Below are 53,960 nucleotides of genomic sequence, written 5' to 3'. Positions count from 1 at the left end.
TCGGCGATGCGGGCCTGCTCGACGTTAACGACGTCCATGATGACGCCGCCCTTGAGCATCTCAGCCATGCCCCGCTTGACGCGGCTGCTGCCCGTAACGCTGTTCGCGGACGAACCGGCTTCGTTGCTTACATCTGGTGTAGACACAAAAACCCCTATGGGTAGATAAACGACCTTCATGCCGGGGGCACGCGCAGCCACACGACCGCATCAGCGCACACCGGATTTTCAGGTCAAGGTGACCAAGTACTAGTAATAGTAGTCGCAGGTTGCATGGTGGCAGTACATTCATTACTGCCTTGACGGGCAATAAAGAGGGTTGTGGTAGGGCGACTGCACAACCGCCAGAGAGTGAGTCTGGTCGGATGCCAGTTCCCTTGTGAGGCTTTGCCCCTTAGGGACTTAGCCGGCCGCCGCACCATCGGCTTCGGCCATGGCCTGCCGACGGACTGCGGACATGCGCTGGACGATGGTCACGGCACTGGCCAGTGCCAGCAGGATCAGCGTTCCGAACAACACCACGGGCGGAAGACCGAGCCCCGTGAGCCCGGCAATCAGCAGCACCGAGGCCAACCGCTCGGCCCGCTCTGCAATCCCGACGCTGGCCTGGTACCCGAGCGATTCCGCCTTGGCCCTCGCGTAGGAAACAACCATCCCCAAGACAAGGCAAACGACGGCGGCGGTTCCGATTGCGGGGTCGTCACCGTGGGTGAAGAACCAGATAGTGAGGCCCGCGAAGATGGCACCGTCCGCCAACCGGTCCAAGGTGGAGTCGAGGAAGTTTCCCCAGCCTCCGCTCCGGCCTTGCAGGCGGGCCATGATTCCATCGACGACGTCCGAAAAGGCGAAAAAGGCGATCACCACGGAACCCCACCACAACTGGCCTAACGGGTAGAGGACCAGGCCGCCGAGGATCACTCCGGCGGTCCCGGCAATGGTCACGGCGTCAGGAGACACGCCAATCCTGAGGAGCCAACGCGCTAGAGGTGTGAAGAGGGAAGTGAAGAAGCCGCGCGCATGCCTATTGAGCATTCGACTCCCCCGGCCAGGCTTCGGCCACCAGTTTGCGGACCTCGTCAAGGGTCTGCGTGATGGCCTTGGTCTGGGCGATGATAGGGAAGAAGTTTCCGTCCCCGCCCCACCGCGGGACTACATGCTGGTGAAGGTGCGCGGCGATGCCGGCACCGCCTGTTACACCTTGGTTCATGCCCAGGTTGAAGCCGCTCGGATTCGAGACCTTCCGCAACACGCGCATGGCGGTTTGGGTAAGTTCGGCGAACTCTGCTGTCTCCTCCACGGTGATGTCCGTGTAATCGGGCACGTGGCGGTAGGGGCAGATCAGCAGGTGGCCCGGGTTGTAGGGGAAGAGGTTGAGCACCACATAACAGGTCCTCCCCCGGTAGACGATGAGGGACTCTTCGTCCGTACGGGAGGGTCCTACGCAGAACGGGCAATCATCCTTGTTCTTGAATTGATCCTGCCCGCCCTTGATGTAGGCCATGCGGTGCGGAGTCCACAGGCGCTGAAATGCGTCCGGAACGCCCGCGAGTCCGAAGTCATCGGTTACGTCGGCGTCGCTCGGAAGATCAGCTGCCGCGCCTGTGTTCTCCTGCACCGTCTATGCGTCCGTTCCGTCAGCTCTCGCGGTTCTTGACGGCATCAACAATCCTGCGGACCGCCTCTGCCACGGGAACACCGTTGTCCTGGCTGCCATCGCGGAAGCGGAACGACACCGCACCAGCCTCGGCGTCCTCACCTCCGGCAATCAGGACAAAGGGAATCTTGTCCTTGCTGGCAGTACGGATCTTCTTGGGGAAACGGTCCGAGGAGATATCTACCTCGGCACGGATACCGGCGGCCTTGAGCTGGCCGACGACGTCGAACATGTAGTCGTTGAACGTCTCGGCCACAGGGATGCCTACCACCTGGACGGGAGCGAGCCATGCGGGGAAGGCACCGGCATAGTGCTCGGTGAGGACACCCATGAAGCGTTCAACAGAACCGAAGAGGGCACGGTGGATCATGACCGGGCGCTGGCGCGTACCGTCTGCCGCCTGATATTCGAGTTCGAACCGCTCGGGCAGGTTGAAGTCCAACTGGATCGTGGACATCTGCCAGGTCCTGCCCAGGGCGTCCTTCGCCTGGACGGAGATCTTGGGACCGTAGAAGGCTGCTCCACCCGGGTCCGGAACCAGCTCCAGGCCGGAGGCTGCCGCAACCTCGGAAAGCGTGCGGGTGGCTTCCTCCCAAGCGGCGTCGTCACCCACAAATTTTTCTTCATTCTTGGTGGAGAGTTCCAAGTAGAAATCATCCAGGCCGTAATCCTTGAGCAGGCCCAGGACGAAGTTCAGCGTGGTGGTGAGTTCATCCTTCATCTGCTCACGGGTGCAATAGATGTGGGCATCGTCCTGTGTCATGCCCCGTACGCGAGTCAGGCCGTGCACAACCCCGGACTTCTCGTAGCGGTACACCGATCCGAATTCGAAGAGGCGCAGCGGAAGTTCCCGGTAGGAACGGCCACGGGAACGGAAAATCAGGTTATGCATGGGGCAGTTCATCGGCTTCAGGTAGTAATCCTGGGCCGGTTTCCGCACGGTTCCGTCTTCGTTGAATTCGGCGTCCACCTGCATGGCGGGGAACATACCGTCCTTGTACCAGTCAAGGTGGCCGGAAACCTCGTAGAGGTGTCCCTTGGTGATGTGGGGGGTGTAGACAAACTCGTAGCCGGCATCCACGTGGCGCTGACGGGAGTAGTCCTCCATGGCCTTGCGGATGATGCCGCCCTTGGGATGGAACACCGGGAGGCCCGAACCCAGCTCGTCAGGGAAGGAGAAGAGATCCAGTTCGACGCCGAGCTTGCGGTGGTCGCGGCGCTCGGCCTCAGCAATACGCTCCTGGTACGCCTTGAGGGCATCCTTGGTGGGCCAGGCAGTTCCGTAGATGCGCTGCAGCTGCTGGTTGTTCTGGTTGCCCAGCCAGTACGCAGCGGACGAACGCGTCAGGGCGAATGCGTTGGAAATGATCTTGGTGTTGGGCAGGTGCGGGCCACGGCATAGATCACACCAAACGCTCTCGCCGCTCTTCCTGTCCACATTGTCGTAGATGGTGATGTCGCCGGCGCCGACCTCAACGTTGACGCCTTCGACGGCGTCTGTTGCGTCGTTCTTCTTCCCGAGAAGTTCCAGCTTGTAAGGCTCGTTGGCCATGGCTTCGCGGGCTTCTTCTTCAGTAACCACGCGGCGAACGAATTTTTGGTTCTGGTTGATGATCTTCTGCATCATCTTTTCCAGCTGGCGCAGGTCTTCCGGGGTGAACGGGTCAGCGACGTCGAAGTCGAAGTAGAAACCGTCCGTGATGTAAGGGCCGATACCGAGCTTGGCATCCGGGCGCAATTGCTGCACGGCCTGTGCCATGACATGGGCGGTGGAGTGGCGGAGCACGTTGAGGCCGTCGGGTGATTCGATGGTGACGCCTTCGATGTCAGCATCCGCGGGCAGGACCTGGTCAAGGTCCTTCAGCACACCGTTGACACGGGCTACAACGACGTCGCGGCGCTCGAAGAAGAGTTCCGCGCCGGTAGTCCCTTCCGTCACCTTGGTCTCTTCGCCATCGACGATGAGGGTGATCTGTTGGGCATCTGACACGGGTGTCTCCTATTCATGGTTGAGGCTTCATAGCTTGTGGCGTACGGGGACCACAGCCAGCCACCGTCAATCGTATCTGCTCCGGCGAAGGCGGCCAAAGCAGCGCGCCGTTCCCCGATTCAGCTGCCTGCTCAGCTTCCCAGGCCCGTGATGGCAAGGTTTCTGGAGATGCCGTGGAGGGGTCCGTGGTGCGTGTAGTCGTCTGGAGGTCCTCCTCCGGCAGGCAGGAGTTCCGCGAAAGGGAACGTTTCGGGTTGGCTGAGATCCCAGGCCTTGCTGGCGCTCAGGCTGATTCCCTTGGGACCTGTCCTCCTGGTGGTTCCACGGATCAGCAGAAGCCGGGTACCGAACAACAGCGGACCCGATTGCTCTTGCGCTTCATGGAAGAAGACTGAATCAACGCAGCCTGTGCCGTCGTCGATGCTGATGAAGACCACCCGCCGCCCACCACGCATGGGCGGGGTCTGGGTCGCGATTCTGACCCCTGCCACCAGGACCTCGGTTCCATTGCGCAGCCCCAGGAGTTTGTCTGCGGTGGTGACTCCCAGCTTGTCCAGCAAGGGCCGATGGCTGTCCATGAGATGCTCGCTGACGTCCACCGCCATGAGGTCGAGCTCCGCCCTGACGTTGTCCACCATGGTGGGTGCGGGTAATTCCGGAGCGAGGTTCCTTAGCTCAACATCGCCCAAAGCGAACGACAGTTGCCCTTCGATCACGTCGGCAGCTTTCTTGGTGGAGCTGCCCTGGAGGGCTTGTAGGTGCTGTACAAGGTCGGCCCGGTTCGCTTTTCCTCCGGAATCCTTATGCAGGACATCGAAAGCACCCAGTTGGGCGAGCCTTTTGATGTTTGGCTTGCTTACCCGCGCCCGCGCCCTGAGATCCGCCAGGGAATCGAAGGGCTGCCCCGCCACGATCCGTTTCAGTTCCGCTCCGGAAAGCCCGTATATCCCGGTAAGGCTCAAGCGGATGCCAAGTTTCCCTTGATCAGGTCCGTCTTGAATCCTCTCCACCCTGTATTCAGCTTGGCTCCGGTTGATATCCAAAGGCAGGATGGGAATTCCCAGCCGACGCGCTTCAGCCACCAACAATCGCTTGGGATACATGCCGGGGTCGTGTTCCCAAAGCCCTGCGAGGAAGGCTTCGGGATGATGTGTTTTCAGCCAAGCCGATTGGTAGGTAGGCACGGCAAAGGCAGCACCGTGCGCTTTGCAGAACCCGAAGCTCCCAAACGCTTTCAAGGTCCCCCAGACCTTGTCCACTACTTCAGGCGGGTATTTCTTGATCGCCTCACGCCGGAAGTACACCTCGACGCCCGGCTCATGGATTTCATCGCCCAAGGCACGGCGGAATTCATCGGCCCGCGCCAAACCGCAGTCGGTCATGACATCGAAAGTCTTCAGGATCTGCTCATGGAACACGGTGACGCCATGGGTTTCCTGAAGGACCGGCTTCAGGTCCGGGTGAGGGTAGATCTCCGGCGCGAAACCATGCCTGTGTTCCAGGAATGGGCGGACCATATCCGACTTCATGGGCCCAGGCCTGAACAGTGAAATATCGATAATCAAATCGTTGAATTCGCGCGGAGCCATCTTTCCTATGAGCTCCCGCTGACCCGGCGACTCGATCTGGAAGCACCCCAGCGTATGGGTGCTGCGGATCAACTCATAAGTGGGCTCGTCGTCGAACGGAACGGCGTTGAGATCGATCCTGCCGTCTGCAGCGATGAAATCAGGCCCTGTCCCACCTGGCTCAACCGGGTGCTTACCGGCAGCCACCACCTCTGCTTTGGAAGGATGGAGGCGAATGACCTCCCGGACCGCAAATGCCATGGCGCTTTGCATGCGCACACCCAGGACATCCAGCTTCAGCATGCCCATGGGATCCATGTCATGTTTGTCGAACTGGCTCATGGGAAGTCCAAGCCCGCTGGGCTGGACAGGCGTCCGGTCAAGGAGCGTTGCATCCCCCAGGATCACTCCACATGGATGCATGGAGATATGGCGGGGCAGCCGGTCCAGCCTTTCGGTCAAGTCCACCAAGAGGTCCAGTTGCTGGTTTTCCTCCGAGGCGCCCCGTTCCACACGCCCAGCAAAGTCGCGAAGCTCCGGCTTCTCCACCAAGGCTTCACGGAACTTGCGTGCGGAGAACCTCCACAGCTGCTTGGCGATATCGCTGATTTCGCCTTCGTCCATTCCCAGGGCCATTCCGGCGTCCCTGACAGCACCACGCGCCCTGTAGCCGTTCTGCATACTCATGAGCGTGACGCGTTCCGCTCCGAACCGATCAAAGATCTTCCGGTATACGTTGTGCCGTTCCGCGCTTTCGACGTCGATGTCGATGTCAGGGAGGGTTGACCGGCGGCCGGAAAGAAAACGTTCAAAAATGAGGTCGTGGCGGATTGGATCCACTTGGCTGATGTCGATCAGATAGTTCACCAGGCTGGAGGCACCCGACCCCCTGGCTGCAACCCGGACACCCATGTCGAGGATCATCCGGGACACCTCAGCGACAGTAAGGAAGTAGGAAGCAAAACCGAGCCTGCCGATAATCCCGAGTTCGTGCATCAACCGCGAGCGCATTCGCTTCTCCGCTTCGCCGTTGATCCCGGGGAAGCGTTTGGTGATTCCGGCTTCACACCGCTGGGCCAGTTCAACCATAGGATCTCCGTTGATGCCGATGATGGAGGATTCGGGAACGACGGGTTTCTTCCATCCCATGTCCAGGACGGGATCCATGCGGCATTTGTCGGCGAGCGCTTCTGTATTTGCGAGCAGCTTGCTGAGGTCGGCTTTTCCTTGGCCTGCCGCGTTCATGATTTCCTTGCCAAGTTGGAGCATGTGTTGGGCGTTCTTTAACCAGCCCTGGCCGGTGGGTTGGAGCATGGGGGCGGTTGAGAGTTCCGGGAGGGATTTCAGGGTGCGTGCTGAATCGAGGACGTCAGCTGTAGCTGCTCCGTCCTGCGCGCAATAGCGGACGGCGTTGCTGAGGACAGCGGGCACGTTGTATTCGAGGGCGAGTTTGAGCATCCGTACGGCGTGGGCTGTGCTGAGGGGTTCCCCCGGTGGGCTGAGGTGGGAAACTGCTTCGGCAACGATCGTGCCCGGTGGCATGGCGTCGATCCATTGCTTGAAGAGGGTTCTGGGCCTGAGGTATTTTCGCCCTCCCATTGCCTGCCCGACATCCGAGTCCGGACCGATCATGACTGTCAATACTGGTTTCAGGGTTTGTGGGTCAAGTGTTCTGGAGGCGAGTTCGCCCCGGGTTACTGCTGCGGGGACGGCTCCCCCGGCTTTTCCAGACGTGCGGGCATGGGCGTCGGAGACCAGTCTGCATAGCGCCCTGTAACCGGCGCCGTTGTTGTTGCCGTGGGCGAGTACGACGACGCGGCCAGCGACTTGGGTGCGGTGGTCGCCGTCGTCGTCGAATACTGCCAGATCCACCCCCACAATGGGGTCGATGCCGGCCTCCATGCAGGCTTTGAGGTGTTTGACGGTGCCGTAGAGACCGTCGCGGTCTGTGCAGGCGAGCGCTGTGGCGCCATCTGCTGCAGCGGTTTGGGCGAGCTCGTCGGGCCAGGAGACGCCGTAGTGTGCACTGAAGGCAGTGGAGACGTGCAGGTGAGTGAAGCTCAAGGTTCACGCTGCTTCGTCGGGTTCTACAGCACGTGCTGGTGCGGCGTCGTGGATGCGGAGCAGTCGCCATCGTCCGCTTCCTACGTGCCTGACGAGATCGAGGGTGATGGTCCCGTTGGAGGTTTCTTTTTCCCCCGGGGCCTGGAGCTGCACCCGCCAGATTTCGTGGTCAACCAGGCCGGCCCCGCTTCCCAGGGGTGCGCGGCTTTCTTCCAGCCACCACTGGCGGCGTTCGTACCACCGGACAGGCTCATTGGTGACCGTGTACTGCATCCCTTTCCATTGAACTTGCTGCGGCTGGCCTGTGTCCGTGCAGATAACTTCGACGGACTCACTGAACAGCCCCATATCCACACCTCATTTACGCCGGGGTATCTTCATTCGAAAGTATGTTCGAATATTTCAAGTTTACGCCGACGCCCTGACAAAACCTACTTCGAAGTTTCCGCCCTTTCCCTGGCGCGTGAAACGCGCTTGCCTACCTGCTTCAGCAAGGCATCGCGCCAAGGTTGCATGCCCTGCGCCAGGGCAATGCTCCCCATGAGGGAGGATGCCAGCCGGAGTTGCTGGGTGCGCAGTACACGTTTCCTGTCATAGGCGGCGAGCGCTGCTTTCAAGGGCAGTTCGTTGAGCAGTCGCCCCAGGGTCACTGCATCAATCAGCGCTTCGCAGGCACCCCTGCCGAGGTTGGGAGTCATGGCGTGCGCGGCATCCCCCACCAGCACCACGTTGCCCCGTGCGTAACGGCTGAGGGGTGGGGTGGTCCAGATTCGTTGGGCCAACGATATTTCGGGGGTGGCGAGGTCAAGGACATCCCGCACGGCTGGCGAGTAGTGGGCGTAGCGGCTTCGCGTCACTTCAAGCGCTTCTGCGACGTCCACTTTGTCCGGCCCCAGCCCGGAGCGGAAGGAGGCATACCAGTTGGTCCCCCTTACGGCCGGCGCCAAGCCGAAGATTTCCCCCCGACCCCAGTATTCACCGATGTCGTTGGGAGATGGGGTTCCCGGAACGACTCCCCTCACTGCCAGGAAGGGCGTAGGCCTTGCCGCCCTCCGTTCACCCCAGGAGTCCCGCCGAACCACGCTGTTGACGCCGTCCGCACCGACGGTGAGCTCAGCGTGGCGCGGGAGGCGATCCACCCTTCCGGTCACTCGCGTCACCGTCTCCGGCACCGCACTGTCCAACAGCTTCAGCAGTTCGGGTCGGGAGATCCCCATCAGCCCGTCCCCTTCCATGGACAGCATGGGTTCTCCGGAGGGGCCGCGGAGGGCGCCGGCTTTGATGATGGCTCCCCGTCTCCGCGCGGCTCCGAGGATCCCGAGTTCGGACAGGGCCTGCTGGGCTTCCGTCCACATGGCCAAAGTTGTTCCGACCGTGGGGAGTTGGGGTCTCTGCTCGTACACCGTGACGTTGAACCTGCCGGGGTCGAGCCGACCGGCGAGCGCCAATCCGGCTATTCCCCCACCGATAATCTCAACCTTTTCCATGGCCACACTGTACTACTACATTTGTAGTGATGGTAGGTCCTGAAGCTAGACTTTCGCCATGTCCGACCGACGAACACAGTTAGCCGACGCCGCGCTCGCCGTCGTTTCCACCCAGGGCCTCAAGGGCCTCACGCACCGGGCCGTCGACGCCCAAGCCGGTGTCGCCGCCGGAACAACCTCCAACTACTTCCGCAACCGTGCCACGCTGGTCAGTGCCGCCGTCGACCGCGTTGAAGAACTGGACAGCCTCCTGCTGCAGCAAAGGCAGTTGGAATTCCCGACGTCGGCAGCCGGCTTGGCGGAGCAAATCGCCGGAGCCGTCTTGGGGCTCGCATACGACAACTCCGAACTCACCAGGGCACGCTTCGTGTTCGCCCTCGACCAACCAGAGGTGGTCGCCGCCGGGCACGAGCGGCTGGTATCAGCGTTGGCACAGCTGCTCGAAGCGATGGAAATACCTAACGCCCGGGCACGTGCTGAAGCCGTTTCCGACTACAGCGACGGCCTGGCCCTGCACTTGCTGACCGCACGCAAGGGGCAGGTCATGGACAGGGCGACCGTGACAGGCAACATCCGCAGGCTCCTGGAAGGATGACCCTGCGAGGGGTGGACGGCAGCGGGTCCACAGAGCAGGATTGTGGCATGAGCACCAATGACGCACTCCTCAAGCAGGTCAACATCTCCGCCGCGGACGACAACCTCGTGGCCCGATTCGAAATTGACGGCAACATCCCAGGCTCCGGCGCTTACGTCGTGGGCCTCGTTGCTGCCAGTGAAGACTATTCCTCGCAGCGCAGGCTCGGTATCGAATTCATGAACGGCGAGGCGATTTCCTTCTATTCGTTCAACCACTCCCTCAGCGCAGAGGAAAACTACGACATCAAGGGAGTGGAGCATTCCGGCAACATCATCACCGGGAACTTCCCGCTATCGGCCATCCACGGACTCAGCAAAGGCCACGTCATGACGGCCTTCAGCGAAGCTGACGGCCGCGAGTTCCAATCCGGCGTGCCTGTCACCGAGGCCCTCTGAACCTTTAGAACAGTCCTTCCACCGGTTCAATCAGTTCCGGTGAGTTGTTGCGGACATTCCCGACGGCGGCGCCCACCGCGTCCAGCGTCCAACCGGCAGCGGCATCGTGTGCCCTGGAACGGACCATGTCCACCAACCCCGCGGCGTCTTTCTCACGCGGATCCAGCCATGCTTCCATCGTCTCTGTGCTCATGGGCAGGGGAACACGGTCATGGAGCGCAGTGAGCTCATCGAACACCGAAGCACTGCGTCGCGTCCGGGCTGACTCCGCAGTGGGAGTGTCCGCAGTGAGGATGGACATGGACAGAAGCCAGCGGCCCGGATCGTCCGGGGACGCCGCCTGGTCCCGCCACCACTCATACAATCCCGCAAAGACCAGGCCATGGCCGTCCCCCGGGTGGACGTAATACGGCTGCTTGTTCTTGCCCTCCCCCTTTTTCCACTCGTAGTAGCCGTCCGCGGGCACCGCACACCGACGGGCTACGGCAGCTTTCTTGAAGGAAGGTTTCTCCAGCAGTGTCTCGCTGCGGGCATTGATGAGCCGGGCACCACCCTTGGGGTCTTTAGCCCATGACGGCACCAGTCCCCACTTGGCAACGTGGAGTTGCCGCTTCAGGTCGTCATCGATGAGGCGTTCCAGCACGATGGGAACCGCGTCCGTCGGGGCAACATTCCAGGACTTTTCGAGGGCAATCTCGTTCTCAAGTTCGGCGTCAAAGTCGGCGAGCAGGTCTCCCACCGCACGGGCCATTACGTAACGTCCACACATGCGAACAGTCTGCCCTTTCCCGGGAAAACGCACCAGCGCGGGCGTGTGACGCAACCCGTCTTCGCCGCTGGACGGGAATTATTCGGCACCGGGTTACCGTTGTTACGAACGAACCACCCCGTGCAAACGACAAATACTGAGGAGAGCTCTGTGGATTTCACTCCCGACTCCGGCACCATCACCATGTTCTCGACCACTTGGTGCGGCTACTGCAACCGCCTGAAGAAGCAGCTGGACGCCAAGGGCATCGGCTACACCGAGATCAACATCGAAGAAGTAGATGGCACAGCCGAACTCGTCGAGCAGCTCAACGGAGGCAACCGCACCGTTCCCACCGTGCTCTTCCCGGACGGAACCGCCGCAACCAACCCCTCCGCCTCCGAGGTTGAAAACCGCTTGGCAGCATAGACCTGCCACCGGCACCGGTAAGGGCCCGCACGGAACAAACCACGCTCTGTCTGCCACCTGTGATAGACAGATTGGGAATCCGTTGCGGGCCCTGCTGCATTAAACCTGGCCCGCGCTCAGCGAGCCCGAAGGGAACCACTCCATGGTCCACGCAGTCAAAGGCGTAGTCGTCCGATCCAAAGGCGCACCCGCAACCCTCGAAACGATCCTCGTTCCCGAGCCCGGGCCCGGCGAAGCCCTGGTTGACATCCTCACCAGCGGCGTCTGCCACACCGACCTCCACTACAAACTCGGCGGGATCAGCGACGACTTCCCGTTCCTCCTGGGCCACGAAGCCACCGGCGTGGTCAGCGCCGTCGGCCCCGATGTCACCGACGTCGCCCCGGGCGACCGTGTGGTCCTGAACTGGCGCGCCGTCTGCGGCAACTGCCGCGCCTGCAACCGCGGCCAAGCCCAGTACTGCTTCAACACCCACAACGCCACCCAGAAAATGACCCTCGAGGACGGCACGGAACTTTCCCCGGCGCTGGGCATCGGAGCCTTCATCGAAAAGACCCTGGTCGCCGCCGGCCAGTGCACCAAGGTAGACCCCGACGCCGATGCCGCCGCCGTCGGCCTGCTCGGCTGCGGTGTCATGGCAGGCTTGGGTGCGGCCCTCAACACCGGGGGCGTCAAGCGCGGCGACTCAGTCGCAGTTATCGGCTGCGGAGGAGTTGGCGTAGCGGCCATCGCCGGTGCCGCCCTCGCCGGCGCCACCACCATCATCGCCGTGGACATCGACGCCAAGAAGCTGGAACGCGCCAAGGACCTGGGAGCCACCCACACTGTCGATTCCTCTGCGGGCGACCCCGTGGAAGAGATCCGTGCCCTCACAGGCGGTTTTGGAGCAGACGTGGTGATTGACGCGGTCGGACGTCCCGAAACCTACAAGCAGGCCTTCTACGCCCGCGACCTCGCAGGAACCGTTGTCCTGGTAGGCGTCCCCACACCGGAGATGACACTGGAGCTGCCCTTGCTGGACGTCTTTGGCCGAGGCGGTTCCCTCAAATCTTCCTGGTACGGCGACTGCCTGCCTTCCCGTGACTTCCCCATGCTGGTGGATCTCTACAAGCAGGGCAAGCTGGACCTGGACGCCTTCGTCACCGAGCGCATCACCATCGACCAGGTGGAAGAGGCCTTTGACAAAATGCATCACGGCGCCGTCCTGCGATCGGTGGTAGAGCTGTGAGCGACTCCACCATCACCATCAACCGCGTTGTCACCTCCGGGACATTCTCACTGGACGGTGGAACCTGGGACGTGGACAACAACGTCTGGATCGTCGGCGACGACGCAGAGTGCATCGTCATCGATCCCGCCCACAACCCGGACGCGATCGTGGAAGCCGTCAACGGCCGGACGGTCAAAGCCATCCTGCTTACGCACGGCCACGACGACCACATCAGCTCCGCCGGGGCCTTCCGGGAACTCGTCAATGCACCCATCCACCTGCACCAGGACGACTGGATGCTGTGGCGCGCGGTGTTCCCTGAGATCGATCCCGATGTCGCAATTGCTGACGGCGCTGAGTTCACCGTTGGCGGGGCAACGCTGAAGGCCATCCACACTCCGGGGCATTCACCGGGTTCGGTCTCCTTCCACCTGCCCGGCGAAGCCACCCTTTTCAGCGGTGACACCCTCTTCCAGGGCGGACCCGGCGCGACCGGCCGCTCCTACAGTGACTTCCCCACCATCATCGAGTCCATCCGGACCAGGCTCCTCCCACTTCCCGAGGAAACCGTAGTCCGCACAGGGCACGGGGATTCCACCACCATCGGTGCAGAGAAACCGCACCTGGACGAATGGATCGCACGCGGACACTAAGTCCACGGCATCATGGGCGTCGGCCGGCTGCTGACTCGAAAAGCGGGGCGGCAGCCGGCTCAAGCCGAATAATCACCGACTTCGACGCCGGTGTATTGCTGCCCTCCGCCGTTGAATCCAGCGGCACCAGAACATTCGCTTCCGGGAAGTACGCAGCTGCGCATCCCTTGGCAGTCGGGTACGACACCAAACGCAATTGCGGCAGCACACGGTCCACGCCGTCGTCGGCCTCGCTGTGGACGTCCACATAACCGCCGTCCTGGTAGCCCAGCTCAGCCAGGTCCAGCGGATTGACCAGCAACACCATGCGCCCCTTCTTAATGCCCCGGTACCTGTCATTCATGGTGTACGTAGTGGTATTGAACTGATCGTGTGACCGCAGTGTCTGCAACAGCAGCCGTCCCGCAGGGACCCGGATCGTCTCCACATCATTAACCGTGAACATGGCCCGGCCCGTGGCGGTGGGGAAGGCCCTGCTGTCCCTGGGTCCGTGCGGCAGGATGAAGCCGTCCTTCTCCCGGATACGGGTGTTGAAGTCCTCGAAGCCTGGCACCACGTGGGAGATGTGGTCCCTGATGATGTTGTAGTCCAAACGCAGACCGGCCCAGTCCACCGGCACCTTATGGCCGAGGACAGCCTGGGCCAGGCGCGTCACGATGGCAACTTCGGACAGCACCTCCGGCGCGATCGGTTCCAGCGGGCCGACGGATCGGTGGACGGCACACACGGTGTCCTCCACCGTGACGAACTGCTCAACGCCGCCTTGCCGATCCATCTCCGTGCGGCCAAGGGTGGGCAGGATGAGTGCTTGTTCACCGACCACCACGTGCGAGCGATTCAATTTGGTGGAGATCTGGACAGACAGCCGGGTCCTTCTCACAGCCGACTCCGCCACCCCGGTATCCGAGACAGCATGGACCAGGTTGCCGCCCAACGCCACCAACACCTTGATCCTGCCATCACGCATACCGCGGATGCTGTCCACTGCGTCAATGCCCGGATCCCGGGGAGGATCGAAGCCGAACTCCCGCTGGAGGGCGTCCAGGAACCACGGTGGCATCTTTTCCCAGATGCCCATGGTCCTGTCGCCCTGCACGTTGCTATGGCCCCTGATCGGCGACGGGCCTGCCCCCGGCTTCCCGATGTTGCCCCGCAGCAGGAGCAGATTAATGATCTCTTTAATGGTCGGCACTGCCTTCCTATGCTGCGTGAGGCCCATCGCCCAGGTGATGATGACTTTGTCGGCCCTTAGGTATCTTGCCGCGAGTTCATCGATGTCGCGGCTCGCGAGGCCAGTGGCTTCGAGAACATCACGATGGTTGAGAGTGGCCAGATGTGCGGCGAAGCCCACGAATCCCTGGCAATGCTCTTCGATGAAGGCACGGTCCAAGACCGTCCCCGGCCTGGCCCTTTCGGCGTCGAGTACGCGCTTGGAGAGGGCCTGCAGCAAGGCCATGTCGCCCGCGAGCCTGATCTGCACGAACTGATCGGCGAGGTCCGTGCCCCTGCCAACCAGTCCGCGCGGACGTTGCGGATTCCGGAAGTTGATCAGGCCAGCTTCGGGGAGCGGATTCACCGCAACGATCTCTGCCCCGGCCTGCTTGGCCTCTTCAAGGGCCGTGAGCATTCGTGGATGACAGGTACCCGGGTTCTGGCCCATGATGATGATCAGATCCGCCTTGGCGAAATCCGTGTAGGTGATGGCGGACTTGCCCACCCCGATGGTCTCGCCCATGGCAGCGCCAGTGGACTCGTGGCACATGTTGGAACAGTCGGGGAGGTTGTTGGTTCCGAAGGCCCGGACGAACAGTTGGTAGAGGAAAGCGGCCTCATTGCTGGTCCGGCCGCTGGTGTAGAACGTGGCCTGGTTCGGGGTGTCAAGGGCCTTCAGCTCCTTGGCGATGATCCCGAAGGCCTGGTCCCAGGAGATGGGGACGTAGTGATCCGAACCCGCGGCTTTGTACACCGGTTCCACCAGCCGGCCCTGCTGGCCCAGCCAATACTCCGATCGGCGCTCCAGTGAACCCAAGCTGTTCTCGGCCCAAAAATCCGAGGGGATCCGCAGCGGCTCCGCCTCCCACCCGATGGCTTTGGCGCCGTTCTCGCAAAATTCGGCGGCTTTGCGTTCCGGTGGGTCGGGCCACGCGCAGCTCATGCAATCGAAACCATCTTTTTGGTTGACAGCACTCAGTGTTTTCCACGCCCTGGAAGGTCCCATGTAAGCGATGGCATGGGGAAGCGTTTCGCTCAGGCTCGGCAAACCAGCGGCGGATCGCTTGGGGATGCTGACGCTGAGGTCTACATCCGAATCCTCAATGGGATGTTTCTTCCGGCCCATGATGACACCGCGATTCGCGTGACGGGGTAGCTGATTCCCTCAGACTAACCCTGGCACGTCAGCGGCTCAACGCAGCTGCGGTGACCAGGCCACAAGACTCCGGAAGTCGCCGTCGACCACGTCCGCGTAACCGCGGTACGCCTCGATCACTGCGTCCTCCACGGTCTTCACGTCCAAGTGCGGCAGCAAATCATTGGCAGCACCAGCCGTTGCCGGATCCCAGTCCAGGCCAAGGGCGGCGTAGCTGGCTGTCAGGACGTCCCGGATGGGCTTGGAGTTCTCCACCACAATCACGGAACTGAACAACCAACCTCCGGAGACTACCCGCTGGGCAGTTCCAATCAGCTTGATGCGATGGGCAGGGAAGTCCGGGTCCTCACCGTGAACGCTGAACTCGCCGGGGCAGTACTCTCCCGGTATCTCGCCGACGGCGGCGTGAACACCCACGCTGCGAAGGGCGCCGGCCAGCAGCTCGCCAAACTCGGAGAAGCGCGCTTTGGCCCGCACAATCGCGTCAGGGTGCGGTTCAACATGGTCGATCACCAAGGAGCCCTCGTGGTAAGCGGCAGCCCGCCCGCCTGCCTTTCGGACCAAGGGTTCGAAGCCAAGCCCGCGGCAGGCTTCCTCGGCGGCAGCGAATCCTGGCAGATTCGCATCGCGCTGGCCGAAAGCCACCGTAGGCTTCGGCCGATACAAGCGAAGACAGGGACCCTGCTGACCGCTCCGGGCACGCTTCAACAGTTCCAAGGCGAAGTCGAGATCCTCGGCTGCGCCCATGGATCCCTCCTGGCGGTACACAGTCAGGCTTGGCTGCTCGCCGGTCATCAGCTCTTCCTCAAGGTAAGGATCTGCTCGGCCCGCCCGAACGGCCCGTTGACGTCGTGGAGCACGGAGGATGTCAGGCCAATACCGTCAGCACCGAAGGACACCCTGTTGTCCAGCCCCAGCCACTCACCTGACGGAGCTCGATACATGTGAATCTGAAGGTCGACGTTGGGGAAGATGTAGCTGTTCTCACCCGGAGGGACGCGAGCCGCGATGCCGTTGGCTGTGTCCACCAAACCCATCAGCCGGGCAAGGTCCGAACTGTCTCCTTGATCTGTCAGGGGGTGCGAGGTCCGGATCCACACCCTGCCGGATCCGGGTCGGTGGCCTTCGGCCAAGCGCATCTCCAGTGAGCGGATATAGCCGCCTGGCCAGACGCTGGCGCCGTCCCACGGCTTGCATTCGTCCGGGGCGGGCATGGGTTCGTCCTCCACCGCGGCCACGGCGCTCGTGTCGCTGGTGATCATCCGCCACGCGGCGGCGCGGATGGCTACCCGGCCGCCGGCGGAGAGCTCAGCCTGGATCAGTTCAATGGTCTTGCCCGGCCTCAACGTTGAGGTGGTGACCTGGAATTCGCCGCCGGGGATCAGGCCGAGGATTTCGTAACTGATCCGTGCCAGGCGAACGTCGTCCCTGGGTTCGTGCCGCACCAGGGCATCGGCGATGATGCCCGAAGCCGGCGCCATGTGTTGTTCGTGCGGATTCCACGCACCCTGGGCATGGATCGTGGATCGGAAGCGGCCCTCACCCAACGATTCGTAGTAAAAAGCACCGTCCGCCAGTTCCGGTAATGCAGTAGTCAACCCGAGCCTTTCGCCGATCCAGCAGTAGAACTCAGACCACTGTATCCGCTGATTTGGTCGCTGCCCGACGTCGTCGGATCGTGACTACCCAGACAACGATGGCGGCCGCGGCGGCGACAGCCAGCCCCGCACCCACCGGCGACGCTGCGGCTACCGCCAACCAGGCCTCAAGGGCGGCGAGCCCGATGGTCGCATACAGCAGGGCCCAGATGACCGAGCCACCGATTGCGGCCGGGAGATACCGGCGCATGGGCATGCGAGCCGCACCGGCGGCAAGGTTGATGGCCGTCTGGAGGCCAATAGTCAGGAAGGAAAGCACGACGGCGTACGGTCCCCAACGCTGAATCAGGGCTTGGGCGCGGGCTGCTTTGGGTCGCTCCAGCGAACTGCCGAACCGGGTGTGGGCGAACCCGGCAACGGCTCCCCGACCAATCCAATACGTGACGTTGACGCGGATCATGACAATGGCGAAGAGCGCCGCGAGTGCGACGCCAAAGGGCAAGCTCATGATCTGATCCACTCGACTTAGGCTACCCTAAGCCACGTGCGGGTGCCGACTCGATCCGGAGGACTGCCGTGACGAAACCCTAGGATGGGTTCATGGACCTCCGCGATGCCGCCCAGGAGTTGTACGCCGTCATGCCGCGCGACTTCACGGCTTCACGCTCTGCCTTGGTGCGCCAAGCCAAGGAGGGTGGCGACAAGGAACTGGCGAAGGCGATCAGTGGCCTGCCCAAGCCGGCTGCCGGCGCCTGGGCCGTCAACATGCTTGCGGTTCATAAACCCGAGGTGATTGACGGCGTCGTACGCTTTGGCGTTTCCCTCCGCACCGCTCAAGAGGACTCTGACGCCGAGGCTTTTCGCGAACTCGGCCAGCAACGGCAAGGGCAGCTGGCGTCAGCCGTGAAGGCGGCCAAGGACTTGGCGAGCGAACTGGGAGCGCCCCTGAGCGCAGCCGCCGCGACCGACCTTGAGCAGACCCTCCGAGCCGCGATGGCAGACGCCGGCGCCGGCGCTGCCGTAGGGACAGGCCGCCTGGTAAGGGGATTGAGCGGCAGTGGCTTCGAGTCCGTGGACCTCACCGATGCTGTGGCTGCGGCAGGGCCGGAGGACACCAATGACGCTGAGGACCCCACCGAACAAGTGGTCAAACCCAGCGGGAAAGAACCGTCGCAGGGTAAGGAACCAACCCCTCCCAAAGAGTCGGCCACCAGGAAAAAAGTACCGCAGGAGGAGGCTACGTCTCTGGCGGAGCGGCGTGCCGCCAAGCAGCGGGCAGCACTGGAAGAGGCCCGCAACGAGTTCGAAGTAGCTGACAAAGAAGCTCGAGGCGCCGAAGAAGCCGCCTCTCAAGCCTGGGCTGCCATCGAGACGTTGGATGCCCGCCGAACCGAGCTCCAAGCCGAAATAGAGGACGCCAAAAAACGATTGGCTTCCCTGGAAGCCGAGCTGATCGGACTCACCCGCGATACGGAAGCCGCAGAATCGGACAAAAAGCTTGCCGTAAGGACGGCAACGCAACTGCGCCGCACCGCGGATCAAGCGCAGCGCCGCGTGGACCGGCTGGGCTAATCCTTTTTCTTACCCACCGATTTCTGCAGGTGATGCGTCGCCGGGCCCTCAAGGTACGTGCCCTCCGGCGTAAAGCGGGAACCGTGCAGCGGGCAATCCCAGGATTTCTCGGCATCGTTCCATGTCAACAAGCCGCCCAAATGGGCACAACTGGCAGACACCATACAAACTTTGCCTTCAACGGTAGACACTGCCGCCGGCTCGCCTTTGTAGAGTCCCACGACGCCTGTCCCTTCAGGCGGACGGGTTTCGTCCGTGATCTCGGGGTTACTCCTGACCTTAACCTTGTCCTCGATCATTCGTTTGGCCGTACCGGCGTTGAGCCGCACGGCCTGGAGGGCGCCTTGGGGTGACGTCACGCGGTGATGGATGGCCGTCGCCCAGTCGGACTGGCCTCCCAGGATGTCGGAGGTAATGGACAGTGCGGCCGCGACACCGTTGCTCATCCCCCACTTGTTGTATCCGGTGCCGAAAAAGATCCGGCCATGGCCCCTCGGCAGCTTGCCGAAGAAAGGCATGAGGTTGGTCGCCTGGTAGTCCTGGGCAGACCACGTGTGGGTGAGCTCAGCCCCGGGATAATACTTGTTGGCCCATCCCAGGAGATCGTCCACGTGCTGTTTCGGTGATGATGCACGGCCAGCCGTGTGCCCGTAGCCGCCCACCAGGAGTAACTCGCCCCCTGCAGTGGGGTGGGTGCGCTGGGACCGGGTAGGCGCGTCAATGGAAAGGTACATGGCTTGCGGGATGGAGGTCCCCACCTGCGGCCGAAGGGCAGCGGCGTAGGAACGGTTGGGTTCAAGCTTGGTGAAGTACAGGCCGCGGTCCAAAATCGGCGTACCTGTGGCCAGCACTACGGTGTCCGCGGTGAAGGTTCCTTTGCGTGTGGAGACTTCCAGGGGTTGCTCCGAACCCACATTCTGCACTTGGACACCCTCAACAATGAGGCCGCCGTGCTCACGGATGTCCCTCGCCAGGGTGTCCAGCACGTCCATCGGGTGGATCTGCGCCTGATCTTCCAGTTCCAGAGCCTCAACCACAGGGAACGGAAGTCCCGGGTCACGGCTGAAGTGGACGTCCAAACCCACGTCGCGCGAAACCGCTGCTTCCTTACGGAGCTGCTGGCCGCCGTCGTTAGTTGTTGCGAAGGTGACAGCCGTCCGGCGCTGGAAGGGAACTCCCTGCTGTTCCAGGTACTGCGTGAGCCAGGCCTGTCCCGTCTTGTTCGCCTCCACGTACGCCTGCATCACCTTCAAGGAGTACTGGCTGCGGAGAGCCGAAAGCACTCCCCCTTGCAGGAGGCTCAACTTGCCGGTGGTGTTACCTGTGGTCACCGCACCCAGCGTGCGCGCTTCGAAGACCACCACACGCTGGCCGGACCTGGACAACAGCAGTGCCGCCACCAGACCCGTAAGTCCCGCGCCGACCACTATCGTGTCGAAATGTTTTTCGTCCGGAATCGGGTCGGACGTGAAGTGGGATTCGCGGTCCAACCACAGCGATTTCATCAAACAACCTGCCTTTCAAGTCACTGGCATGTGTTGAGGGAAACGCTAGGCCGGTCGTTGGTGCTTATCAAGGGGTGGAAGGGCCTGCGGTAAGGGCCGCGGCATGACGCAATTCAGGGTCCGGGTCGGTCGCCCAACGATCCAGAACGCGCTCAGCGCGGTCCTTCGCCAGCCCTTCGAGCCGGGCCAGCAACGGCGCAACCACGTCCTTGGCCAGCGGATCCACCAGTTCCCGGGTCCCGGCGTCCCTGATGAAACCTTCGATACGGGTCAGATCGGTGTTCACCAAAACGCCGACCTTGGTTTGCAGCAGGACCACAGCCGCGAGGCGACGTTCGAAAACCGGCTCCTCCCACAGTTCAGAGCTTAAGGCGGTGATGTCGTCATGGCTGAGGTTCTTGTACCGCTTCAGGGCATCCCGGATTGTTCCGCGCACTGCGCCCACGGACGCCCCGTACACCGTCAAGGCCTCGCCGAGGCGTTCGCTAGCCTCGTCGGCCTTCTCCCACGACGATTCACGCTGGAGCGTGTAGTCCACAAATTCGCCGGCTGCACTCACCCCTCTATTTTGTCAGTGCCTTTCCCTAGCGTGATCACAACAGCAATCGACAGGAGACATATGCCGTCCCAAGAGCTCGTCACCGAGGCCTCATTTCCCGGCGTCCCGGCGTCGTCGGCCATGCCCGAGTGGTACCCCGCCCTGCTCAACACTGTGGCGAAGGAAGTCCGAGTAGGCCGGACTCGCGCAATGGCAGCAGCCAACAGCGAGCTCTTGAATTCGTACTGGAGCATCGGCCGGCAGTTGGCGGAACGTGAATCCGCGGAAGGCTGGGGTGCCAAAGTGGTCACACGCCTGTCCGCCGATATCCGCACGAGGTTCCCTGAGGCTAAGGGCTTCTCCCCCAGGAACCTGCGGTATATGAAGAGCTTCGCGCAGGCCTGGCCCGACTTCCCAATGTTGCAAGCACCGCTTGCAACATTGCCTTGGTACCACCAGATCGCGCTGCTGGAGAAACTCGACGACGCCGCCACTCGGCTTTGGTACGCGGCGGCGGCCGCCCAGCACGGATGGTCGCGCAACGTATTGACACACCAGATCTCAACGCGCTTGCACGAACGGTCCGGTCAAGCCATCACCAACTTCAAGACCACCATGGTTCCGGCCGATTCCGACCTCGCCCAGCAGGCCACCAAGGATCCGTACGTCTTCGACTTCCTGTCCATGGCTGACCGTCACACCGAACGGGACCTGGAGCTGCAGTTGGTTAAGCACGTGGAGAAATTCCTTTTGGAACTGGGCCAGGGTTTTGCTTTTGTGGGCGAGCAGGTCCGGCTGGAGATTGCCGGCGACGAGTTCTTCGCCGACCTGCTGTTCTACCACCTGAAACTGCGCTGCTACATGGTGATCGAGCTGAAGGCGGTGAAGTTCGAGCCCGGCTTCCTCGGCCAGTTGGGCATGTATATGGCGGCCGTGGACGATCTCATGGCGCACCCGGATGACAAGCCGACCATCGGGTTGCTGCTATGCAAGGAGAAAAACAGCGTGGTGGCCGAGTACGCACTGCGGGGTTTCAACGCGCCTGTAGGCATCGCGGAGTGGCGGACTTCCCTGGCCGACTCGTTGCCCGAGGAGTTGGTTGCGAGCCTGCCGAGCATTCAGACCTTGGAAGCCGAGCTGGCGAGCGAGGCTGCCCGGCTACGGGCTTAGCTCGTCGGCTAATAATGTCGGTGCCTCCTGTCAGAGTAGGAACATGGGACGAAAGCCGGAGAGACCAGTGGATGCAGGAGTCAGCGCCGCGCTGATGCCGGTTCCTTCTGACCGGGAGTTTCCCGCCGTTCCAAGCTCAGCCACTCCCAGCTCGATAAGCCGGGATCTGATCAACCAACTGCGGGTACTGGAAGACATAAAGTCGGCTATCTCGGGACTTCAGGCCAAAATCACGGTGGCCTTCGACCTTGCCCAACGCGCTGAGCAGGCTGAGGCCGGAGTCCCGGCTTCCGAACGTGGCAAGGGTGTAGGAGCGCAAGTGGCGCCCGCCCGGAGGGAATCCCCAAACCGTGGCTCCCGACTCCTTGGCTTGGCCCGGGCATTGGTCACGGAGATGCCACACACCATGGCCGCCGTGGATGCGGGGCTGTTGAATGAGTGGAGAGCCACCCTACTCGCCAAGGAGACCGCCTGCTTGTCCGATGAGGATCGGGCGGCCGTGGATGAAGAGCTCGCGCCGGATACCGGAACCTTCGAAGGCGCCGGGGACAAGGCCATCGTTGCCGCTGCGAAAGCCGCAGCCTATCGCCGTGATCCGCGTTCGGTAACCCAGCGGGCTGCACGTGCCGCGAATGAGAGGACCGTGAGTCTGCGGCCGGCACCTGACACGATGACCATCCTGACCGCCCTGCTTCCTGTAGCCCAAGGCGTCGCAGCCTACGCGGCACTCACGCGGGCCGCTGACTCAGCCCGGTCCCGTCCTGGTGGTGAGCAACGCGGTCGGGGGCAGGTTATGGCCGACACCCTGGTTGAGCGGATCACCGGTTCATCCGCCGGCTATTCCGGGATTGACCTGCAGCTGGTGATGACAGACCGCACCCTCCTGGACAACGACTCCGAACCGGCGCGGCTGACCGGCTATGGGGTTGTCCCCGCCCAGTGGGCCAGAGACCTTGTATTTACAACGAAGGCCCACGGCGATCCCGACGGTGATTTCCATATTTGGCTTCGCCGCCTCTATACAGCACCCGGCACCGGGGAGCTCATCGCCGAGGACTCGCGGTCCCGCTTCTTTCCGCAGGGAATGCGCCGCATCATAGAGGTTCGTGACAACCTGTGCCGGACACCGTACTGCGACGCGCCCATTCGGCACATCGACCACGTAGTCCCTTGGCGTCGTGGCGGATCCACCTCGTTGGACAACGGCGCCGGACTTTGCGAAGCCTGCAACCACACTAAAGAAAACCCGGGTTGGAGCAGCAAAACAGAGCCGGCCCGGAACGACACCGACTCTGTCCATACCTTGGAAGTCCGGACGCCCACCGGGCATAGCTACCGTTCCCAAGCTCCTCCCCTGCCGGGCCACCTGCGTGTCACGGCAGGTGGCACCTGAGCTGGCTACTCCCCTACAGGGAAAGCCACTCCTTCACCCACCACACGGAGGCAAAGTTCCGTGCCCGGCCTGGTGATCGACGCGTTCCAGTGCCGGATGGTGATGATCTCGCCACCGCCCGGGTAGCGATGGCTTTGGCCCTGCCCCGCCCCGTCTTCTGCGGTGTACGCGCCCAGCTTGATACGCACGGTCGTTTCGGGGCCGAAGTAGTCGGTATCGACCACCACGCCACGGATCGGTCCGTCCGGGGCAATCCGGATTTGTTCCGGGCGCAGCATGAGCTGAACCTTCCCCTGGGCCGGTGGTCGCCGGACGGCGATGCCGCCAAGGGAACACGTCGCGAGGGAGCCCTCCATCCAGGCATCGAGAATGACTGCTTCGCCGAGGAACTCTGCCGTGGCCCGGTCTGCCGGACGGGTGTACACCACGAAGGGGTTGCCGATCTGCGCCAGACGCCCGCCACGCATGATGGCCACTTGGTCGGCGAAGGACAAGGCCTCGGCCTGATCGTGGGTGACCAGGATGGTGGTCACCCCTGCGGCGTTGAGAACTTTCGCCACGGCACGGCGAGTGGCTACCCGCAGGCCAGCGTCGAGTGCCGAGAAGGGCTCATCCAGGAGCATCAGTTCAGGTTCGCGGGCCAACGCACGGGCCAAGGCGACGCGTTGCTGCTGACCGCCGGAGAGCTGATGCGGACGTCGCTTTGCCATGGCGGGGTCCAAGGAGACCATGTCCAACAGTTCTTCCACACGGGCCCGCACAGCCCGGCGGCCGCCGTCGAGCTTGCCGGCATCCAAACCGAAGGCGACGTTCTGTCCAACGGTCAAGTGCGGGAACAGTGCACCGTCCTGGGCAACGTACCCGACGTGGCGTTTATGCGCCGGGACCTTGACTCCTTCTCCCGCCACGGGAAGGCCGTTCAAGCTGATGGAACCGGTGTTCGGATGTTCGAAGCCCGCGATGAGCCGAAGCAACGTGGTTTTACCGGAGCCGGACGGGCCAACGATGGCGGTGGTCCCGCCGCGGGCGACCGAGAGGTTCACTCCTTTAAGGACAGCCTGGGAACCGAAATTCTTGGTGACCTCGGAAATGTCCAGGTGTGAGTTCGTGGTCGGGGCCACGGAGGGTGCCACCCGGGGCGACGGAAGTCGGGAAGGGGCTTGTTCTGTCACTGTCCGGCTACTTTCTTGGACTGTTGGAAAAGCAGGTACGTCATGGGAGCCGAGAGCAGGATCATCAGCAAGGCATAGGGAGCTGCCCCGGTGTAGTCGATCTCGCTGCTTTTGCTCCAGAATTCCGTGGCCAGGGTCCGTGTACCGTTGGGCGCCAGGAGCAGCGTGGCCGTCAGTTCATTGACAATGGCCAGGAATACCAGGGCCGCTCCCCCGGCAGCGGCCGGGGCCGTGAGCCGCAGCGTCACCTTGAAGAACGACACCAAGGGGGCCTTGCCCAGGGATTGCGCAGCTTCGTCGAGTTCCTGGGGAGCCTGGGCGAGGCCGGAGCGCAGGTTGACCAACGCCCGGGGAAGGAACAACAACACGTAGGCCGCAACGAGGACTCCTGCCGTCTGGTAGACACCTGGCACCACCCGGATGCTGACGGTCACAAAGGCCAGGCCAACGACGATTCCCGGAAGGGAACTGGTGACGTAGTTGGAGAGTTCGAGCAGCTTGCTGAACCAGCTGGGGTGCCGGACAGCCAGATAAGCCATGGGGAAGGCAACCACAGTGGTCACAGCCGCTCCAACAGCCCCGTACAGGAGGGTCTGAAGAAGTGCCGGAAGGAATTCCTCCGCCTCCCAGACCTCGGCGCCTCCTGCCATCACCCACTTCAGGACAAACCAGAGCGGCAAACCGAATGCCAGCGCAGTGAGCGCCAAGAGGCTCAGTTGGGCCGGCAGCTGGTAACCACCCAGCGGCAGCTGCGTGGTCTTGCCTTGGGCACCCGATCCGATGCGTGCATAGCGCGCCGTTCCTCGGCTCTTCACTTCAGCGAGGAGCAGGAAAAGGCAGAGGACTACGAGAACGCTGGCCAGCATGTTGCCGGCGGCACCGTTGAACGTCGACTGGAACTGGACCATGATCGCCGTCGTGAAAGTGTCGAAGCGGATCATGGCGAAGGCGCCGTACTCGGCCAGGAGGTGCAGTCCAACGAGCAGGGCCCCGCCCGTCATGGCAATGCGGAGCTGGGGCACGACCACCCGGAAGAACACTGCCCACGGACCCAGCCCAAGGGAGGCGGCGGATTGCTCGATGGCCGGGTCCAGGCGGCCAAGCGTGGCAGCGGCGGGTATGTAAACCAGCGGGAAGTAGGAAAGCGTGGCTATCAGAACCCCGGACCAGAGTCCTTCAAGCGACGGTACGGCCGAAACCCAGGCGTAGCTGTTGACGAATGCAGGGATAGCCAACGGCGCAGCCAATGCAACGGCCCACCAGCGGCGCCCCCGGAGCGTTGTCCGCTCCACCAGCCACGCACCACCGACCCCCAGCAGCAAGCACAGCGGGATGGTGATGACGGTCAGCAGGATCGTGTTGAGCAGCAGCTCACCCACGCGCGGGCGGACGATGAGCTCGACGGCGGTGTCCCAGCCGGTCGCGACGGTCATGTAGACGACGTAGCCCAGCGGAAGAAGCGAAAACAGGGCTATCAACACCGCCAGCAGAGACACGGTGGAAACGCCGAAAGGCGGGCGAGGGCGTTTGCCCTTGCCCGCCGTCGTGCTTTCCGTTCCTTGTGGTCGGGAAGCCGGGAGGTCGGTGATCACAGAACTAGAGGAGCCCTGCCTTGGTCATCAGCTCGGTGACCTTGGCGGAGTTCAGCTTGGCCGGGTCCACGGTGGGAGCCTGCAGGTCCTTGATCGGGACGAGCTTGGCGTTGGCATCCACCTGAGAGGCGATGGCGTACTCGAAGGACGTACCGTTCTTCAGGACTTCCTGGCCTTGCTTGCCGGTGATGAACTTCAGGAATGCCTGGGCAGCGGCCGCGTTCTTGGCGGACTTGAGGACGCCGCCGCCGGAGACGGAGAGGAAAGCTCCCGGGTCCTGGTTCTTGAAGAAGTACGGGGTGACGTTCTTTGAGTTTTCGCCGGTCTTGGCTTGGTCGCCGTAGTAGTAATAGTGGTAGATCAACGCGGCGTCGACTTCACCGGCATTGACTGCCTTCATGGCGGTGCTGTTGCCTTTGTAGGCCTTGAAGTTTTCCTTCATGCCCTTGAGCCATTCTTCGGTTGCCGCTTCGCCCTTGAGTTCAAGCAGAGCGGCAACAATTGCCTGGAAGTCGGCACCGGAAGGCGAAGCTGCCCACTTGCCATTCCACTCCGGCTTGGCCAGGTCCAGCATCGACTTGGGCAGCTGGTCGTCACTGATCTTGTTCTTGTCATACACCAGGACGGTCGAGCGGGCAGCGATGCCGGTCCACTTGCCGGTGGACGGACGGAATTCAGCGGGAACCTGGTCAAGGGTTGCCTTGTCCACGTCGGCGAAAAGCCCTGCGTTCTCTACCTGCGCCATTGCTGGAGAGTTCTCAGTCAGGAAGACGTCAGCCGGGGAAGCCTGGCCTTCCTGGACGATCTGATTGGACAATTCCGTGTCCGAGCCCTGTCGGATGGTGACCTTAACGCCGGTCTCCTTGGTGAAGGCATCCACCCATTCCTTGGTCAGGGTGTCGTGCTGGGCGTTGTACACCGTGATTTCACCGGAGACTGCGCCTCCGGAGGCGGAACCTGACGCCACGGGGGCACTGCCGGCATTGGAGCCGCAGGCGCTGAGGCCAAGTACTGCGGTTGCCGCAAGGGCGATTCCGGCCAGCGCTTTCTTGGGGATGTTCATGGGGGGCTTCTTTCTGCGAACAAAAACTCTTGGGGGGACCTTCGTCCGTGCAGGCCTGAGTGTTGGGAAGGCGTGCTTCTGTAAGAGTAGGTATGCCTTGCCTACCTGCAAAGCAGGATGGGTCAAAAGTGATCAGCATCACCATAATTACGCAAGTCTTACTTGACCTAATATGTCGGATGCTTGGCGGTCACCGGGCCGCTCGGAGCACAAAAAAACTCGGGACCAGCCGCTTCCGCAGCTGATCCCGAGCAGGTTTCCGATCACTCGGACGTACTAGAACTCCCAGTCCTCATCTTCCGTATTGACAGCCTTGCCAATCACGTAGGACGAGCCCGAGCCGGAGAAGAAGTCGTGGTTCTCGTCAGCGTTCGGGGACAGGGCCGACAGAATGGCCGGGTTCACGTCGGTGACGGAAGCCGGGAACATGGCCTCGTAGCCAAGGTTCATGAGGGCCTTGTTGGCGTTGTAGTGCAGGAACTTCTTGACGTCCTCGGCCAGGCCGACGCCGTCGTAGAGGTCGTGGGTGTACTGGACTTCGTTTTCGTACAGCTCAAAGAGCAGTTCGAAGGTGTAGTCCTTGATTTCCTGCTTGCGGGCCTCGGAAACCTTCTCCAAGCCCTTCTGGAACTTGTAGCCGATGTAGTAGCCGTGCACGGCCTCGTCACGGATGATGAGGCGTATGAGGTCAGCCGTGTTCGTGAGCTTGGCGCGTGAGGACCAGTACATGGGCAGGTAGAAGCCCGAGTAGAACAGGAAGCTTTCCAGCAGGGTGGAGGCCACCTTGCGCTTCAGGGGATCGTCGCCCTGGTAGTAATCCATGACGATCTGCGCCTTCTTCTGCAGGTTCTCGTTTTCGAGCGACCAGCGGAAAGCGTCGTCAATCTCCTTGGTGGAGCACAGGGTGGAGAAGATGGACGAGTAGGACTTCGCGTGCACGGATTCCATGAAAGCGATGTTGGTGTACACGGCTTCTTCATGAGGAGTGATCGCATCCGGGATCAGTGAGACAGCGCCCACCGTGCCCTGGATGGTGTCCAGCAGGGTGAGGCCGGTGAAAACACGCATGGTGAGCTGCTGCTCATCCGGCGTGAGCGTGTGCCACGACTGGACGTCGTTGGACAGCGGCACCTTCTCCGGAAGCCAGAAGTTGTTGACCAGACGGTTCCAGACTTCCACGTCCTTGTCGTCCTGGATCTTGTTCCAGTTGATGGCCTCGACGTGCGTCAGGAGCTTCACTTTCTCAGTCATTTGTCGTTTCACTTTCTCGCATGAGCTTCACTTGGGCTGCATCGTCGATGCAATGCTGGCATGTTGGGTTCACAACGCCCTTGTTCGTGTGATGTCTGGTGTGCGCGTTACGTCGGCTGGATGGCATTGGCTTGCCCTTCCTGACAGCAGACATCTTCGCACGAGTTTCGGCACTGGCCTTCTTGCCGAAGTTGGGATTGCCGATTCCTGTTCTGGCCTCAGAGAGCGCTTTGCGTGCTTCCTCGGTCATCGAGCGGCCGAAGCTCGGATGGTTCGGACCGAATTTCCCGAAGTTGGGGTTAGCCTCAGCGAGCATTGAACCCTTACGCTCCTGTGACCATTTGGTCCGTTGCTCCAACGTATGCCTGCCGCCGTAGAACGGGTTTTCTTCACCTGGCCGGACTAGGCCTCGTCTACCCGTGGAACGCAAGCGCGCTGCCTCCCGCTGCTCTTCGGTCCATTGAACGCCCGTAGGCCCAAGGCCACCTTCGGAGAGGTTCAGTAGCCGGTCGCCGCCAAGCCTCAAGTGTCTGATCCAGTCCCTCTCGGCTTGGCCAAGTTCCTCCAGATCCCATGACACATCCAGTTGCTCAACCAGCAGTGAATCCGGGGTTTGCTTTCGCAGCCAATCGTAGAAGGGTGTCTTGCGGCCACTTCGGGCGACCTTCAGGTGCTGGGAGAATCGACGGGAGATTGGCTTCGTCGTGATACCGACATAGCGGTACTCACGTTCGCGCCTGAGGCGGACGCCATAAACGGAGCCAATCTCCACCGTCGAATCTTCCAACTGGATCTATCTCCTTAGAGCATGCAGCTGACGCAGTTTTCCACCTCGGTCCCTTCCAGCGCGAGCTGGCGGAGACGGATGTAGTAGAGGGTCTTGATGCCCTTGCGCCATGCGTAGATCTGCGCCTTGTTGATGTCACGCGTGGTGGCGGTGTCCTTGAAGAACAGCGTCAGGGACAAGCCCTGGTCCACGTGCTGCGTGGCAGCGGCGTAGGTGTCGATGATCTTTTCGTAGCCGATTTCGTAGGCATCCTGGTAGTACTCCAGGTTGTCGTTGGTCAGGTACGGAGCCGGGTAGTAGACGCGGCCGATCTTGCCTTCCTTGCGGATTTCGATCTTGGCGGCCACCGGGTGGATCGACGACGTGGAGTTGTTGATGTAGCTGATGGAACCGGTAGGCGGCACGGCTTGGAGGTTCTGGTTGTAAATGCCGTGCTCCATGACGGAAGCCTTCAGCTCGCGCCAGTCATCCTGGGTGGGGATGTGGTGGCCAGCGAAGAGTTCCTGTACGCGCTCCGTTGCCGGAACCCATTCCTGCTCGGTGTACTTGTCGAAGAACTCGCCGCTTGCGTAGGTGGACTTCTCGAAGCCGCCGAACTTCTGGCCGGTCTCGATGGCAAGACGGTTGGAAGCGCGGAGAGCGTGGAACAGCACCGTGTAGAAGTAGATGTTGGTGAAGTCCAAGCCTTCTTCGGAACCGTAGTGGACGTGCTCGCGGGCAAGGTAGCCGTGGAGGTTCATCTGGCCAAGGCCGATCGCGTGGCTCTGGGCGTTGCCCTGGGCAATGGACGGCACCGAGTTGATGTAGGACATATCGGACACAGCGCTGAGGGCACGGATGGAAGTCTCGATGGAGAGACCGAAGTCCGGGGAATCCATGGTCTTGGCGATGTTCATCGAACCGAGGTTGCAGGAGATGTCCTTGCCCACGGTTTCGTAGCTCAGGTCCTCGGCATAGATGGACGGCGAGGAAACCTGCAGGATCTCCGAGCACAGGTTGCTCATGGTGATCTTGCCGTCGATCGGGTTGGCCCGGTTCACCGTGTCCTCGAACATGATGTACGGGTAGCCGGACTCGAACTGGATCTCCGCGAGGGTCTGGAAGAACTCACGGGCGCTGATCTTGGTCTTCTTGATCCGGGAATCGTCGACCATCTCGTAGTACTTCTCGGTCACCGAGATGTCGGAGAACGGAACACCGTAGACCTTCTCGACATCGTACGGCGAGAAGAGGTACATGTCCTCGTTCTTCTTGGCGAGTTCGAACGTGATGTCCGGAACGACGACGCCCAAGGAGAGCGTCTTGATGCGGATCTTCTCGTCAGCGTTCTCGCGCTTGGTGTCGAGGAAGCGGTGGATGTCCGGGTGGTGGGCGTGCAGGTACACGGCACCTGCGCCCTGGCGGGCACCGAGCTGGTTGGCGTAGGAGAAGCTGTCTTCGAGGAGCTTCATCACGGGGATAACACCGGATGACTGGTTTTCGATCTGCTTGATCGGAGCGCCGTGCTCGCGGATGTTGGTGAGCGAAAGCGCTACGCCGCCGCCACGCTTGGAGAGCTGAAGGGCGGAGTTGATGGCGCGGGCTATCGACTCCATGTTGTCTTCGATGCGGAGCAGGAAGCAGGAGACGAGCTCGCCACGCTGGGCCTTGCCGGCGTTCAGGAACGTGGGAGTAGCCGGCTGGAAACGGCCGTCGATGATTTCATCGACGAGGCGGTTGGCCAAGTCTTCGTTGCCGCGGGCGAGGTGCAGGGCAACCATGCACACGCGGTCCTCGTAGCGCTCCAGGAAGCGCTTGCCATCGAACGTCTTCAGCGTGTAGGACGTGTAGAACTTGAACGCACCGAGGAAGGTCTCGAAACGGAACTTCTTCTTGTACGCGCGGTTGAAGAGGTCGCGGATGAAGTTCATCGTGTACTGGTCAAGCGTTTCGCGCTCGTAGTACTGGTTCTTTACCAGGTAGTCGAGCTTCTCTTCCAAGTCGTGGAAGAACACGGTGTTGTTGTTCACGTGCTGCAGGAAGTACTGGTGCGCAGCCTCGCGGTCGGCTTCGAACTGGATCTCACCGTTGGGGCCATACAGGTTCAGCATGGCGTTGAGTTCGTGATAGCCCAGGCCCTTATAGGCCTCAGGCAATGGCTTCTTGGCCGTGTCCACAGCGCCCCCGGTTACTTCTGTTTCTGCGACAGTCGTGTCCAAAATTCTTCCAGCCCTTCGTTGACTCGTTGGACGTCTTCAGGCGTCCCCATGAGCTCAAATTTATAAAGATGCGGGACCCTGCACTTGACGGCGATGATGTCTCCCGCCGCGCAGTAGTTGTCCGCGAAATTAGTGTTCCCTGCTCCGATAACACCCCGGATCAACTCCCTGTTCCCGGGGTTGTTCAGAAACCTGATGACTTGCTTCGGTACAGAACCTTCGCCATTCGTTCCGCCATACGTAGGCAGTACAAGGACAAATGGTTCAAGGGCCTGAAGCGGTGCATCCTGGGCATAGAGCGGGATGCGAGCTGCGTCCCTGCCCAATTTCTGGACGAATCGTTTGGTGTTCTCGGATGCCGAGGAAAAGTAGATGAGGTGACTCCTGGTGGTGACAGCCTCCGCAGCTTCGCGTACGGTTGCCGCTGCCAACGGTGCCATGGGAGTCACCTCAACTACATAGGAATTCTTGGTGTGCTGTGGTGGCGAAGTTTGAATGAAACTTAGGCCACGGAGGAAACGGCCTGGGCCAGTTCCTCGATCTTGTCCGGGCGGAATCCAGACCAGTGGTCCTGCTCGGTCACGACAACCGGAGCCTGCATGTAACCCAGCGCCTTGAGGCGCTCAAGGGCCTCGGCATCCTGGGAGATGTCGACACTCTGGTAGGCAATGCCCTTCTTGTCGAGTGCCCGGTAGGTTGCGTTGCACTGAACACAGGCCGGCTTCGTGTAAACCGTAACGGTCATGATCCCTGTCCCCTTAGTTGAAGTCTGTCGCTCTTCGTATCTGGCGGGCTCAACCGGAACTTATTACTGAATCCGATACCGGCCCGCGGGCTGCTGTGGCAGCCAACACGCTCTTATTTAGTCTTGCGCTGGTTTCCCGCTCAATCCGTAAATCGATACTACATGTAGTGCAAGCGCCTCGCTGGAACCCCAAGATGATGTATTACAAGTATGTCATTCAATCCACCGCTCGTCCACAGGGCAGGTACCTCAAAATGTCCGTGATTCCGCCGAAGTGAGAGATGAAATCCACACCCTGTGGACTACTTAGCCACATTTAATCTCCTGCGTGTCGCCGGGATACGGCGTGTCGTGACACTTTGAAAATGTGGCGTGGCGAACAGCTAAAATCGGCTGATGGTCAACCTCCTCCACCTCCGGACACTATTGGAGGTCACCCGGCTGGGTTCCTTCGCGGCAGCCGCCACCCAACTGGGCTATACAGCCTCGGCAGTCTCCCAGCAGATGGCCGCACTGGAACGCGACACCGGCGTCGAGCTCTTCCAACGCTCCGCCCGCAGCGTGGTTCCCACGGAGGCTGCCGTGACCATGACACGTCACGCATCCAAGGTGCTGACCGATGTCGAAGCCCTTATGGCGGCCGCTTCAAGAACGAACGACTCCCCCGCCCAGGAGCTCAGGCTGGGCATCTTCCCCAGCCTCGCCACGTATGTACTGCCCGACATCCTTCGGAATGAACGATGGAACGGGTTGGGCATTGAGCTGAAAGTGTCAGTGGCCGAGCCTGCACAAACCATCCAGGGGCTGCGCAGCGGCGGCGAACTGGACGTGGCGCTCGTCTACCAAGTGGGGCAGTCCGGCCTGGCATGGCCGCATTCACTGGAACGTCAATGGATCGGCGACGACGACTTCCGTGTGGTCCTGCCGGCATCGTGGAAGATCCGCGAGGACGCCGAGATCGAAGCGGCTCACCTTTCGGACATGCCGTGGATCGTCCACCACCCCGGCACCAGCGATGCCCTGGTCATTGAGCGCCTGTTCGCCAGCTGCAACCTGCATCCCCGCGTCGTCGCCTACAGCGACGATTTCCACGCGAGCCTCGAGATGACCGCGGCAGGGCTTGGCGCCTCGCTGGTACCGGAACTGGCACTGCGCAACCGACCGCCCGGCGTCGTGGTTCTTGATGTCCCGGACATTCGGCTGGCCCGCAATGTGTTCGCCTTGCTCATTAATGAAAAGCGCACGGCGCAAGTCCAGCTGTTCACCCAACTGCTCGCCGACACGCTCCGTGACACCTCCGGCAAGAGCGGCCTTAACCCCCTGAAACCCGCTCCTGTCAAGGGTCCGCAGCGGCGCCGATGAAATAGTCCCAAGTGCTGGAACCCGCCGGTTGATGGGGTTAGATTGATCACATGGGCAAGGTAGCGAGCAAACATTTTGGGGAGATCGAGCTCAACCACGGGCGTGAACATTGCTTCGTCGCAAGACATGAACTCGCCGGCAACCAGCTGGAACTGGACCTCAATGTCGCCGCGCACGACCACTTCGATGAAGCCGCTATGCGCAAGGTGGACTACCGGTTGCGATTCCTCCCCGAACTGGTGGACCAGGTCAGGGAAATGATCGCCGACGAGCTCGACCAGGACGGCACCAACCCCCAACAGTTCCTGCACTTCCACAGCTCGCAGCTCAAGGAAGAGCAGCTCGAATCCGTGTTCGGCGTCCGCGACAAGGGCCAGCTCACCAACGACGTCTTCCTGAAGGCCCTCAAGCTCGGCCACGTTGCCATCTACCCCGGCCAGCCGGAGCGCTACTTCGTTCTGGATTTCACGCTCGGCTCGCACTTCACAGACGAACTACTGGTGGTCGCAGCGGATGAAGACGGCGTGGTGGATGACGAGATTCTCTGGGAATAGCAGCCCCGTTAAACGCCCTTGGTGGTGTTCACCACGGCCTGTCCACACTCGGTCCGCTGTCCGGGCTACGCAGGTACTCTCCACGTTCCATGCCCTCCGCCCGCTCCCGCTGGGCTCGCTGCGCGTTCTCCTCCAGCTGCTTGAGTTGCTCCGGCTCAGGGGCGGCCGGAGTGTCCCCCGAACCCTGTTGCGCATCCATGCTTGGCGTTTCGCCTGCGGAAATCTTGCCAGCGAGTCGATCCGCTGCCGAGTCCAAGCTGGCGCCTTCCCCTGCCGCGTTCGACGACCCTGCCTCGTGGCATTGCGGCGGCGAAGCCTTGGCAGTGTCGAGGGCTTCCTGGTACAACCGTGCGGCTTCGGATAGGTTCCCGGCTGCCGCGTCCCCCAGCTTCTCGATGGTCAGTACCAGGTTGACGCGGACCTTGCACTCCTCCGTGCCGGACCCCGCCCGCAGTGCTGCCTCAAAATCGGTACGGGCAGCGCCGAAGTCACCGGCCAGCACGTGGGCATCTCCCGCGGCGAATTGCGCCTTGTATGGCTCTACGACGTTCGCCACCGACAACCATGACGCCGCACGGTCCACGGCGTCCTGCTGGCCGGAGGTGAAGGCCTCCTGCGCAGAACTGCCCAGCAAACCCACACTCACCAGTTTCACAGCGACTGCGAGCGCCGCGAGGGCCGGTGCAGCCGACCACAGCGCACGCCGGAGTGGCCGCCGTCGTGCCTTTTCCTCTTTCACGGCCTGGGCTCCTTTCGACGTGGGCCACGCACGTCCTGAAGCGCGGTAAGGTGCCGCAGGGGCTCAGGCAGTGCAAGGAGGAATGCTGCCAGCGCCAGCAGCCAGTAGAGTTCCGTCCGGCCTGGTCCGACTCCGTTGGTTGGGGCGAATGCGCCTGGTTGGGCCTTGCCGAGTGTGTCGGAGATTGGCTCGTTTCCAGTCCGATGCGCGTAGGGGATGTGGAGTTGGTCTGCGATGCCGCGGAGTTGCCCTTCGTCGATTCTTGACATCGCGTCCTGGGGGTTGCCGGAAGCCTTGTCCCTCAGATAGCGGGCATCAGCATCCGAGGAGTCCTTCATTCGCCCGCCCTGAGGGGTGCCGTAGCCGAGCACCGCTCCCCCGGCCACGTTGGCAGCGTCCAAAGGTGCTGGCCGTTCGGTGCTCGTGTTCTCGCCGTCACCGGCGTAGAAGACAAGCGCCGGCCGCCCGGGATGCTGCTCCTTCGCGCTTGCCAGCCTTTCCTTCAGCAGCTGCGCTGCGCCAGTCACAGTACTGCCCCTGGCGTACCTGGCATTCTGGGGTTGCAGGGTGGTCATGGCGGTTTGCAGGGCAGTAGCGTCTTGCGACAACGGCATCCGAACGGTGGCTTTGCTGTCAAAGGTGATAAGGGAGAACTTGGCTCCTGCCAGTTCTTTGGCAATGGCCATGACGTCCTGTTTGACGCCGGTCAACCGGGTATCCGTGCCGTTGTAGTCCTCGGCGGCCATGCTGGTGCTGGTGTCCACCACGAAGTAAACGTCAACGTCCGCGGTTGCTGTTTGGGCTTCTCCGCCGGTCCAGCCGGGACGCAGCGCGGCAAGGAGGAGAAGCACGACGGCGGCACCCCTGAGAGCTGCGGGCCGCACCGGCCGCCGGGGGGCGGTCCGTCCGGTGCGGTCGCGGCGCGCGATCTCCCAGCCGGTGAAGGCCACCACAGCCAGGCACGCAACAACCAGGACAGGCCAGGGCAGGATCGGGGCGAAGGTCAGGGCGCTGGTGTTCATGGGTCCAGCCGCCATCCCAGCACCAGCATTCCCGTACCGGCCAGCAACGCGATCCCCAGTGGCCAGGCCGGGGTGTCCGCTACTACAGCCTGCGGAGCCGCACGGTAGCTGGTGGCTTCTGTTTCCTGCACCTTCTGCACGATCCCGGGCACGGCTTCGGGGCTGTCCAGGGTGAAGTAGGTGCCTCCGGTCCGCTCAGCTGTTGCTCTGAGCTGCACTCCGGGTTGGTCGGGTTGGTCCCCGTAGTCCAGATCTCCGGGGTTGAGGGCATGGACCTTCACGTTCTTGCTGATGGCCAGTGCGCCGGCCTCCTCGAGCGTGAAGACCGGTTCACCAGAGAGGAAGTTGTCCGTGGCCAGCACCACCGACCGCGAGCGCCGCGGGTCAGGTGAACCATCGGCGGTGTCCGGGAAGCTCTGGACGCACGAGGCCAGGCCGTCTCCAATGAGCGAGGAGCCTTCCCCGTTCCAGGTGCCGTCGAAGAATGAACCGGCTCCACTGTCCAGGGCATCCTTGGCTTGGGTGAGCTGTTCGGTGGCGTAGTGGTAGTCGTCAGTGAGGGGGAATAGTTGAACGCTGCTGCTGTCGAAGATGACCATGCCGATGCGTTCGCCGTCGAATTCCCCGGCGAGCTTTTGGAAGACGGCTGCGATAGCCGCGTCCGTGCTGGTCATGGAGCCGGAGACGTCCAGGCAGAGCACTATGTCCCTGTTCCGAATTTCCGGTTGCACGGTGCTGCGGTGGGTGGGCCTGGCTGCGGCTGTGGCGGTGGCGGCCAGGAACACGGCCCCCAGGACGGCGGCCAGCACCAGCCTGGTCCGGTACTGGCGCAGGGCGTGCTGGTATGCCGGGAGCGCAGTGAGCCGTTCACCGTGCGCGATGTGCCGCACCTTTTGCGGACGACGGCGGATGGAGAGCCAGGCGGCGCAGCCCACGGCTGCTGCGGCGAGGGGAAGGATCCACCAGTAGCTCAGTTCCATGCCCGCACCACCCGACGTGCGGCCTCTGCCGAGTGGTGCATTGATTGGACCTGGACGGGTGCGAATTCGTTGGGGTAGATGCCGGCGATCCCCGCAGCAAGCTCGTCCAGTCCTTGGTGGCGCAGTTCCTCGAGTGTCATGGAGGTCGCCGGGAGGCCGGAGGCCGCCTGCGCGAATTCGCGCACGAGGTAGCTGAGTCTTTGGTGGGCGTCGCGTTCCGGTATGCGTCCGGCGTCGGTGTCGCTTGCTGTTGCGTCGATGGCCGCCAGGCAGGCGGCTCTCAGTGCGTCCAGCCCGGGCACGGATGTGGCTGACCGCGTGGGAGTTTCCGTACGGGCGGGCCGGAGGACCCAGACATACCAGCCGGCAACGAGGAGCATGAGAAACAGCCCCAGCCACAACCAGTGGGATTGGTACTGCAGTGGTGCGTAGAAGCCAGCGTCATCCTGCACTGCGCCCACCTTTGCCGGCGCTCCGCGCTGCGCGGATGCCTGAACGGTGCTTTTCGAGGAGGGCGAAGACTGCCGGCAGGACGTCTTCGCTGCCGGTGGTTTGTTCCTCGGCGATTCCGAGGCGCCGGAAAATGGCGTCGCGTTGTTGCCCACGGTGGAGCATCGCCGTGGCATAGGCTGCACGCACCGTGGCGTCAGCGGCCAGTGCTGCGGGGATCCCCCATCCGGTCCCCACATCCGTGCTGTCCTGCGAGCGGCCTCCTGTTTCCAGGGCGAGGTCCGCATCGCGGATGGTCAACCACAACACCTCATGGCGTGCACGCAGCCGACGCATCAGCGCTTCCGCTCGAGGGTCGGGCATGAACTCGTCCGCGATAACGACGATGAGCAGCCTCCCCTTCAGGTACTTCAGGGCGTAATCCAGCTGTTCGGCGATGGCACTGGCCGGGCTGTCTACGGCGATGGCGTCGATTTCCTGGAGCAGCCGTTCCAGATGCTCTTCGCCCTGACGGGGTGGAATGTAGGTGGACGCGACCGTATCCCCCTGCAAAAGGCCCACATTGTCTCCGTGCCGAGACGCGAGGTACCCCAAGACTCCGGCAGCGTGAACGGCGATGTCCTTCTTGGGTTCCCCGGACAGGGCCTGTGCGGCCATGGTGCGCCCTGCATCGACCAGGAGCAGGACTGAGTGGCGTCTCACCGCGACATAGCGCTTCACCAGGGGCGAGCCATGCCTGGCTGTTGCTTTCCAGTCGATATCCCTGACTTCGTCGCCCGGGACGTAGGCGCGCAACTCGTCGAAGTCCAGGCTGCGGCCTTTGAACACAGAACCGTATTCGCCGTCGAGCAAAGTGAGGGTCCTGCGGTGGGCGAAGATGAACATCTTCGACTTGACGCGTCGGAGGAGGCCAGGCACCTACTCGTCCCCTACGGCGTCTGGACTGACGCCAGGACGGCATCGATGATGGTCTCCACGGGGATGCCTTCAACCACGGCATCGAAGCCAAGAATGATGCGGTGGCGCAGGATACGGTGTGCGAGGTTTTTCACGTCCTCGGGAATGACGTGGTCCCTCCCGTTCAGCAGTGCGAGCGCCCGGGCGGCCTGGCTGAAGGCGATGCTGGCCCGTGGGCTCGCACCGAATTCGACCAGATTGGCCAGCTGGGGTTCCAGGTACTGGGTGGCGTTGCGGGTGACGTACGCAAGGCCAACGATGTACCTCACAATTGCCGGGTCGATGTACACGCGACGTACGAGTTCCTGGACCTGGACCACTGCGTCAAGGGATGCAGCGGCCGGCGGCTTCTGATCTGCGCTGAACACTCCAGCATCAATGCGACGTATGACCTCCGCTTCCTCCGCGGGGCTGGGATAATCCAGGACGTCCTTCAGCATGAACCGGTCCATCTGCGCTTCGGGGAGACGGTACGTTCCCTCCTGCTCGATCGGGTTTTGTGTGGCGAGCACCAGGAAAGGCTGCGGCAAGGGGTATGACTCGCCGCCGATGGAGGTCTGCCGTTCCTGCATCGCTTCCAGCATGGCGCTTTGCGTCTTGGCGCTGGAGCGGTTGATCTCATCCAGCAGGACGATGTTGGCATGGACGGGGCCCAACTGTGTGACAAAGGTACCCTTGGCTGCGTCAAAGATCTGGGTACCCGCGATGTCGCTGGGCAACAGGTCCGGTGTGCACTGGATACGGCGGAACTCGGCACTCACTGACTCCGCGAGGGCCTGGGCCGCCGTGGTCTTGGCCAGCCCCGGAACGCTTTCCAGCAGCACGTGGCCGCCCGTCAGAAGACCAATGACCAAGGTCTCGCGAAGCCGGGTTTGTCCCACCACTTTGTTCTCGAAGCTGCGGACGATGCTGCCCACCAGCTGCTGGGCCCGGGCCATCTCCGGTGCGTCGATTCCGGCCGTGGCAGTGATCTGTTGCACTCGTGGTCCCCTCGCTGGCGTTGGTGTCTCCCGGCAAGCGGCTGGCACTGGGTGCCGGGCACTCCTGTGCTCCGCCTGCATCGGCCACTCTATCCAAGTCCTCCCCGTTCGGAGCCGCAATGGGTACCCCTCCCCATGGGCGCGCCGGAGGTCTATCCTTTTGCCATGCATCAGCTACCAGCCGCCTACCAGAACTACCTGGCATCCCAGGATCAGCACGTCATCGACGCCGTTCGCCCCGTTCTCCTCCAGTCGGCAGCGGACCAACGGCACGGTGTACGCATCACGTTCAACAGGGGCCCAACCGGACACCAGGCCCACCTTGACGATTCCATCCCCTACGGTGAAATCGTCGAGGACATCGACTGACCGGGCACTGGCTTTTCATGGCATCCGGCTAACCTTTCATGGCACCGGACAGGGCAAAGGAATTTCCCATGCCCCGGGAGACCACCGCATAGAGCACCAGCACGGGCACGGAATACAGGATGGAGAACGCGGCCAACTGTCCGTAGGCAATGGCGCCGTGCTGGCCGAAAAAGCTGAAGATGGACACTGCCGCCGGTTGCTTGCTTGGGGAGAGCAACAGGATGAAGGGCACGAAGAAATTCCCCCATGCCTGGATGAACACAAAGATAAACACCACGCCAAGCCCCTGCCTCATCAGGGGCAGCACGACGGTCCGCAGCGCCGCCATGTTCGAGGCGCCATCCATCCACGCCGCCTCCTCCAACTCCAACGGAACTGAATCCATGAAGTTCTTGGTCATCCAGATCGCCATGGGCAGAGTAGTGGTGGCCATGAAGAAGATCGTTGCTGCCATGGAATCCAGCAGCTGCAACTGGACGAACAAGCCATAGACCGGCACCATGATGGCCGTCACGGGCAACGACGTACCGAACAGCACCGTGTACATGAAGGGCTTGTTGAACCGGGATTGGTATCTGGACAAAGGATAGGCAGCAAGGACCGCGACCAACACGTTGACTACCGCAGTTCCGGCAGACAGCAGGAAGCTGTTGGCCAGCGGCCGAAACAACAGTTCAGGAGTCAGGACAGCCCGGAAATTATCCGTCGACGGCGTTGACGGCACCGTGGTCTGGTAGCCGGCTTGGGGGTCGACGGCGGCCAGCAGCAACCACAGCAAAGGCGCCATAAAGCACAAGCCAATCACTACCAAGGCGATGTCCGCACCAACCCTGGCCCTGGAGCGGGCGCTGCGGGTCGTCGTCGTGCTATCCGCACCCGCCGGCGCTCGCAGTCGGCTGCCGGTCATGGGCGCTGCTCCCGCAGGAGCCGGACGTACACCGCGCCGAAGACCATCCCCAACAGAATCAGCACGGACGCCACAGCCGTCCCGTAGCCGATGTCACCAAACTTGAAGGCCTCCTGGTAGGCCAGCACCGGCAAAGTGGTGCTGGCGTTGGCGGGTCCACCCGCAGTCATCACCCAAATGAGGGTGAACACAGCCAGCGTTTGGAGCGTGATCAGCATCAGGTTGGTGGCGATGCTGCTCCGGATCAGCGGCAGCGTGATGTAGGTAAGGCGCTGCCATCCCTTGGCACCATCCACCAGTGCCGCCTCTGAGATGTCCCGGGGAACATCCGCCAGCGCCGCCCGGTACACCAGCATGGAGAAGGCAGTTCCGCGCCACGTATTCGCCAGGACAATAGCAACCATCGGGAAGGAATACAGCCAGTCCGGGCCCTGACCACCCACCACCCCCAACAGCTGGTTCAGCGTCCCATCCCGGTTGAAGTAGGCGTAGGCGGCGAAGGCGGCCACGATTTCAGGCAGGACCCAAGCCGCCACCACTGCCGTGCCCACCAACGACGACACCGCCCTTCGCGACCGTGTCATCAGCAGTGCGATCAACAGGCCGAGGACGTTCTGGCCAAGCACAGCCGAAGCTGCGACAAAGACCACCGTCAGCCAGGCGGCCAACGGGAACGAGTCGTCACTGAACATCCGCACGTAGTTGTCCGCGCCAACCCATTGCGGGTCCCTGGCAGCTTTGCCGGACAACGAGGCATCGGTAAACGATGCGTAAAAGGACCACACCACCGGGGCAAGCAGGAATAAAAGCAGCAGAAGAATGGATGGGACTACTGGAAGGAGCCGCAGCGAGCGGCGGATCGTCATTTCTCCAGGACCTTGTCCTCACCGACGAGCTTACGGACCGTTGCGTCGTATTCGGCAGCGGCATCCTCGGGGCTCTGCTTGCCCGTGATCACCGCTTCCGTGGCAACTTGGACGGCGGAGGAGATCCTGGGGTAGTCCGCGGTGGCTGGGCGGTAGTGGGTCACCTTCACCAGGTCCGAAACATCCTTAACGAAGGGATTCGCCGCCAGATACTGCGGCTCCGAGGCAACATCCGTGCGGACGGCGATCTGCGAATTGTTGATGTCGTAGGCCAGCGCGTTCTTCTTGTTCAGCGCAGTGGTGAGGAACTGGAAGGCCAGCTCAGGGTTCTTGCTTTTGGCACCCACCGCCAGCGTCCAGCCGCCGGACATGCTGACGCCGCCGGGTTCCTGCCCCTTCTGCGTGGGGAACATGGCTACGGCCATGTCCTGCTCATAGCCTGGCCACTCATACGCGCCGCCTTTTTGCCAGAACGACGGCGTGTAGGAACCTTCCACGGTGGCGGCCAGTTTTCCTTGGGGGAACCATTCGCCAAAGACCTTCTTCCAGACGTTCGCATCCAGTGCTTCGGCTGGACTGACCGCGAGCTTTTCGTCATAGAGGGTCTTCAGGAACGCCAGCGAGTCGGTGAAGCCCAGTGAGCCGACTACCCACTTCTTCTCCTTCTCGTCATACAGCGTGCTGTCTGTGCCATAGAGCAGCTCGTAGAAACTCTGCATCACTGTGCCCTCGCCGGTCCCCTTGCCTGCGTACATGTTGAAGGGGATCACGTTGGGGTCGGAGGCCTTGATGGCGCGTGCCGTGGTGAGAATATCGTCCCAAGTCTTCGGCTGCCAAGGCAGGGAGACCCCCGCTTTCTGGAGCACGGCTTTGTTGTACCAAATGGCACGGGTATCGGTGCCCAGCGGGACAGCATAGATGCCGCCGTCGTCGGCACGGCCAGCTGCCTTGGCTGCTTCGTTGAACGCGGACCAGTCGTCCCACTTCTCGAGGTAACTGTCCAGCTTGAGGAGGTACCCGGCGTCGACGTCGGAACGCACCTTAAAGGTGTCCTCATAGAAGACGTCCGGGGCGGTGTCCGCGGAACGCTGCGCCAGCGACAGCTTGGTTCCGTAGTCGTCGTCATTGGCTTGGATGGGCTGGAGGTCTACCGTCACCCCGGAATTGGCGGCTTCGAATTCTTTCTTGGCATCCTGCATGACCGCGTCAAGGGCCGTAAACGAGTCGGTTTTCTGGTAGACGATCTTCAAGGTCTTGCTTTGAGTTGCCTCAGGCGTAGGTGAGCAGGACGTCACGGCCACCAGCAGGGCAACGACGGACACGATGGCGGAGAAACGTACTGCGACATTCTTCACTGGGCGGCGCATGGTGCTCCATTCAATCAAACGCGGCTGCAGCCCCTCACTTCACCGTGACACTCCCGCGACGTGGCCGAGCCTTGCGGATATTCGGTTGTCCCTGCCCAGGGCCTAGCCCTCCAGCAGGAGCCTTTGTGCGCGGGGGGCCAGCGTGTGTTCCAGCACGAGGCACGCTGCGCCGATGGCGCCGACATCCTCACCCACACCTGTTCCCACCACTTCGAGGCCGTGGATCATACGGGCCGCGTTGTTCGTATCCAGGAGCGCAGGAACACGTTCCAGGAAGTACGGCGACACCCGACCCCAGAAAGGGCCGCCGAAAACTACGCGCTCGACGTCCAAAGTATTGGTCACGACGGACACGGCACGCGCGACGAGCGTAGCCGATTTGGCCAGGATGGCAATGGCCTTTTCGTCGCCGGCATCAGCTTTATCGCACAATTCGGCGAAGCGCTCTTGGACCTCAGGGCCGTCGGAACCCTCATGACGTCCGTCGAGGACGCCGGCTTCCTGGGCTTCAGCAACAACCACCTGCGGGATGGCCGAAGATTTGACGCAACCGCGCTGACCACAATCACACAGCGGACCATCAGGGTCCACCACAATATGACCAATTTCACCGGCGTTACCCGATGTCCCCCGCACCACTTCATCATTGAGCACGATGCCGCAGCCGATGCCTGTACCCATGTACATGAAGACAAAGCTTCCGGCACCACTGGCCCCGCCTGCCCACGTCTCGGCAACCGCGGCGCTGGTGACGTCCTTGTCCACCAGCGTCTCCAGGCCTGTGGCCTCGGTCAATGCCTCCCGGATGCGCACTCTGTTCCAGCGTGTCAATAGAGGCGGCTCCACTACGGAACCTTCGTCAAGGTCGATCGGACCGGGAACCGCAACACCCAGTCCCGCGATCTTGGTTGCGTCCACACCTGATTCTTCGATGAGCACTTGGATCTGCTCGGCAATACTGGTGATCACGCCCGCCGGGTCACCGCCCGGCGTCGCCATGCGGGAATGCCTCACGACGTCACCGAGCAAGTTCAAGACAACAAAAGTAATGACGGCCGGGTCCAGGTGCACGCCCACCGCATACATCCCTGCGGGGTTCAGGCGCAGGATGGTGCGCGGCTTTCCGGGGCCGGAACCCTCCTTGCCGGCCTCCACAATGAGTTGCTGATCCAGGAGGCGCCGCGAAATGTTGGAAATCGTCTGCGGGGAGAGCCCCACGATCTGTGCCAGTTCGACGCGGCTGAGTCCGCCCGATGACCGCCGGATCGCCTCCAGAATGACGGTCAGGTTGAAGTCCCCCATGCGGGGTAGGTTCGTTCCGCGCCTAGGTGTCGGCTGCCGGATCTCAGTCACTGATGCCCCTCGTTATTCGGAAAACGTCGTCGAATTAGTCTGTGTCTGCATCGTACGATACCCCCGCCGCCACGGATACGAGCACACGCTGGCCACGGAGTCAGGGCTTGGTAACGATGACACTGCATTGTATGCGACAGGCGTTCAGACCGTGGTTTTTGATGACGCCCAGCCCTTCCGGCTCCGCGTCACCGTGAACTTGGGATTCCTGCCTTCCTCAACTGTCGGCCCGATGAGGCGTTCAAGGGCAGCCCGGTACTGCAAGTGGCTGTTGTAGACCGTCCATAGTTCCCCTCCGGGCGCCAGGACCCGGGCGGCGGCCTCAAACATCTTCAGCGCAGCGCCAGCGTGGACGCTTGTACCCACATGGAACGGCGGGTTCAGCAGGATGAGGTCGGCACTGCCCGCATCAAGGGTGGACATGGCGTCATCGTGCAGCACCGTGATCTGCTCCCCCAGGCCGTTGGCCGCCGCAGTCCCCCTGGCCGAGGCGACGGCGGCCGCGGACTGGTCAGTAGCGATGACACGGGCCATGGGGTTACGGCGCGCATACATGGCGGCCAGAATGCCCGTTCCGCAACCGAGGTCGACTGTTTTCTGCGATGGTGGCATGCGATCAAGGAACGTGAGCAAGTAGCGCGTTCCGATATCAAGGCGGGCACCGGAGAATACAGCGCCGTGGGCCTGTACCGTGAGCCCCAGCTCCGGAAGTGACTGCACCATGGGGAAGGGCGCCGGGCCGGCAACGGGTTGAGGGTTCTTCGCCACCAGCACACGGGACTTCTGCCGGGCCAGCTGGGGTTGGAGCGTGGAGAAGTACTTTTCCAACACAGCGTTCATTCCAACGGACATGTGCTTGACGCGGCCTCCGCCAAGCAAGACCGCATGCGGCGGTGCAAACCGGGCAACGGCGTCGGCGATTTCCTCCAACTCAGCAAGCGACTTAGGCAACTGCAGAAGGATCAGGCTCGCCCCCTCCAGCAATTCCCGGCCGAGTTCATGCTCAATGTAGCGCCCCTCCAACCCGGCCGTGGCCGCATTGCGCTGAAGCGCGCGCCTGCCGGTGGACAGGTCCTGGTTCACCCGCACATGTTCGACGCCGAGCCCAACCAAAGCGCCCAACGTCAAGGCGCCGTAACGGTCGCCAATGACAACGATCTCGGTTTCCGGGCCGACCAAGCCCCCAGCCGTCTCCAGCAACAGCCTGTCAGTGGCGTCGTGAGCCTGGAGGTTGTCCGCTTCGACGTCGGGGAGCCTGCTTAGGCTTCCGAACAGCGCCTCAAGTTCCCATGACGTCACGATGCGGTTCTCGCTTTCCTTGCGGCAGCTTTTTTGACTTAGCTGCGGTGTCTCGACTTAAGAGGTGCCAGGGAGGAATCTGGAGAGCATCAGGCAAACACCTGCTCGTCGCTCCGGTTGATGTCACAACCCTCGGACGCCGGCAGGCATAGGAACCGGCGAACCCAAGGAGCCAGGCACCGGGACCACCAATCATTCGGCTCCCCCTCCCCAACGAGAAGCCATGAGTGTCAATGTTGTCACGAACCTTGAAGTAAAGTCCCACAACTCCCCCGACGAGACACGGCGACCGGACAAGACCGTGTTGGACCTTGTCACCGTAGGAGACTACACAATCGGCCGCATGACGTTTGAACCGGGCTGGACCTGGGCCGACTGCATCAAACCAGTCGTCGGTACCGACTCCTGCCAGCTGAGCCACGTAGGTTTCTGCGTCTCAGGCAATTTGGAAGTGGAAACCAACGACGGCGGGAAGATCAGCATTTCCGCGGGAGATTCCTACAGCATCCCTCCGGGCCACAACGCCAAGGTGGTGGGCAGTGAGCCCTTCCAAGGCGTCGAGTTCGTCAGCGGCGCGGAATTCGCACGACCTCCCGAGTAAATTCGCAGTCGAGAGAAAGCAAAAGACCCCGCTCGAATGAGCGGGGTCTTTTTCCGAAGTGGAGCTGAGGGGACTCGAACCCCTGACCCCCTGCATGCCATGCAGGTGCGCTACCAGCTGCGCCACAGCCCCGGATTTGCTGGTTTCGTGGGGAAGTATTTCTCTTCCCGTCGAAGCAACTCGTCAATACTAACCACATTCAACCGATAAGCGAAATCGACAAACCGTGAGGTACGTCACTGCCGGCAATTGTTCCCCGGCAGCCGAGGTGCGCTGGACGAATCCATCGCACCTCCCCCCAAACCGGCTGCCAGCGAGCGTGCACGCATAATCCTGCAGCGCCCTCCTGAAGTCTAGAATCTCTCCCTGGATAAACCAAACCGTCCAGTCGGTTTTTGATGCTGAGGCATTGCGGCCGGTGATAGCGTAGTGGGGGCCTTAAGGGATGCTTCCCGGCCGCCGCACCGTCCACCACCGAGAGGTCAGCCACTACCGATGCAGCAACGTGCGAAGGAAACGCGGCTCGCTGTCATTGAAGGTGCTGCCCGGGTCTTCGCAGAGATTGGCTACGGGAACGCCAGCCTGACGGACATCACCAAGCGCGCCGGCGTGACCAAGGGTGCACTGTACTTCCACTTCACGTCGAAGCGGGAACTTGCTCTGGCAGTCATCGAAGAACAGCATGCCTTGGTCTTGGCGGCAGGTTCCGACATTGTTGGCTCCAGCAAGCCGGCACTGGACAAAATCATCGGCCTCTGCAGGATGTTCGGCCAACAATTGCTGGACGAGCCAATTGTCCAGGGTGGCATTCGACTCACCTTTGAAGCATCCGCGTTTGAAGCGGACGTGTCCGGCCCCTACGAAGACTGGATCAGCACCGCGGAGCAACTTCTCCAGCAAGCCCGATCGGACGGCGCCGTTCGGCCCGACCTTGATCCTGCGGCCTTCTCCCGCTTCCTGATTGCCTCCTTCACCGGCGTCCAGATGGTCTCCGATGTTCTGACGGGACGTGAGGACGTGCTCCTCAGGATCGAACAGATGTGGGACTTCATGCTGCCGGCACTGCAGCGGGCCCCCTGAACGCTCGGCGCGGGGCCACCATTCCGGGCACACGAAAGAGGCCCTGCCGTTCTCCACGAAATTCGTGAAGAAAGGCAGAGCCTCTAGAGTGGAGCTGAGGGGACTCGAACCCCTGACCCCCTGCATGCCATGCAGGTGCGCTACCAGCTGCGCCACAGCCCCATATTCTTGCCGCTTCGCGTTCAGCTTTTCGGCTGTCCGCGCCGAAGCAACTCAAATATCTTAGAACAGCATTTCCGAAAATTCCAAATCGGGCATATTCGGCTGCCGCGCAGTTGCTAGTGCTCTGACTCCTCCACTGTTACCGACTTGGCAGAGGCATCGTCTCCCAGTTCAAGGTCCACCACAGGGCAGTCCTTCCAGAGCCGTTCCAGGGCGTAGAAGACCCGGTCCTCAGCGTGCTGGACGTGGATAACGATGTCGGCATAATCCAACAGGACCCAGCGGCCTTCCGAGCGGCCCTCGCGGCGCACGGGACGAAGGTCCTGCTTAAGCAGTTCCTCCTCGATGCCGTCAACAATGGCGTTGACCTGACGCTCCGTGGGAGCAGACGCAATCAGGAAGATGTCGGTGAGCGCCAGACGCTCGCTGACATCCAGAGCGACAATGTCCTCGGCAAGCTTGTCGGCTGCGGCACGCGCGGCGTGACGGGCGAGGGTGATGGATTGTTCATGTGCAGACACGGGGTACTCCTTGTTGTGGCCTGTGGCCTATGGATGGCGTGAGCCGTTATTGAGCGGAACTAGCCGCTCGTGATCATGATGATGCCGACGATGAGCGCGACAAGGCCCAACGCCAGGACGCCGTACTGCAACAGCCTGTTTCGCTGCGCCCTTGCCAAGCCAGCCGTGTTGACGTCAAGGGGATCAAGTCCATACGCCGTGCTGGCCGATACCGGTGGCCGCTGCGTTTCTTCGCTGGGCTCCACCGCCATGACGGGCTTCTTCCGCACGGACCGGGCCACCGCCTCCGCCCGGGCAAGCACTCCGGCGCGGCCACGTGACCCTTGCTCCCTGCCGGTCGGTGGGACGGCATCGAGCTTTGGTCCCGCAGAGGTAATCAGAGGCACGAAGGTGGTGCTCGGACGCTTCATGACGGGACGTTCGACGCCGGGAACCTTGACGAACTCCAAGGGAGTCACCATGGCAAGGTTGTTGGCTGTCGAAGGACCCGCCGTGACGGCAGGGGACTTGGGTTCGGCTGGGACCTTTGGCTCCGGCGCCTTGCCCTTGTCCGTCTGATTCTGCTCCGCGAGTTTCTGCTTCGCAGCGGCACGCTTGTTCAATACTGCCGCGCGCTCGGCGAGGGCGATCTGCTGGGCCAGGACCTCCGGATCAACGGCCAACGGATCCTGCTCGGCAATGTGTTCCAGCTTGGCAGTCTGGTTCTGTACCTGGGCAGCGATCAGCTCGCGGACCGCGAGTGCCTGCTCCACGGACATTTCGGATTCCGCTGAAGGATCCTGGGTTTCCCCACCATCGGACGGCGGCGAGGAAAGGGCCGGGGCCTTCTCCTTGGACGGCGCCTGTGGAGCCTCCGGCTTCGCAGCGTCCGGAGCGGAGCCGGGAGCCGGGACGATGGGGTTCATGGAAGTGGCCACTTCAGCCTGGAGCTGCTGAAGCCGAAGCTGGCGTCGTGTCGGCGGGCCACCCCCGGAGAGTTGCTCCTCCTTGTCGGCAAGTTCCTTGATGGTGCGCAGCGCTGCACGATCACGCGCACGGATCTGGGAAGACCGCTCCTGGGCTGCGGGCCCCACCGCATCTACGGGCGCATCTGCGGCGCGGCGATTGCGGCTGTTCGCACGTTCAGCCCCCATCACGGGCTCGGCTCCTGCGGGTGCGGTTGTCTCCGCCTGCGCCTCCGGGTGCTCTTCCCGGGCGCGACGCAGTTCACGCCTGCTGCGGATGGGTCGCTGTTCCTGGCTGCTCATTCAAAACTCATTCAGTACGTGCTTGGTCGTCTGATCCGGACACTGCCGGAGCGAAGTCCCCCGCCTCGGGGCGCGCGGCATACAGTCCATATTTTGCGATGTACTGCACCACACCGTCCGGCACCAAGTACCAGACGGGGTTTCCTGCTCCTACGCGGGTTCGGCAGTCCGTGGAGGAGATGGCCATGGCCGGTACCTCCAGCAGGCTGACGTCATCCCTGCCCATGTCATGCAGCTCGTGCCCCGGACGGGTTACGCCGACGAAATGGGCCAAGGACCAGAGTTCGTCCACGTCCTTCCACGACAGGATCTGCGCCAAGGCGTCGGCGCCTGTGATAAAGAACAGATCCGCATCGGGGCGGAGGGCGCGAAGATCGCGCAGGGTGTCGATGGTAAATGTCGGACCTGGTCGGTCCACGTCCACCCTACTCACCGTGAACCGGGGATTGGACGCCGTGGCGATCACCGTCATGAGGTAGCGGTGCTCCGGCTGGCTGACCAGCTTGTGCGATTTCTGCCAAGGCTGGCCCGTGGGCACGAAAACCACTTCATCAAGGTCGAACTTGGCTGCGACTTCACTTGCAGCCACAAGGTGGCCGTGATGGATGGGATCGAATGTTCCACCCATCACGCCCAGCCGAAGCCTGCGCTCCGACTCCCCACGCGGTGTTGCGGCGATAATGTTAGTGACCCTGGCCGTGGGTGTGCTTGTTCGGGTGCTGGCGGTGCGGATCGGAGTGCTCTTCTACGGCCTCGTGGCGATTGCCCAGGTTGGTGTAGGAGAGGGTGACGAACATGAGAACCAGCAGGAAAGCGAACATCACAATGCCGAAGACCCACGGCTCAGCCCACAACGGAGCGAGTTCCTCGTGGCCCCCTTCAGTCTGGGCGGCAATGGACGTGGCGATCTGCTGAAACAGCATCTTCTCCCCTAGTTGGTTCTCAAGGATTTTCGACGACGGGACTTCCCGCCGTTCCGGACTTCTGTTCTATGTTACCGCGTTGCTAGCTGCGGACTTGGCCCTCGCCCTGGACGATCCACTTGGTGGTGGTCAGTTCAGTGAGGCCCATGGGACCCCGCGCGTGGAGCTTCTGCGTGGAGATGCCCACTTCAGCGCCCAACCCGAGCTCGCCACCATCGGTGAATCGCGTGGACGCATTGACAATCACGGCTGCCGAGTCGATCTCGGCTATGAACTTCTCGGCATTGGCCAGATTGTTGGTCAGGATTGCCTCGGTGTGCCCGGTGGTCCAAGTGCGAATGTGCTTGACTGCATCATCCAGGCTGTCCACCATGGCGACGGCGAGGTCCAAGTCCATGTACTCGGTGGCCCAGTCGTCATCGTCAGCCGGAACAGTCTCCACCCCCTTGCCCAAGGCCGATGCAATCCTCTCATCCACGTGGAGGGTCACCCCGGCCGACCGCAGCGCATTGGCGACTGCAGGCAGCACCGTGGAACCGGAGTGCACCAGAAGGGTTTCGACAGTGTTGCAGACACTCGGCCGCTGGGTCTTGGCGTTGAGGAGGATCTCCACTGCCATCTCTTCGCTGGCCGATTCATCGATGAAGATGTGGACGTTACCTTCACCGGTCTCGATCACGGGCACCGAAGAGTTGGTCACGACGGTCTGAATAAGGTCGCGTCCGCCGCGGGGAATGAGGACGTCCACCCGTCCACGGGCACGCATCAGTACATTGGCACCTTCACGGCCGTACTGATCCACGGTCTGGACCGCGTCGGCAGGCAGACCCACGGAATCGAGCGCTTCGCGAAGAATCTGCACCAGTGCCTCGTTGGTATGTGCAGCTGCTGAACCACCACGAAGGATTACGGCGTTGCCACTCTTGAGGGCAAGACCGGCGATGTCCACAGTGACGTTCGGACGCGCTTCGTAGATGGCTGCAACAACACCCATGGGCACGTTGACCTGCCGCAGGCGGAGTCCGTTGGGAAGAGTCTGTCCGCGGACGACGTTCCCAACGGGGTCCGGCAGTCCAGCCAGGTTTTCCAAAGCAGCAACGAGGCCATCAATACGGGCGGGTGTCAGGGTCAGTCGGTCCAGGAGTGCCGCCGATGTGCCGTTGGCGCGACCGGCCGCCACGTCCTTGGCATTGGCCTCAAGGACGTGCTTCCGGCTCTCCACCAGGGCTGTTCCGATGGCACGCAACGCACGGTCTTTCCAGGCACGGTTAGCCTGGGCCATGCGTCGGGCGGCCTTGCGGGAGCGGTCCGCAATGGCGTGAACGGCAGCCTGGACATCCTCCGGCGACACCGGGACGCCGCCTGCCACAGGGTTCTCCGGCGTCTGGCCGGCAGCACCGGAAACGTCGGAGATCGCAGGGGCGTCAGGAGTCAGCGCTTCAGTCATGCTCCAAGTTTAGATGAGCGTGACGCCCGCAAGAGCACCAGGTCGTCAACATGAACAACTTCGCGGTCATAGCCCCTGCCCATCGCCTGGCCCAGCTCCTGGGTGGTCCGGCCCAACATGCGTGGCAGCTCCTCCGACGAGTAGTTCACCAGGCCCCGGGCCACGACAGTTCCGTCCATGGCCACCATCTCAACAGGGTCGCCTGCTTCGAAGTCGCCGCTGACATCGGCAATGCCGGCAGGGAGGAGTGACCTGTGCCGGTCGCGCACGGCCTTAACTGCACCGTCGTCGAGCATCAACCGCCCGTGAACCGTTGCCAGGTGAGCCAGCCACAAGAGGCGGACGGGCTTTCGGTTGCCGTTGACCGCGAACCAGGTCCCCACGTCCTCGCCCGCCAGGGCCGCGGCAGCATTCGCGGTGGATGTCACCAACGCATGGATACCCGATCCGGCGGCGATGGAGGCGGCCTCCACCTTGGTCATCATGCCGCCGGTTCCCACGCCGGCCTTGCCTGCCTTGCCGATGGTCACGTCCTCAAGGTCCTGCGGACCACGGACCAGCGGAATGCGTTGGGCGCCCTGCGACGGCGGACCGTCGTACAGGGCGTCGACGTCGGAAAGCAGCACGAGCGCATCGGCTCGGACCAAATGCGCAACCAAGGCAGCCAGGCGGTCGTTATCACCGAAGCGGATCTCATGGGTAGCCACGGTGTCGTTTTCGTTGACCACCGGCACCACGCCCAGGTTCAGCAGTCGATCCAGCGCCCTGAAGGCGTTGGTGTGCTGCGTACGGCGCATGAGGTCGTCGGCCGTCAGCAATACCTGGCTCACCGTCACGCCATGCGCGCTGAACGCCTGCGTGTAGCGGGCCATCAGGAGCCCCTGGCCCACACTCGCTGCGGCCTGCTGCGTGGCAAGATCCTTAGGGCGCTTGGCCAAGCCCAAGGGTGCCAGCCCGGCGGCAATGGCGCCCGAGGAGACAAGGATGATCTCCGTCCCCGCGTTGCGCTTATCCGCAAGGGCATCAACCAGTCCGGACAGCGACTTTTCCGAGATTCCGCCCTTGATGCTGGTCAGTGAGGAGGAGCCCACCTTGACCACGATCCGCTTGGCAGTGGCCAAGGCAAGGCGCTCGAGTCCCCCAGCTGTAGTTGGAGCGTCGACGGTCCTAGTCGTCATCACCGGAGTCCAAGTTGCTCTCCCTGATGGCCTGGGCACGACGACCACTGACGGACTCTGTCCAGATGCCGGCCTTGCGTTCGGCTTCGAGTTCGGCACGCGCGGCGGCCTTGGCCTCGCGCCGTTCGATTTGTTCGTCACGCTTCTGGGAACGCGTGGGACGGTCACCAATATCTGCAACACGGATGTCGGTGCCACGGGGCGTTGCCAGGAGTTCCGCGCCGGCCATCATGGTGGGCTCCCAATCGAACACCACGCCATCGTCTTCGCCGATGACTACGGTATCGCCGGGCTTGGCGCCGACCTTGAAGAGTTCCGTCTCCACGCCCAGCTTGGCCAGGCGGTCCGCCAAGTAGCCGATGGCTTCCTCATTGGTGAAGTCTGTCTGCTTGACCCAGCGCACAGGCTTCTCGCCCAGGACGCGGAACAACGGCTCGAGGTTCTTTTCCTCGCGGCGGATCTTGAAGCCGGATTCGTTGACTGCGCGCGGACGCAGGACGGGCGGGGCCACCTTGGGCGGGGCGGTCTGGACGGCATCGCGTGCCGCCTTGACGATCTCTGCCATGGCAAAGCCGAGTTGGCGCAAACCCTCATGGCTGGTTGCCGACACTTCAAAGACACGGTATCCGCGGGCCTCAAGGTCCGGACGGACAAACTCGGCCATGTCCTTGCCGTCAGGAAGGTCCACCTTGTTGAGCACCACGAGCTTGGGACGCTCGTTCAACGGCACCACTTCACCATCCACACCCGCATAGCTCATATCGACGGCGTACTTCTCCAGCTCGGCCTCAATGATGGCGAGATCGGAGAGTGGGTCTCGGTCCGATTCCAGGGTTCCGCAATCAAGAACGTGGACCAAAGCGGCGCAGCGCTCTACGTGGCGAAGGAAGTTGTGGCCGAGGCCCTTGCCTTCGCTGGCACCCTCGATGAGGCCGGGCACATCGGCAATGGTGAAACGGACCTCGCCCGCCTGGACCACGCCAAGGTTGGGAATGAGGGTGGTGAACGGGTAGTCGGCGATCTTGGGCCTCGCTGCGGACATTGCGGCGATCAGGCTGGACTTACCGGCAGAGGGAAAGCCAACCAAAGCGATGTCGGCGATGGATTTCAGTTCCAGGACGATGTCGCTGGATTCTCCTTCGATGCCGAGCAAGGCAAAGCCGGGGGCCCGGCGTTTCTGTGAGGAAAGGGACGCGTTGCCGAGGCCGCCTTGACCGCCTGCCGCAGCGATGTACTCGGTGCCTTCGCCCACGAGGTCAGCGAGGACTTCGCCGTCCTTGGTCTTGACCACGGTGCCGTCCGGCACCGGAAGAATGAGGGTTTCACCGTTCTTACCCCCACGCCAGTCACCCATGCCGGGGCCGCCGTTGGTGGCGTGGCGGTGTGGAGCGTGGTGGTAGTCGAGCAGGGTGGTGGTCTGGGCGGACACGCGCAGAATGACGTCGCCGCCGTTGCCGCCGTTGCCGCCGTCGGGGCCACCGAGCGGCTTGAACTTTTCCCGCTTTACGGAGACACAGCCGTGGCCACCGGTTCCGCCGGATACGTGCAGGACTACCCGGTCTACAAAGCTCGCCACGTGGATCTCCTCTATTGCTGTTGCCAGCGCTGTTGCAAAAACCGAGGCGCCCGGGGCGCCCTAGTCGATTGTAATGCGGTTAAAAGAACGGTGGAGCGGGCCGTTTGGCCCGCTCCACCGGTTCAGAACTTGTTGTTACTCTGCAGCTGCAGCAGCAACGATGTTCACTACGCGACGGCCGCGGCGAGTACCAAACTCAACCGCACCGGCCTGAAGTGCGAACAGGGTGTCGTC

At 62.2% G+C, this 53,960-nt stretch carries 53 protein-coding genes, 2 tRNA genes and 1 pseudogene (1 of these 56 running past the window's edge); 13 read left to right on the top strand and 43 right to left on the bottom strand.

The annotated features are described in order from the left end of the window. From FQP90_RS14335 to FQP90_RS14305, 7 genes and pseudogenes are all read right to left on the bottom strand, one after another. Nucleotides 1-146 (bottom strand): annotated as a pseudogene (locus FQP90_RS14335) (pyridoxal 5'-phosphate synthase lyase subunit PdxS); the annotation flags it as partial. Nucleotides 147-401: 255 nt separating this feature from the next. Beyond that, complete coding sequence (gene pgsA / locus FQP90_RS14330; RefSeq protein ID WP_144651593.1) at nucleotides 402-1,031, bottom strand: phosphatidylinositol phosphate synthase; 630 nt, start codon at nucleotides 1,029-1,031, stop codon at nucleotides 402-404. Next, nucleotides 1,021-1,614, bottom strand: coding sequence for an HIT family protein (locus FQP90_RS14325; protein WP_144651591.1), 594 nt, complete (start codon nucleotides 1,612-1,614; stop codon nucleotides 1,021-1,023). Before FQP90_RS14325 ends, pgsA begins: the two co-directional genes overlap by 11 nt. 19 nt (nucleotides 1,615-1,633) lie before the next feature. Then, the gene (gene thrS / locus FQP90_RS14320; protein WP_144651589.1) at nucleotides 1,634-3,643 is read right to left on the bottom strand and encodes a threonine--tRNA ligase; all 2,010 of its coding nucleotides are present in this window, start codon (nucleotides 3,641-3,643) and stop codon (nucleotides 1,634-1,636) included. A gap of 131 nt (nucleotides 3,644-3,774) precedes the next feature. Beyond that, nucleotides 3,775-7,275 (bottom strand): DNA polymerase III subunit alpha, encoded by a 3,501-nt coding sequence (locus tag FQP90_RS14315; RefSeq protein ID WP_144651587.1) that lies wholly within the window; start codon nucleotides 7,273-7,275, stop codon nucleotides 3,775-3,777. 3 nt (nucleotides 7,276-7,278) lie between these two features. Further along, a complete protein-coding gene (locus tag FQP90_RS14310; RefSeq protein ID WP_144651585.1) occupies nucleotides 7,279-7,623 on the bottom strand; it encodes a DUF6504 family protein in 345 nt (114 codons plus the stop codon). 83 nt (nucleotides 7,624-7,706) lie between these two features. After that, complete coding sequence (locus FQP90_RS14305) at nucleotides 7,707-8,768, bottom strand: FAD-dependent monooxygenase (protein ID WP_144651584.1); 1,062 nt, start codon at nucleotides 8,766-8,768, stop codon at nucleotides 7,707-7,709. A gap of 52 nt (nucleotides 8,769-8,820) precedes the next feature. Between FQP90_RS14305 and FQP90_RS14300 the strand changes: the two genes are divergently transcribed. Both FQP90_RS14300 and FQP90_RS14295 read left to right on the top strand, forming a co-directional pair. Next, on the top strand, nucleotides 8,821-9,357 hold the full coding sequence (locus FQP90_RS14300; protein WP_144651582.1) for a TetR/AcrR family transcriptional regulator: 537 nt from the start codon (nucleotides 8,821-8,823) through the stop codon (nucleotides 9,355-9,357). A 47-nt stretch (nucleotides 9,358-9,404) separates the two neighbouring features. Continuing rightward, a complete protein-coding gene (locus FQP90_RS14295; RefSeq protein WP_144651580.1) occupies nucleotides 9,405-9,794 on the top strand; it encodes a hypothetical protein in 390 nt (129 codons plus the stop codon). A 4-nt stretch (nucleotides 9,795-9,798) separates the two neighbouring features. Here the strand turns inward: FQP90_RS14295 and FQP90_RS14290 are convergent, their stop codons facing one another. Next, nucleotides 9,799-10,545: an SOS response-associated peptidase gene (locus FQP90_RS14290; protein WP_244296785.1), complete on the bottom strand. Its 747-nt coding sequence runs from the start codon at nucleotides 10,543-10,545 to the stop codon at nucleotides 9,799-9,801. Nucleotides 10,546-10,713: 168 nt separating this feature from the next. On the opposite strand from FQP90_RS14290, the gene FQP90_RS14285 reads away from it, so the two are divergent. The 3 genes from FQP90_RS14285 (at nucleotide 10,714) to FQP90_RS14275 (ending at nucleotide 12,834) form a co-directional block, all read left to right on the top strand. Beyond that, the gene (locus tag FQP90_RS14285; RefSeq protein ID WP_017197512.1) at nucleotides 10,714-10,971 is read left to right on the top strand and encodes a mycoredoxin; all 258 of its coding nucleotides are present in this window, start codon (nucleotides 10,714-10,716) and stop codon (nucleotides 10,969-10,971) included. A 142-nt stretch (nucleotides 10,972-11,113) separates the two neighbouring features. After that, complete coding sequence (locus FQP90_RS14280) at nucleotides 11,114-12,199, top strand: S-(hydroxymethyl)mycothiol dehydrogenase (protein WP_144651576.1); 1,086 nt, start codon at nucleotides 11,114-11,116, stop codon at nucleotides 12,197-12,199. Continuing rightward, a complete protein-coding gene (locus FQP90_RS14275; RefSeq protein ID WP_144651575.1) occupies nucleotides 12,196-12,834 on the top strand; it encodes an MBL fold metallo-hydrolase in 639 nt (212 codons plus the stop codon). The genes FQP90_RS14280 and FQP90_RS14275 overlap by 4 nt, the downstream gene beginning before the upstream one ends. 10 nt (nucleotides 12,835-12,844) lie before the next feature. Here the strand turns inward: FQP90_RS14275 and FQP90_RS14270 are convergent, their stop codons facing one another. The 4 genes from FQP90_RS14270 to FQP90_RS14255 form a co-directional block, all read right to left on the bottom strand. After that, nucleotides 12,845-15,172: an FdhF/YdeP family oxidoreductase gene (locus FQP90_RS14270; RefSeq protein WP_144651573.1), complete on the bottom strand. Its 2,328-nt coding sequence runs from the start codon at nucleotides 15,170-15,172 to the stop codon at nucleotides 12,845-12,847. Between the two features lie 66 nt (nucleotides 15,173-15,238). After that, nucleotides 15,239-15,997, bottom strand: coding sequence for a lipoate--protein ligase family protein (locus FQP90_RS14265; RefSeq protein WP_144651572.1), 759 nt, complete (start codon nucleotides 15,995-15,997; stop codon nucleotides 15,239-15,241). Next, nucleotides 15,997-16,800 (bottom strand): thioesterase family protein, encoded by an 804-nt coding sequence (locus tag FQP90_RS14260; RefSeq protein ID WP_144651570.1) that lies wholly within the window; start codon nucleotides 16,798-16,800, stop codon nucleotides 15,997-15,999. The genes FQP90_RS14265 and FQP90_RS14260 overlap by 1 nt, the downstream gene beginning before the upstream one ends. Before the next feature lie 31 nt (nucleotides 16,801-16,831). After that, complete coding sequence (locus FQP90_RS14255; protein WP_144651568.1) at nucleotides 16,832-17,320, bottom strand: DedA family protein; 489 nt, start codon at nucleotides 17,318-17,320, stop codon at nucleotides 16,832-16,834. A gap of 80 nt (nucleotides 17,321-17,400) precedes the next feature. Between FQP90_RS14255 and FQP90_RS14250 the strand changes: the two genes are divergently transcribed. Continuing rightward, nucleotides 17,401-18,372, top strand: a complete 972-nt coding sequence (locus tag FQP90_RS14250) for a hypothetical protein (protein WP_144651566.1) — start codon at nucleotides 17,401-17,403, stop codon at nucleotides 18,370-18,372. Here the strand turns inward: FQP90_RS14250 and FQP90_RS14245 are convergent. Together FQP90_RS14245 and FQP90_RS14240 are read right to left on the bottom strand one after the other, a co-directional pair. Further along, nucleotides 18,369-19,877, bottom strand: coding sequence for an FAD-dependent oxidoreductase (locus FQP90_RS14245; protein WP_144651564.1), 1,509 nt, complete (start codon nucleotides 19,875-19,877; stop codon nucleotides 18,369-18,371). The genes FQP90_RS14250 and FQP90_RS14245 overlap by 4 nt on opposite strands. A 67-nt stretch (nucleotides 19,878-19,944) precedes the next feature. Then, nucleotides 19,945-20,436, bottom strand: coding sequence for a DNA alkylation repair protein (locus tag FQP90_RS14240; RefSeq protein WP_144651562.1), 492 nt, complete (start codon nucleotides 20,434-20,436; stop codon nucleotides 19,945-19,947). Between the two features lie 60 nt (nucleotides 20,437-20,496). Between FQP90_RS14240 and FQP90_RS14235 the strand changes: the two genes are divergently transcribed. Both FQP90_RS14235 and FQP90_RS14230 read left to right on the top strand, forming a co-directional pair. Continuing rightward, complete coding sequence (locus tag FQP90_RS14235) at nucleotides 20,497-21,585, top strand: PDDEXK nuclease domain-containing protein (protein WP_144651560.1); 1,089 nt, start codon at nucleotides 20,497-20,499, stop codon at nucleotides 21,583-21,585. A gap of 43 nt (nucleotides 21,586-21,628) precedes the next feature. Next, the gene (locus FQP90_RS14230; RefSeq protein WP_439898656.1) at nucleotides 21,629-22,978 is read left to right on the top strand and encodes an HNH endonuclease; all 1,350 of its coding nucleotides are present in this window, start codon (nucleotides 21,629-21,631) and stop codon (nucleotides 22,976-22,978) included. A 5-nt stretch (nucleotides 22,979-22,983) separates the two neighbouring features. Here FQP90_RS14230 and FQP90_RS14225 read toward each other — a convergent pair whose 3' ends face one another. The 8 genes from FQP90_RS14225 to nrdH form a co-directional block, all read right to left on the bottom strand. Beyond that, nucleotides 22,984-24,150: an ABC transporter ATP-binding protein gene (locus tag FQP90_RS14225; protein ID WP_208760011.1), complete on the bottom strand. Its 1,167-nt coding sequence runs from the start codon at nucleotides 24,148-24,150 to the stop codon at nucleotides 22,984-22,986. Beyond that, a complete protein-coding gene (locus FQP90_RS14220) occupies nucleotides 24,147-25,742 on the bottom strand; it encodes an ABC transporter permease (RefSeq protein WP_208760010.1) in 1,596 nt (531 codons plus the stop codon). Before FQP90_RS14220 ends, FQP90_RS14225 begins: the two co-directional genes overlap by 4 nt. Nucleotides 25,743-25,746: 4 nt before the next feature. Beyond that, nucleotides 25,747-26,805, bottom strand: a complete 1,059-nt coding sequence (locus FQP90_RS14215) for an iron ABC transporter substrate-binding protein (RefSeq protein WP_144651558.1) — start codon at nucleotides 26,803-26,805, stop codon at nucleotides 25,747-25,749. A 276-nt stretch (nucleotides 26,806-27,081) separates the two neighbouring features. Next, on the bottom strand, nucleotides 27,082-28,056 hold the full coding sequence (gene nrdF, locus FQP90_RS14210) for a class 1b ribonucleoside-diphosphate reductase subunit beta (RefSeq protein WP_011775019.1): 975 nt from the start codon (nucleotides 28,054-28,056) through the stop codon (nucleotides 27,082-27,084). Then, nucleotides 28,049-28,843, bottom strand: a complete 795-nt coding sequence (locus FQP90_RS14205; RefSeq protein ID WP_144651556.1) for an NUMOD3 domain-containing DNA-binding protein — start codon at nucleotides 28,841-28,843, stop codon at nucleotides 28,049-28,051. Before FQP90_RS14205 ends, nrdF begins: the two co-directional genes overlap by 8 nt. A gap of 14 nt (nucleotides 28,844-28,857) precedes the next feature. Next, on the bottom strand, nucleotides 28,858-30,999 hold the full coding sequence (nrdE, locus tag FQP90_RS14200) for a class 1b ribonucleoside-diphosphate reductase subunit alpha (protein WP_280115984.1): 2,142 nt from the start codon (nucleotides 30,997-30,999) through the stop codon (nucleotides 28,858-28,860). An 11-nt stretch (nucleotides 31,000-31,010) separates the two neighbouring features. Continuing rightward, a complete protein-coding gene (gene nrdI, locus FQP90_RS14195) occupies nucleotides 31,011-31,481 on the bottom strand; it encodes a class Ib ribonucleoside-diphosphate reductase assembly flavoprotein NrdI (protein ID WP_144651554.1) in 471 nt (156 codons plus the stop codon). 62 nt (nucleotides 31,482-31,543) lie between these two features. Continuing rightward, nucleotides 31,544-31,786 carry a glutaredoxin-like protein NrdH gene (gene nrdH, locus FQP90_RS14190; RefSeq protein WP_011775022.1) on the bottom strand — a complete coding sequence of 81 codons (243 nt, stop codon included), beginning with the start codon at nucleotides 31,784-31,786 and terminating at the stop codon, nucleotides 31,544-31,546. 396 nt (nucleotides 31,787-32,182) lie between these two features. On the opposite strand from nrdH, the gene FQP90_RS14185 reads away from it, so the two are divergent. Both FQP90_RS14185 and FQP90_RS14180 read left to right on the top strand, forming a co-directional pair. Continuing rightward, entirely contained in the window at nucleotides 32,183-33,148 is a 966-nt protein-coding gene (locus tag FQP90_RS14185; protein ID WP_144651552.1) for a LysR family transcriptional regulator, read from the top strand. A gap of 50 nt (nucleotides 33,149-33,198) precedes the next feature. Further along, nucleotides 33,199-33,702, top strand: a complete 504-nt coding sequence (locus tag FQP90_RS14180) for a DUF2004 domain-containing protein (protein ID WP_144651550.1) — start codon at nucleotides 33,199-33,201, stop codon at nucleotides 33,700-33,702. Between the two features lie 28 nt (nucleotides 33,703-33,730). On the opposite strand, the gene FQP90_RS14175 is transcribed toward FQP90_RS14180, so the two are convergent. The 6 genes from FQP90_RS14175 to FQP90_RS14150 are packed head-to-tail and all read right to left on the bottom strand — an operon-like array spanning nucleotide 33,731 to nucleotide 38,830. Next, entirely contained in the window at nucleotides 33,731-34,441 is a 711-nt protein-coding gene (locus FQP90_RS14175) for a hypothetical protein (RefSeq protein ID WP_144651548.1), read from the bottom strand. Further along, nucleotides 34,438-35,463 (bottom strand): vWA domain-containing protein, encoded by a 1,026-nt coding sequence (locus tag FQP90_RS14170; protein ID WP_244296778.1) that lies wholly within the window; start codon nucleotides 35,461-35,463, stop codon nucleotides 34,438-34,440. Before FQP90_RS14170 ends, FQP90_RS14175 begins: the two co-directional genes overlap by 4 nt. Beyond that, complete coding sequence (locus FQP90_RS14165) at nucleotides 35,460-36,443, bottom strand: vWA domain-containing protein (protein WP_144651544.1); 984 nt, start codon at nucleotides 36,441-36,443, stop codon at nucleotides 35,460-35,462. Before FQP90_RS14165 ends, FQP90_RS14170 begins: the two co-directional genes overlap by 4 nt. Further along, nucleotides 36,434-36,895 carry a hypothetical protein gene (locus tag FQP90_RS14160; protein WP_144651542.1) on the bottom strand — a complete coding sequence of 154 codons (462 nt, stop codon included), beginning with the start codon at nucleotides 36,893-36,895 and terminating at the stop codon, nucleotides 36,434-36,436. Before FQP90_RS14160 ends, FQP90_RS14165 begins: the two co-directional genes overlap by 10 nt. Beyond that, nucleotides 36,885-37,811: a DUF58 domain-containing protein gene (locus FQP90_RS14155; RefSeq protein ID WP_144651540.1), complete on the bottom strand. Its 927-nt coding sequence runs from the start codon at nucleotides 37,809-37,811 to the stop codon at nucleotides 36,885-36,887. Before FQP90_RS14155 ends, FQP90_RS14160 begins: the two co-directional genes overlap by 11 nt. Before the next feature lie 11 nt (nucleotides 37,812-37,822). After that, entirely contained in the window at nucleotides 37,823-38,830 is a 1,008-nt protein-coding gene (locus FQP90_RS14150; protein ID WP_144651538.1) for an AAA family ATPase, read from the bottom strand. 165 nt (nucleotides 38,831-38,995) lie between these two features. On the opposite strand from FQP90_RS14150, the gene FQP90_RS14145 reads away from it, so the two are divergent. After that, nucleotides 38,996-39,199: a hypothetical protein gene (locus FQP90_RS14145; RefSeq protein WP_434373131.1), complete on the top strand. Its 204-nt coding sequence runs from the start codon at nucleotides 38,996-38,998 to the stop codon at nucleotides 39,197-39,199. Nucleotides 39,200-39,227: 28 nt separating this feature from the next. Here the strand turns inward: FQP90_RS14145 and FQP90_RS14140 are convergent, their stop codons facing one another. From FQP90_RS14140 to FQP90_RS14120, 5 genes are all read right to left on the bottom strand, one after another. Continuing rightward, nucleotides 39,228-40,106 carry a carbohydrate ABC transporter permease gene (locus tag FQP90_RS14140; protein WP_144651535.1) on the bottom strand — a complete coding sequence of 293 codons (879 nt, stop codon included), beginning with the start codon at nucleotides 40,104-40,106 and terminating at the stop codon, nucleotides 39,228-39,230. Next, the gene (locus FQP90_RS14135) at nucleotides 40,103-40,972 is read right to left on the bottom strand and encodes a carbohydrate ABC transporter permease (protein WP_144651533.1); all 870 of its coding nucleotides are present in this window, start codon (nucleotides 40,970-40,972) and stop codon (nucleotides 40,103-40,105) included. The genes FQP90_RS14140 and FQP90_RS14135 overlap by 4 nt, the downstream gene beginning before the upstream one ends. Further along, nucleotides 40,969-42,339: an extracellular solute-binding protein gene (locus FQP90_RS14130; RefSeq protein ID WP_144651531.1), complete on the bottom strand. Its 1,371-nt coding sequence runs from the start codon at nucleotides 42,337-42,339 to the stop codon at nucleotides 40,969-40,971. Before FQP90_RS14130 ends, FQP90_RS14135 begins: the two co-directional genes overlap by 4 nt. Before the next feature lie 102 nt (nucleotides 42,340-42,441). Beyond that, nucleotides 42,442-43,641, bottom strand: coding sequence for an ROK family transcriptional regulator (locus tag FQP90_RS14125; protein ID WP_167510496.1), 1,200 nt, complete (start codon nucleotides 43,639-43,641; stop codon nucleotides 42,442-42,444). Between the two features lie 195 nt (nucleotides 43,642-43,836). After that, nucleotides 43,837-44,991 carry a class I SAM-dependent methyltransferase gene (locus tag FQP90_RS14120; RefSeq protein WP_144651527.1) on the bottom strand — a complete coding sequence of 385 codons (1,155 nt, stop codon included), beginning with the start codon at nucleotides 44,989-44,991 and terminating at the stop codon, nucleotides 43,837-43,839. A gap of 223 nt (nucleotides 44,992-45,214) precedes the next feature. Between FQP90_RS14120 and FQP90_RS14115 the strand changes: the two genes are divergently transcribed. After that, nucleotides 45,215-45,592 carry a cupin domain-containing protein gene (locus FQP90_RS14115; protein WP_144651525.1) on the top strand — a complete coding sequence of 126 codons (378 nt, stop codon included), beginning with the start codon at nucleotides 45,215-45,217 and terminating at the stop codon, nucleotides 45,590-45,592. A 59-nt stretch (nucleotides 45,593-45,651) separates the two neighbouring features. Here FQP90_RS14115 and FQP90_RS14110 read toward each other — a convergent pair. Continuing rightward, a tRNA-Ala gene (locus tag FQP90_RS14110) sits at nucleotides 45,652-45,724 on the bottom strand. 363 nt (nucleotides 45,725-46,087) lie between these two features. Here FQP90_RS14110 and FQP90_RS14105 point away from each other — a divergent pair. Then, nucleotides 46,088-46,672, top strand: coding sequence for a ScbR family autoregulator-binding transcription factor (locus FQP90_RS14105; RefSeq protein WP_144651523.1), 585 nt, complete (start codon nucleotides 46,088-46,090; stop codon nucleotides 46,670-46,672). Nucleotides 46,673-46,761: 89 nt separating this feature from the next. Here FQP90_RS14105 and FQP90_RS14100 read toward each other — a convergent pair. From FQP90_RS14100 to rpmA, 9 genes are all read right to left on the bottom strand, one after another. Then, a tRNA-Ala gene (locus tag FQP90_RS14100) sits at nucleotides 46,762-46,834 on the bottom strand. Between the two features lie 116 nt (nucleotides 46,835-46,950). Beyond that, nucleotides 46,951-47,355, bottom strand: a complete 405-nt coding sequence (gene rsfS / locus FQP90_RS14095; RefSeq protein ID WP_144651521.1) for a ribosome silencing factor — start codon at nucleotides 47,353-47,355, stop codon at nucleotides 46,951-46,953. Between the two features lie 59 nt (nucleotides 47,356-47,414). Next, nucleotides 47,415-48,602 (bottom strand): hypothetical protein, encoded by a 1,188-nt coding sequence (locus tag FQP90_RS14090; RefSeq protein WP_144651520.1) that lies wholly within the window; start codon nucleotides 48,600-48,602, stop codon nucleotides 47,415-47,417. A gap of 7 nt (nucleotides 48,603-48,609) precedes the next feature. Beyond that, nucleotides 48,610-49,281: a nicotinate-nucleotide adenylyltransferase gene (nadD, locus tag FQP90_RS14085; RefSeq protein WP_280115983.1), complete on the bottom strand. Its 672-nt coding sequence runs from the start codon at nucleotides 49,279-49,281 to the stop codon at nucleotides 48,610-48,612. 4 nt (nucleotides 49,282-49,285) lie between these two features. Next, the gene (locus FQP90_RS14080; protein ID WP_144651516.1) at nucleotides 49,286-49,525 is read right to left on the bottom strand and encodes a hypothetical protein; all 240 of its coding nucleotides are present in this window, start codon (nucleotides 49,523-49,525) and stop codon (nucleotides 49,286-49,288) included. Nucleotides 49,526-49,607: 82 nt separating this feature from the next. After that, a complete protein-coding gene (locus tag FQP90_RS14075) occupies nucleotides 49,608-50,972 on the bottom strand; it encodes a glutamate-5-semialdehyde dehydrogenase (protein WP_144651514.1) in 1,365 nt (454 codons plus the stop codon). Further along, entirely contained in the window at nucleotides 50,969-52,150 is a 1,182-nt protein-coding gene (gene proB, locus FQP90_RS14070) for a glutamate 5-kinase (protein WP_144651512.1), read from the bottom strand. Before proB ends, FQP90_RS14075 begins: the two co-directional genes overlap by 4 nt. Continuing rightward, nucleotides 52,140-53,726, bottom strand: a complete 1,587-nt coding sequence (gene obgE / locus FQP90_RS14065) for a GTPase ObgE (protein ID WP_144651510.1) — start codon at nucleotides 53,724-53,726, stop codon at nucleotides 52,140-52,142. Before obgE ends, proB begins: the two co-directional genes overlap by 11 nt. 135 nt (nucleotides 53,727-53,861) lie before the next feature. Beyond that, a protein-coding gene (gene rpmA / locus FQP90_RS14060) for a 50S ribosomal protein L27 (protein WP_003803426.1) crosses the window boundary here: on the bottom strand, nucleotides 53,862-53,960 show its final stretch. The gene runs 165 nt beyond the window's last position; the window shows 99 of its 264 coding nt (coding positions 166-264); its start codon lies off the right edge, out of view — the gene reads right to left on this strand; its stop codon occupies nucleotides 53,862-53,864.

The sequence above is a fragment of the Paenarthrobacter nitroguajacolicus genome, from assembly GCF_007786235.1.
Classification (GTDB): Bacteria; Actinomycetota; Actinomycetes; order Actinomycetales; family Micrococcaceae; genus Arthrobacter; species Arthrobacter nitroguajacolicus_A.
This window is presented reverse-complemented; position numbering and strand designations above follow the sequence as displayed.

Bases quoted from the DNA above. Each gene is read 5' to 3' on its own strand.
- pgsA (WP_144651593.1), bottom strand. From the start codon at position 1,031: ATGCTCAATAGGCATGCGCGCGGCTTCTTCACTTCCCTCTTCACACCT.
- FQP90_RS14310 (WP_144651585.1), bottom strand. From the start codon at position 7,623: ATGGGGCTGTTCAGTGAGTCCGTCGAAGTTATCTGCACGGACACAGGC.
- FQP90_RS14300 (WP_144651582.1), top strand. From the start codon at position 8,821: ATGTCCGACCGACGAACACAGTTAGCCGACGCCGCGCTCGCCGTCGTT.
- FQP90_RS14295 (WP_144651580.1), top strand. From the start codon at position 9,405: ATGAGCACCAATGACGCACTCCTCAAGCAGGTCAACATCTCCGCCGCG.
- FQP90_RS14290 (WP_244296785.1), bottom strand. From the start codon at position 10,545: ATGGCCCGTGCGGTGGGAGACCTGCTCGCCGACTTTGACGCCGAACTT.
- FQP90_RS14280 (WP_144651576.1), top strand. From the start codon at position 11,114: ATGGTCCACGCAGTCAAAGGCGTAGTCGTCCGATCCAAAGGCGCACCC.
- FQP90_RS14270 (WP_144651573.1), bottom strand. From the start codon at position 15,172: ATGGGCCGGAAGAAACATCCCATTGAGGATTCGGATGTAGACCTCAGC.
- FQP90_RS14265 (WP_144651572.1), bottom strand. From the start codon at position 15,997: ATGACCGGCGAGCAGCCAAGCCTGACTGTGTACCGCCAGGAGGGATCC.
- FQP90_RS14250 (WP_144651566.1), top strand. From the start codon at position 17,401: ATGGACCTCCGCGATGCCGCCCAGGAGTTGTACGCCGTCATGCCGCGC.
- FQP90_RS14245 (WP_144651564.1), bottom strand. From the start codon at position 19,877: ATGAAATCGCTGTGGTTGGACCGCGAATCCCACTTCACGTCCGACCCG.
- FQP90_RS14235 (WP_144651560.1), top strand. From the start codon at position 20,497: ATGCCGTCCCAAGAGCTCGTCACCGAGGCCTCATTTCCCGGCGTCCCG.
- FQP90_RS14230 (WP_439898656.1), top strand. From the start codon at position 21,629: ATGGGACGAAAGCCGGAGAGACCAGTGGATGCAGGAGTCAGCGCCGCG.
- FQP90_RS14215 (WP_144651558.1), bottom strand. From the start codon at position 26,805: ATGAACATCCCCAAGAAAGCGCTGGCCGGAATCGCCCTTGCGGCAACC.
- nrdF (WP_011775019.1), bottom strand. From the start codon at position 28,056: ATGACTGAGAAAGTGAAGCTCCTGACGCACGTCGAGGCCATCAACTGG.
- nrdI (WP_144651554.1), bottom strand. From the start codon at position 31,481: ATGGCACCGTTGGCAGCGGCAACCGTACGCGAAGCTGCGGAGGCTGTC.
- nrdH (WP_011775022.1), bottom strand. From the start codon at position 31,786: ATGACCGTTACGGTTTACACGAAGCCGGCCTGTGTTCAGTGCAACGCA.
- FQP90_RS14185 (WP_144651552.1), top strand. From the start codon at position 32,183: ATGGTCAACCTCCTCCACCTCCGGACACTATTGGAGGTCACCCGGCTG.
- FQP90_RS14180 (WP_144651550.1), top strand. From the start codon at position 33,199: ATGGGCAAGGTAGCGAGCAAACATTTTGGGGAGATCGAGCTCAACCAC.
- FQP90_RS14170 (WP_244296778.1), bottom strand. From the start codon at position 35,463: ATGAACACCAGCGCCCTGACCTTCGCCCCGATCCTGCCCTGGCCTGTC.
- FQP90_RS14165 (WP_144651544.1), bottom strand. From the start codon at position 36,443: ATGGAACTGAGCTACTGGTGGATCCTTCCCCTCGCCGCAGCAGCCGTG.
- FQP90_RS14145 (WP_434373131.1), top strand. From the start codon at position 38,996: ATGCATCAGCTACCAGCCGCCTACCAGAACTACCTGGCATCCCAGGAT.
- FQP90_RS14140 (WP_144651535.1), bottom strand. From the start codon at position 40,106: ATGACCGGCAGCCGACTGCGAGCGCCGGCGGGTGCGGATAGCACGACG.
- FQP90_RS14135 (WP_144651533.1), bottom strand. From the start codon at position 40,972: ATGACGATCCGCCGCTCGCTGCGGCTCCTTCCAGTAGTCCCATCCATT.
- FQP90_RS14130 (WP_144651531.1), bottom strand. From the start codon at position 42,339: ATGCGCCGCCCAGTGAAGAATGTCGCAGTACGTTTCTCCGCCATCGTG.
- FQP90_RS14125 (WP_167510496.1), bottom strand. From the start codon at position 43,641: ATGGGGGACTTCAACCTGACCGTCATTCTGGAGGCGATCCGGCGGTCA.
- FQP90_RS14115 (WP_144651525.1), top strand. From the start codon at position 45,215: ATGAGTGTCAATGTTGTCACGAACCTTGAAGTAAAGTCCCACAACTCC.
- FQP90_RS14105 (WP_144651523.1), top strand. From the start codon at position 46,088: ATGCAGCAACGTGCGAAGGAAACGCGGCTCGCTGTCATTGAAGGTGCT.
- FQP90_RS14090 (WP_144651520.1), bottom strand. From the start codon at position 48,602: ATGAGCAGCCAGGAACAGCGACCCATCCGCAGCAGGCGTGAACTGCGT.
- FQP90_RS14080 (WP_144651516.1), bottom strand. From the start codon at position 49,525: ATGCTGTTTCAGCAGATCGCCACGTCCATTGCCGCCCAGACTGAAGGG.
- FQP90_RS14075 (WP_144651514.1), bottom strand. From the start codon at position 50,972: ATGACTGAAGCGCTGACTCCTGACGCCCCTGCGATCTCCGACGTTTCC.
- proB (WP_144651512.1), bottom strand. From the start codon at position 52,150: ATGACGACTAGGACCGTCGACGCTCCAACTACAGCTGGGGGACTCGAG.